Genomic DNA, 57,671 nt, shown 5'->3' with positions numbered 1-57,671 from the left:
TCACTGTATCTTGTAATTTTGACTTAAAGTCATCCATTGTTGAGCGAATCGCTTTAGCGTTTGGCACATCTACTTCTGTTGCTAGTACTTTTAAACCATTAATTGTTTCAACTTGGTCTTCGATATTGCCCATTTTAAGTGATGTGATTTCTTTATCTCTTTGCTCGAGTTGTTTGATTAAAGATTTTTCTTCATCTTGAATTTGTGTAATTTTATCTACAACTTGATCGTCAGTTTTGACTTTTACTAAGTCTTTAACTAAATTAAATTGTTCTTGAATATGTTCTAAATACAAGAATGCAGCTTTACCAGTTAAGGCTTCAATACGTCTCACTCCAGCACCAGTACCAGATTCACTTACTATTTTGAATAACCCGATTTCTGCTGTGTTCTCTACGTGAATACCACCACATAATTCAATAGAAAATGGAGCCATATTGACTACTCTTACAACATCGCCGTATTTTTCGCCGAATAAAGCCATTGCACCCATTGCTTTTGCTTCATCAATATTCATTTCTTGAATTCGAACATCAATACCTCTCCAAATCTCTTCATTAACACGTCTTTCAACTTGATTGATTTCATCTTGAGTCATTTGTCCAAAGTGTGAGAAGTCAAATCTCAAACGATTAGGTTCAACTAATGAACCAGCTTGATTAACATGCTCGCCTAGAACTTCTTTTAATGCTGCATGTAATAAGTGTGTTGCACTATGATTTTTTTGGATAGAACGACGTTCGTCTTTATTGACACTGGCATCTACTTCGGATCCTTTATTTACTTGACCAAATTGTACTGTACCTTTGTGTAGATTTTGTCCATTTGGCGCTTTAGTTACCTCAGTTACAGCAATTTCAAAATGGTCATTGCTAACTATACCTTTATCAGCAACTTGTCCACCACTTACTGCGTAAAACGGTGTATCTTTAAGCATAAAGTAAATCGTTTCTCCAGCATCTGCTTTATCAACTTCTTCACCATTTTGAATTAAATGAATCAATTCTGTTTGATAGTCAGTTGTATCATAACCAACAAAATGACTTTCTGTAGTAATGTTCTTTAATACTTCACTTTGAACTTGCATTGATTGTGAGTTTTGACGTGCTTGGCGCGCTCTGTCACGTTGTTGTTGCATCTCTGTTTCAAAGGTTGTCATATCAACTGTTAATCCTTCTTGAGTTGCTAATTCTTCAGTAAGTTCGATTGGGAAACCATACGTATCATAAAGTTTAAACGCATCTTTACCATTGATTTCTTGATTTCCTTCTTTAGCTTGACTAATGAAGCCATTTAAAATTGATAAGCCTTCTTCAAGAGTTTCATGGAATCTTTCTTCTTCGGACTTGATTACACGTTTAATGAAATCGCTTTTCTCTTTCACGTTTGGATAATATGGTTCCATAATTTCTGCAACAATATCAACTAATTTATACATAAATGGTTCATTGATACCTAATGATTGACTGAAACGAACTGCTCTTCTTAATAAACGACGTAATACATATCCGCGTCCTTCATTAGCAGGTAAAGCACCATCAGCAATCGCAAATGAAATCGTTCTAATGTGATCGGCGATAACTTTAAATGCTACATCTTGATCATTATTTTGTAAGTAATTTTTACCAGAAACTTGTTCAACTTCATTGATAATTGGCATAAATAAATCTGTTTCATAGTTAGTACGTACATTTTGCGAGATAGACGTCATACGTTCTAATCCCATGCCAGTATCAATGTTTTTATTAGGCAATGGTGTATATGAGTGGTCTTTATTATGATTAAATTCACTGAACACTAGATTCCAAACTTCTAAATAGCGTTCATTCTCGCCACCAGGATACATCTCTTCTTCTGGATCATCTTTGCCGAAGTCTTCACCACGATCATAGAATATTTCTGTATTTGGTCCTGAAGGTCCTTCACCGATATCCCAGAAATTTCCTTCTATTCTAATAATGCGACTTTCTTCTAAGCCGATTTTTTCATTCCAAATTTTATATGCTTCTATATCTTCTGGGTGAATCGTCACATATAATTTTTCTGGTTCCATTCCCATCCACTTGTCACTTGTTAAGAATTCCCATGCAAATTCAATGGCTTCATTTTTAAAATAGTCACCAATAGAGAAATTACCTAACATTTCAAAGAAAGTATGGTGTCTAGCGGTAAAACCAACATTTTCAATATCATTTGTACGAATCGCTTTTTGTGAGTTAACAATTCTTGGTTTTTTAGGTGTTTCTCTACCATCAAAATATTTTTTTAACGTTGCGACACCTGAGTTAATCCATAACAAACTATCATCATCGATAGGTACTAATGGTGCTGATGGTTCAACCATATGTCCTTTTTCAACGAAGAAGTCTAAATACTTTTGTCTGATTTCACTTGCTTTTAAATTTTTCATCCACTTACACTCCCTGAATTTCATTTATGAGCTAATAGCAAATAATGTATAACTGTTTTTATTGTTTAAAAGTAAACAAAAAACGCTCATCCTCAAAAAGGGACGAACGTTGTCGCGGTACCACCCTAGTTATAAGATGTTGGGTTAGAATCAACACTGCATTTATAGAAAATAGCAATTTGATAATTCAAAACCAGAATTATATGATGCTAACCGTTTCTTATCACTTTAGTCTCATGATTAAATTGACACAAAGTAGCGTTCAACAATTTTAATTGTACTTTTCACCAACCAGTACATCTCTTAAAATTAAAAATGTCTACTCATCTTTATGCGAACTTAACTTTATTTTAATTTTATTGGTTTTAATTGTCAACGATTAGCAAAGTCATATGGTGATATTTCTCCCATATTTATCATAGGGTCAATTTGATAGATTGTTTCTTCAGATAATTCAATAGTCATTGATGCATTAGACGTATTTGAATCATTATCAATATTTATCTTATCTTCAAAGTGTACAACTTGAGTATCTTGATGTTGGTCTTGAAGTTCTGCATTCTCATTGTCTTCAATTTTACTTTCTTTAAAGTATTGGCTAAATAAATCATACAGTTGTGTTAACCTCTTTTGTCCATTGGTATTCAATCCGATATCAAATGCCTGTGGATCACCTAATAATACTAATGATTGCTTCGCACGTGTTAATCCTGTATATAAAATAGGACGCTGTAACATTCTAAAATATTGTTTAACTATAGGCATAATCACAATCGGAAACTCTGAACCTTGTGATTTATGGATAGAAGTACAATATGCATGTGTTAATTCGAGTAAATCTTGACGTGTAAATGTGATTTCATTACCTTCGAAATCCACTACTAAGACATCTTTATTTAAAGCATTTTCTTTAGCCCAAAATATACCGACAATCACACCAATATCTCCGTTAAATATATTATCATTCGGACGGTTAACTAACTGTAATACTTTATCGCCTTTTCTAAATACAACATCTCCAAACTCAATTTCTCTAGTATCTTTTTCTTTTGGATTTAAGATGGTTTGTAATATTTGGTTTAATCGTTTAATACCTGCATTCCCTTTATACATTGGGGCTAGCACTTGGATATCGCTCATATCATATCCTTTATTAACAGCACTATTTACTACTTTCTCAACAACAATAGGAATTTGATCTGTACCGCAATTAATAAAACTTCGATCATGAAATCGTTGTGTTATATCAATAGGTTGACCAAGTTTCATTCGATGGGCTAATTCAATAATACTAGAGCCATCTTGTTGTCGATAAACTTCTGTTAAATTTACTCTTGGAATCGTTTTAGAATCAATTAAATCTTTGAACACCTGACCAGGACCAACTGAAGGCAATTGGTCTTCATCACCCACTAGAATAATTTGAGCATCCAATGGCACGGCACTTAAAAATTGGTGAAATAGCCAAGTATCTACCATGGACATCTCATCAATGATGATGAGACATGCATTAATTTCATTGTCCAATATATCTTCTGGTTGTGTGTCTTGATTCCAACCAATCAGACGATGTATCGTCATGGCCTCTAATCCAGTTGACTCTTGTAATCGTTTTGATGCACGACCTGTTGGTGCTGCTAATACAACAGGATAATCATCTTCTTGATAATCATCATAATCTAAGGAAATACCATGAACTTCTGCATATAATTCAACAATGCCTTTAATCACAGTGGTTTTACCTGTACCAGGACCACCAGTCAATAGCATTACTTTAGAATTAATCGCTGTTTGTAAGGCTTCTTTTTGAGATTCTGCATAACTTACTTCATTATTTGTTTCTATTTCGCCAATATGAATTTGTAAATCAGATTGTTCTATATCTTTCAATTTGTTTGTATGCGTTTTGATGCGATACAAATTTTGAACACTTTTCAATTCTGAATAATATAAACTTGGTATCGAAACTTTTTCATTAGCAACTATGATTCTTTTTTCTTCATTTAATTCTTGCAACATTGTTTGAAGTTGTTCATGTTTAATTTGATTATCATCATGGTTACTATTTTGAGTTAATACGTTGTAAGTTGCTTCAATAATTTGATCATGTGGAATATATGTATGACCTTGTTTAATGCATTCTTCTTCTAATGTAAAAAGCAAACCTGCTTTAATTCGCTCAGGTGCATCAAATTGGATACCAATTTTTTGTGCTAGATGGTCTGCTTTATTAAAACCGATCCCTTTGATGTCATATACAAGCTGATATGGATTTTTATCGAGAACATCTAACGTTTCTGCACCGTAATATTGATAAATTGAACTTGCCAATTTAGGACCAAAGCCTAAATCATGTAGTCGTATCATCACTTTCTCAGATTCTTGATTAGATGCGATTTGTTCAGCGATTTGCTTTTGTTTCTTTTTAGGTAAACTTGGTACTTTTTCAAGTACACTCGCGTCATTTAATATATCATTTATTGCATTTTCTCCTAAAGTATTCACTATATTTTGCGCAGTTTTTTTACCAATTCCTTTAAATAAGTCGCTGGATAAATAACTGATGATTGCATCCTTAGTTTGTGGTAATTCCTTTTCAAATGTTTCTGCCTTTAATTGTTTTCCATAACGTGGATGTTCTACTGTTTGACCCTTAAATGTATAAACGTCCCCTTCAACTACATTTGGAAGAAACCCTACAACTGTTGGCATCGTATCAAATGATTCATTTGTCTCAATCGTATCCACTTTTAAAACAGTATAAAAATTATCACTATTTTGAAATAAAATAGCTTCGACAGTGCCTTTAATCATTGAATAATCAAATAGTGTAGGGTCAGTCATAGTATTACTCCTCTTCTTTAATTGCTGTAAACGTTTTTAATGCGTGTTGACTCAATAAATGACCTGAATCAATTTCAATTGCTTGGTTGAAATATTCGATTGCTTCATCTACGTCTTCATTTTTCATATATGTAGCAAGTCCTAAGTTATATATTGCGTCAACATGGTTTGAATCGATAGATAGTACTATTTTTAATTGTTTAATAGCTTGATCAAACATTTCTAATTGACATAATACTAATCCGTATTGAAACTGAACTTCTGTATCCTGATTTTGATCTTTTTCTGAAGCGGTCATTAAAAATGGTAACGCTTCTTTATGGGCATTTAATTGATTGAAAGACATACCTATCATGTAATTGCAATCAACTGGTTCTATATTGTATTTCATAGCTTGTTGATATAATTTAATCGCTTCTTTAAATCTATCTTGATTATAATAGACATTTCCTAAATTATAATAAATGGCCCCATTTTCCGGATCGATTGTAATAGCTTTTTGAAAAAAACGTTCAGATTTTTCTATTTCACCTGCATCAGCTAATACAATTCCAGCATTGATATAATTTTCTGTAATTGTTGGATCTTCTTCAATATTATCAAATAAAGCCTTCAACGCTTCTTCTAATTGACCTTCTTTAATAAATTGGTATATGGTTTTTTGATCAATCATATTTTCTTAGACAACTCCTTATATCTTTGTTGAATCACTTTTGATTCTTTCTTATTTAAAACAGAGGATTATCGTTCAAAATTAGTTTAATTATATTTTATCATGATATGTATTAATTTTTAAAAGCAAACTAAGTAAAGTATATGCTTTTTGTTTATAGATGTTTCATTTAAAAAATAAAAAATGCCGTTAATCCTAAGACCATATCCATGAATTAACGGCAAAATTTTATACTACATAACTTAACTGACCAGAATTTTTATAAACATCATCGATTGTTGCGCCACCAAGGCAAACCTCTTCATTATAAAAAACAACTGCTTGACCAGGTGTAATCGCTCTAACCGGTTCATCAAATGTTACTCTTATTGCTTCATTATCTTCTCTTTGAACAAAAACTTTAGTATCTTTTTGTCGATATCTAAATTTAGCAGTGCAATAAAAACCTTTATCTAAATCAACATCTTGTTCATTAACAAACGATACATCTGACGCAATTAAATAGTCACTATATAATGCATCATGATGGAATCCTTGTTCAACATACAATACATTGTCTTCTAAATTTTTACCGACTACAAACCACGGGTCGCCATCTCCACCAATACCTAAACCATGTCTTTGGCCGATTGTGTAATACATTAAGCCACTATGCACACCCATTTTTTTACCATCAAGTGTTATCATATCACCTGATTGAGCTGGGAGATATTGAGATAAAAATGTCTTGAAGTTTCTTTCGCCTATAAAACAAATGCCTGTTGAATCTTTTTTCTTAGCTGTAGCTAAATCTTGTTCTTCTGCTATTTCACGAACACGTTTTTTATCAATATCACCGATTGGGAACATGACTTTAGAAAGTTGCTGTTGTGAAAGTTGATTTAAAAAATATGTTTGATCTTTATTGTTATCAATACCTCGCAACATTTCAACATGACCGTCTTCATGTCTTCTAATACGTGCATAATGTCCTGTTGCTACGTAATCAGCACCTAACTTTAAAGCATGTTCTAAGAATGCTTTAAATTTAATTTCTTTATTACACATTACATCAGGGTTTGGTGTACGCCCTTTTTTATATTCATCTAGAAAGTAAGTAAATACTTTATCCCAATATTCTTGTTCGAAATTAACTGCGTAATATGGAATGCCAATTTGGTTACAAACAGCTATAACGTCATTATAATCTTCAGTAGCTGTACAAACGCCATTTTCATCAGTATCATCCCAATTTTTCATGAAGATGCCAATCACGTCATAGCCTTGTTCTTTTAATAGATATGCTGTTACTGAACTATCGACACCACCTGACATACCAACGACTACACGTGTATCTTGATTCGTCACGATTATTCCTCCTTAAATTTATGATATATTTTATGAATTTCTGCGACTATATATTTAACTTCGTGCTCTGTAGTCATTTCATTAAAACTAAATCTCACTGAATGTTTCGCTCTTTCTTCGTCTTCATACATAGCTGCTAATACATGTGAAGGTGTCGTTGACCCTGCTGTGCAAGCAGAACCTGAAGACACATAAATTTGACTTAAATCGAGCAGTGTTAGCATTGTTTCCACATCAATAAAGGGAAAGTATAAATTTATGATGTGGCCGGTTGTATCAACCATTGAACCATTAAGCTCAAATGGAATGGCACGTTCTTGCAAACTCACTAAAAATAATTCTTTTAAATTCATTAAATGGATATTATTATCATCCCTATGTTGTTGTGCTAACTCAATCGCCTTAGCAAAACCAACAATCTGGGCTAAATTTTCTGTTCCTGCTCGACGTTTTGTTTCTTGTTCACCACCAAGTTGAGTAAATTGTATTGGTGTATTTTCTCTTACTAGTAATGCACCGATGCCTTTAGGACCGCCAAATTTATGACCAGTCACGCTCATAGTGTCAAATTTAAAATCATCAAAATCTATATCTAAATGACCAATGGCTTGTACTGCATCAACATGGAATAATGCATTCGTTGAGGTAACGATATCTTCAATATCATACATTTGTTGAACTGTACCAACCTCATTGTTCACAAACATGATAGATACAAGAATTGTTTTTTCTGTAATAACTTCTTCTAATTGATCTAAATCAATGGCACCCGTATCATCTACATCTAAGTATGTTACATCATAACCTTCACGTTCTAATTGCTCAAACACATGTAATACAGAATGATGTTCTATTTTAGTAGTGATTAAATGATTGCCAATATGTTCATTAGCTTTAACTAAACCTTTAATGGCAGTGTTGTTAGATTCTGTAGCACCACTTGTAAATATGACTTCAGATGGTTTAGCTCCTAAACATTTGGCTACAGTTCTGCGTGATTCATCTAAATATTTACGTGCGTCTCTTCCAATTGAATGAATTGAAGATGGGTTACCATAATGAGATTGATATATATCCATCATCGCCTCTACAACTTCAGATTTAACTGGGGTTGTGGCAGCATAATCAGCATAAACTTCCATGTTTGACACTCCTCACAAAATTATCAATGTTCCTATAATAGCACCTAGAAACGTATTTTTCTACCTATCTGTTTGACAAAAATAGTTAGTATAATTTTAACATTATATTGTTATAGTTGATAATATGAATTATAAATCTAACTATTATTTTCTCTTAATTTAATTAGTAATATTGTTCTGTGTAATGAGCAATTTAATATTGATTTCTGCTAATCGTTGTTATACTTCATATACTATTTTTACTATGGAGGAATAATTGATATGAATAAACTTAAAGTATCTGCATTAAATTTAGTACCTATTAGAGAAGGACAAGAGGATAGCGACGCTTTACATGATATGATTGATTTAGCACAATATTTAGAACAAGTAGGATATGAAAGGTACTGGATTGCTGAGCACCATAATGCGCCTAATTTAGTAAGCTCTGCGACTGCATTATTAATTCAACATACTTTAGAACATACAAAAACGATTAAAGTCGGATCTGGAGGAATAATGTTACCCAATCATGCGCCTCTTATAGTAGCGGAACAATTTGGTACAATGGCTACTTTATTTCCTAACCGCGTAGATTTAGGTTTAGGCAGAGCACCAGGTACAGATATGATGACAGCAAGTGCATTGCGCAGAGACCAACATAATGGTGTTTATCAATTTCCAGATGAAGTAGATCAATTACAACAATATTTCGGACCAGCAAATCAACAAAGTTATGTTCGTGCCTATCCAGCTGTGGATAAACAAGTACCTTTATATATATTAGGTTCTTCCACTGATTCGGCACATGTTGCTGCTAGAAGAGGTTTGCCATATGTTTTTGCTGGGCATTTTGCGCCACAACAAATGAAAGATGCGATACAAATATATAAAGATTTATTTGAACCATCAAAGTTTCTAAGTGAACCTTATGTTATTATAGGATTAAATGTTATCGTTGCAGACACAGATGAAGAAGCCGAATATTTAGCAAGTTCAATGGCTCAAGTTATGGTTAGTATTACTAGAGGTAAAATGCAACCTGTTCAACCACCAACAGATAAATTAGATCAAGTGTTAACACCAAGGGAATTGGACATGGCGAAACAACGAATCAACTCATCAATGATCGGCTCTGAAAGTACAGTTAAGCAAAAAATTAAAGCTTTTATTGATTATTATGGCGATATCGATGAAATTATGGGTGTGAGCTATATATATGATCAACAAAAACAACATGAGTCATATCAAAAATTTAAACACATTATCGATTCAATATAATTGAATTGATATATTAGACTGAAACGTGAAATTAACGTTTCAGTTCTTTTTATATACAAAAAAAGGTAGCGCTATTGCACTACCTCATTACTTATAAGAATACGATTATTTATCGTCTTTATCTTCTTTTTTATCTTTGTCGCCTTTACCAGTATCAGTGTACTCGTTAATTGAATCTTTAGCTTTGTTTACTTGCTCGTTATCACTGTTTTTGAATTTTTCTGCTGCATCTTTCGCTTTATCCATGAATCCCATAAATATAAGCTCCTTTCAAATTTAAAACTAAATTGTATTTGTTAAAACTTAAATTTTAACTTTATTACATCAATTGCCATGTGAATAAGATTAATTCAACAATTGTTATGATGTATATTCTATTCATACCACTTGGTCAAGGAACTAAACATATCAATCAAATAAAATTAGGAAATTTTAAATAAAATACAATTTAAGATTTGTTCACAGCACTATTCAAAAGCTTGATAGCAGAGCTTTAGATGATATGCTAATAAATAAAAAATATGGAAATTAATCCATATTTTTTATTAAATTTATAGTTATTAGGATTTAAACCTCTTTAAAGGGCACTTGCCTTTCCTGCATTGCTTGTTGAAATTGGATTCCCAATTTCTATTTGCTGGGTCCCTTGCCCTTCTTGCATTGTTTGTAGGTTTTCTTTTCGAAAACCTCTATGAAGGGTCCCTATATATAAAACATGTATCCGTCTAGGTTTTGGTCTGTTTCTTTGTATTCTGCAAGGTATTGTAGTGTTGTTTTGTCGAGTACGTCTCTGACTGCGTCTCTCATTCTTAACCATAATTGTTTTTGTGCAGGTGGTTCTGACTCTATACTTTCTACGAAGGTAATAGGTCCTTCTAATAATCTGATAATATCACCAGCTGTAATTTCTTCAGCAGGCAATCTTAATTGGTACCCACCCTTTGCGCCTCGAACGCTTCGAATTAATCCAGCATTTCTTAAGGGTCCAACAAGTTGTTCTAAATATAAATCACTTAAATTATTTTCTTCGGCTATTGTTTTTAATGATACGCAACCCTGGCCTTCTCTTTTAGCAAGAGAAATCATTAAAGTTAAGCCATATCTCCCTTTTGTTGATATTTTCATTGTATAACCTCACTTAATTCGAATTATATATTCCCATTCTATCATTTTTTGCGTTAAGATAATATTAGAAAGGTGTGACAAATGTGAATACTGAACCTTTAGCGTCAAGGATGAGACCAATTAATATTGATGAAATCATTTCACAACAACATTTGGTTGGACCAACAGGTATTATTAGAAGAATGGTAGATACTAAAAGATTGTCCTCAATGATATTTTATGGACCACCTGGAATAGGTAAAACAAGTATTGCTAAAGCTATTGCTGGTAGTACTCAATATAAATTTAGACAACTCAATGCTGTAACAAATACCAAAAAAGATATGCAAATGGTTGTCGATGAAGCAAAAATGTCTGGACAAGTCATCTTGTTATTAGATGAAATTCACCGATTAGATAAAGCGAAACAAGACTTTTTATTGCCCCATTTGGAAAATGGAAAAATTGTCTTAATAGGTGCAACCACTTCTAATCCTTATCATGCAATTAATCCGGCAATTCGTTCAAGAACTCAAATCTTTGAATTGTATCCACTCGATGATAACGATATTAGATTAGCACTAAATCGCGCTTTAGAAGACGATCAGCGTGGTCTTAAATCATATACACCTGAAGTTGATGATGATGCTATGACCTATTTCTCAACTCAAAGTCAAGGTGATGTTAGAAGTGCACTAAATGCCTTAGAACTTGCTGTTTTAAGTGCAACTGAAGAAGATGGACAACGTCATATTACGTTGCAAGATGCGAAAGATTGCTTGCAAAAAGGCGCTTTCGTTAGCGATAAAGATGGAGATATGCACTATGATGTGATGAGTGCATTTCAAAAGTCTATACGAGGTAGTGATGTCAATGCGGCATTGCATTATCTAGCCAGATTGATAGAAGCTGGTGATTTGCCTACAATAGTCAGACGTTTACTCGTTATTAGCTATGAAGATGTAGGTTTAGCTTCACCTAATGCTGGACAACGCACATTAGCAGCTATTCAATCAGCTGAAAGATTAGGTTTTCCTGAAGCAAGAATCCCATTAAGCCAAGCAGTAATTGAATTGTGCTTATCACCTAAATCCAATTCAGGCATTTCAGCTATCGATAAAGCTTTAAGTGACATTAGACAAGGCAAAGTAGGACAAATACCTGACTATTTAAAAGATGGTCATTATGCTGGTGCGAAAGAATTAGGCCGAGCTATTGGTTATAAATATCCACATAATTATGAAAATGGCCATGTAGTTCAACAATACTTACCTGATATACTTAAAAATCGTATTTATTATGAACCTAAAACGACCTCTAAAAGTGAACAACAATTTAAAACCATTTATGAGAATTTATTGAATAAGTCTCAATAAGTCAAAAGATAGTTTGCCTAAATGTAGTCATTACATTATAGACAAACTATCTTTTTATTTACTATTTAATTATTGACCTTTATCTTTAATTCGACGAATCGGAATGTCTTTAAGAATATCATTAATGACATAACTTGAACAAATTAAACCGACCACACTAGGGACATATGCATTGGAAGATGGTGGCATTTGTCCTTTCCTGTTGATAGCGTTTTTGTCACCTACTGTTTCTTTTACATCTTCTCTAATTACAATTGGACTTTCATCTGAAAATACAACTTTTACTCCTTTTCGAATACCTACACGTTTTAATCTATTACGAATTACCTTTGCCATTGGATCTGTATGTGTTTTTGAAATATCTGCAATTTGGAATCGAGTAGGATCTATTTTATTAGCTGCACCCATACTTGAAATCATATCGATACCACGTTCTAAGCATTCTTTCATTAAATGAACTTTATAAATAATGGTATCACTTGCATCGATAAAATAATCAATATCATAGTTATTAAATATATCTTCATATGTTTCTTCTGTATAAAACATATGTAATGACGTTACTTTACAGTCTGGATTAATTTGTTTAATTCTCTCTTCCATTAATGTCACTTTGCTTTGTCCGATAGTCGACGTTAATGCATGGATTTGACGGTTAACATTTGTAATATCAACATCGTCTTTATCTATTAAAATGATATGTCCTATATTCGTTCTAGCTAATGCTTCAGCTGCAAAAGATCCGACGCCACCGACACCAAGCACAGCTACAGTTTTACTTTTTAATAAATCAAGTCCCTCTTGTCCGATTGCTAACTCATTTCTAGAAAATTGATGTTTCATTTTAATCTCCTTTAACTAAACAATCCAAATCAATATGTATTTTAAGTATTATTTTAATTTAAAAATAAAAATACGCAAGACCTAAGTCTTGCGTACCGATAGAGTCCGTAGATGCCGTAGTTATAAATAGCTTGATCATTCGGCCTGCTATATACAGGTGGGTGCCCTGTTTCATGTTTTGCAAGTCCTCCTAATGAGGCGTTTGCGCTGCATGAAAACCTATTGGGCTCCCTGATCAAAGAGTGTTAGGCCCAAATAAAAAGCAAACATACGAACATCACAGATGACTATCTTATGTCATTATAATATCACAAACTTAGAAAGAAAGGAATTAAACAACATTGTAAATTTTAATTCCTTTTTATTCAGACAACATTTAGACATATTCACAAGAAATTAACGCTTAGGTACACTAATGGCTAATTCTTAATGATAATTCTTCTAATTGTTTTTCTGAAACTTCACCAGGTGCATCTGTTAATAAACAAGTAGCTGATGCAGTTTTAGGGAATGCAATTGTATCTCTTAAGTTTGTACGGTTAGTTAATAACATCACTAATCTGTCTAATCCTAATGCGATACCGCCATGTGGTGGCGCACCGTATTTGAATGCATCTAATAAGAAACCAAATTGTTCTTGTGCTTGTTCTTTAGTAAAACCAAGTACTTCAAACATTTTTTCTTGTAATTCTCCATTATGAATTCTGATTGAACCGCCACCTAATTCATAACCATTTAATACGATATCATAGGCATTCGCTTGTGCATTTTCAGGCTCTGAATCTAATTTCTCAATATCTTCTTTTTTAGGTGATGTGAAAGGATGATGTGCAGCTACATAGCGTTTACTTTCGTCATCATATTCTAATAAAGGCCAATCTGTTACCCATAAGAAGTTTAATTTTGTTTCATCAATTAAGCCTAACTCTTTAGCTAGTTTAATACGTAATGCACCTAAACTTTGTGCTACAACATCTGGTTTATCAGCAACAAACATGACTAAATCCCCAGATGATGCTTCTGTTAATGATTTTAATTGTTCTGTATCTTTATCTTCAAAGAAGCGAGCAATTGGACCTGTTAAACCTTCATCAGTAACCTTAACCCATGCTAAACCTTTCGCACCATATATATTTACAAACTCAGTTAAAGCATCCATGTCTTTACGTGTGTATTGATCAGCAGCATCTTTAGCCACGATTGCTTTAATTTCACCATTATTCTCAACAGTATCTTTAAACACTTTAAAGTCCATATCATGACCTAATTGAGATACATTAATCAATTCCATGTCAAAACGTGTATCAGGTTTATCAGAACCATAGCGGCTCATTGCTTCAGCATAAGTCATTCTTGGGAATGGTCCAGGCACATCAATACCTTTGACATCTTTAACGACTTTACGTAACATTTCTTCACCCATAGCCATAACATCTTCTTGGTCTACAAAGCTCATTTCAATATCGACTTGGGTAAATTCTGGTTGACGATCTGCACGTAAGTCTTCATCACGGAAACATTTAACGATTTGATAATATTTATCAAACCCACTAATCATTAACAATTGTTTAAATAATTGAGGTGATTGTGGTAATGCATAAAATTCTCCATCATGAACACGTGAAGGTACTAAATAGTCTCTGGCACCTTCTGGTGTTGATTTAGTTAACACCGGTGTTTCAATGTCATAAAATCCATTATCATCTAAATATTGTCGAATTGAACGTGTTGTTTGATGTCTCATTTTAAAAGTTTGTGCTAGTTCTTGACGACGTAAATCTAAATATCTATATTTTAATCTTATATTTTCATCTACGTTGGTATTTTCTTCATTTATTGAAAATGGTGGTGTTTCTGATTTATTGATAATTTCAATATTTGAAACTTGTACTTCTACTTGACCTGTTTTAATTTTAGGATTTACTGTTTCAGCGTCACGTTTAGTTACTACACCTTGAACTTCAACAATATATTCAGATCTTACAGTTTCAGCGATATTTAATGCTTCTTGTGAAAAATCTGGATTAAAGACAATTTGCACAATGCCTTCTCTATCTCTTAAATCGATGAATATCAATCCACCAAGGTCACGTCGATTGTGTACCCAACCTTTTAATGTTACTTTTTCATTTAATAAATCTTCTGTGACTAAACCACAGTATGTCGTTCTTTTACTCATTTCAAAACTTCCTCTCTATTTGTGAAAATAATCAACAATTTGGTCTAATTGAATTGATTCAGATTCACCAGTTTCCATATTTTTAATATCAATTTGATTGTTTTCTAATTCTTGATCACCAATTACGATAGTATAATTTGCATTTAGACGATCTGCTTGTTTCATTTGACCTTTAATCTTTCTATTAAGATAATCTTTATCAGCTTTTACGCCATTTTTTCGTAATTCGTTAAGTAATTTAACTGCATAACGATCTGCTTGTTCTCCCATAGTAACGATAAATAAGTCAAAGTCATTTTTTATATCTAATTCAATGCCTTCTTCTTCTAATGCTAACAATAATCTTTCAATGCTTAATGCAAAACCGATACCTGTTTGGCTAGGTCCATCTAACAATTCAAGTAGGCCATTATAACGACCACCACCACACAAGGTTGTAATTGCACCATCATAATTTGGATTATCCATCATCAATTCAAATGCAGTATGTGTGTAATAATCTAAACCACGAACAAGATTAGGATCTTCTACATATGGAATTCCTAAATCATCTAAATGTTTTTTTACTTGTTCGTAGTATGCTTTAGAATCTTCGTTTAAGAAGTCCGTAATACGTGGTGCATTTTTGACAGCTTCTTTGTCTCTATCAACCTTACAGTCCAAGATTCTCATTGGATTAGTGTGTAGTCTAGACTGACAATCTTGACAGAAATCATCAATTACTGGTTCAAAGTGTTTAACCAATGCTTCATTGTATTCTTTACGAGAGTCACTATCTCCAATACTATTTATCACTAATTTTAAGTGCTTTAACCCAAATGATTGATAGATATGCATTACCATTGTTAAAACCTCAGCATCAATGCTTGGATTTTCAGAACCAATTGCTTCAACACCAAATTGATTAAATTGTCGATATCTACCTTTTTGTTTACGTTCATATCTAAACATTGGACCATTATAATATAACTTAACTGGTTGATTAGGATTTCCTTGCATTTTATGTTCAATATATGAACGAACTACACCAGCAGTACCTTCGGGTCTTAATGTTAGGCTACGGTCACCTTTATCTTTAAATGTGTACATTTCCTTTTGTACAACATCAGTTGAATCACCAACACCTCTAGCAAAAAGTTCAGTACTCTCAAAGATAGGTGTTCTTATTTCTTGATAATTATAAATTTCCATCAATTGGTCTAATTTATTTTCAATGTATCGCCACTTGATTGAATCTTCTGGTAATATATCTTGCGTTCCTCTTGGAATTTTTATCATATTTTATCTCCTTTACTAATACTCAAGGGTTTTCATTTCTTTTTCTTTTTATAAATGTGAATAAAAAAGCCCTTGCATAGCATTAAATACTATACAAGGGACGAAAATCCGTGTTGCCACCCTAATTGATTTGGACATTACTAACGTCACAAATCCACTCAAAACGTTTAACGTACGTTAGCCGGCTTTACTTTTAAATAAAGCACCTCTTCTTGTGTTCAAAGAAATAAACTACTCAGCGTAATCTTTCAGCCTCATGGATTACATTTCTACGTATATAAATATATACTACCTCTTTCGTCTATTCTTTCAAGAATACAATCGGTTTACTATTTATAATTCATTTATAATGATAACGAGTTTTCATTTGATTTGCAAGTTCTATGATGAGAAATATTGTTTTAATCCATCAACGATAGCTTCCTCTACAACTTGTCTATGTAGTTGGTCCCGTACTATTACTTCATCTGTAGGATTACTGATATAACCTAGTTCTAATAATACTGCTGGTATGTTTGTTTGTCTCAAGACTTGATAATTTTGTTGTCTGGCTTCTTTATTTGTAAGGAGGGATTTCTTTTGGATGCTACTGCTGAGTGTTTGTGCTAATGCTTCTTGATTATCTTGTAACCAATACACAGTTACACCATTCGCATTTGGGGAATCTAGTGAGTCATTATGTATGCTTATAAAAGCGTCTCCTTTGATATTCCTATCATCCAAAGACACATATGTATCATTAGAACGCGTCATTTTAACATGAGCACCTTCTTTTTCAAGTAAACTTTTTAACTCTTTAGCAGTTTTTAATGTATATACTTTTTCTAAACTCTTTGAGGATGTGTTACTTGAAGCACCCTGATCACGTCCACCGTGACCAGGATCAAGTACAATTGTTTTACCTTTTAATGGTGCGGATTTTTTAGAATTATCAGCATGGATATTTAAATTGGTGTGCCAACCTGCAACCCACCCTTTTTCATCTCCAGCTTTATTCTTTACTTCAATCCACTTACCCGATTTATCAATCTTCTCAAAGGTATCTCCCTTTTCAATCTTATAAATAACAGGATAAGCTGCATTAGGTCCAGTTCTCAACTCAGCATTTTCAGTTATAGTGATTGTACCATTATCTTCATCATTATAATTTAAAAACATAAATAATAAAATGAGAAATAGTACAAAACAAATAACAACGATTAACGTTAGTCGATTCATAAGACCATGTTTGGTTAACCATGTATTTATTTTATTCATATCATTTTGCCATCCTGACTCTCATATATGATTGTTACAGGACCATCATTTTGAATGTCTACATTCATATGAGTACCAAATTCACCTGTTTTAACGTTCAAGCCATATGATCGAAGTGCTTCGTTAAACAATTCATATAATTCATTTGCTGCCTCAGGTGGCATTGAATCAGAAAAACCAGGACGATTACCTTTTTTTACATCGGCATACAATGTAAATTGAGAAATTGATAGTATTTCTCCTTCAATTTGTTGAATATTATAATTCAATTTGTCATTTTCATCTTCAAATAATCTTGCATTCGCGATTTTCTTAGCTATTGTTTGTACATCTGCTTCTGTAGAGTTTTTACCAAATCCTATTAATAAACAATAGCCTTTTTGAATAGCATTATGAATGTTGTTATTTGAAACAGAAGCTTCTGAAACTCTTTGTACAACTACTCTCATTTTTCTTTGCACCTCTTAAGTTCTAGTTCCAAACTCTTGTAACAGTATATACATCACCTAACTGTTTGATCTTTTCAACTACACGGTATACATCGTTAACATTTTTTACCATGACACTAATATTAATGACAGCATTTTTATCAATATCAGATCGACCTGATACTTTAATTAGACTTCCAGCTGTAGAATTTACAGCTTGTAATACTTCGTTTAACAATCCGTTGCGATCATATGCAGTGACTTCTAAATCGACTTGATAACGTTGTGTTGAGTCTTTAGATTTCACCCATTCAACTGATATTAAACGTTCTGTTTCATTTTTTATATTAGGACAATCGGTTCTATGTACCTTTATACCATGACCTTTGGTGATATAACCTACAATATCATCACCAGGTATAGGATTACAACATTTTGATAGTTTAATCAGTACATTTTCTAATCCTTCGACGTATACACCGCTATCAGTAATAATATCTTCTTTGATTGGAACTGATTTTGTCACTTCTTGTGCTTCATTTAAAGCTTTTTGCTTATCCAAAATTCTTTGACGTTCAGTTAACTTATTTACTATTTGGATAGCAGTTACGCCACCGAAACCAACTGCAGCATATAGATCATCTTCATTAGCAAAATGATATTTTTCATTCACTACATCGATATTTTTTTCGGTAAGAATATCGTCTACTCTAAAACCTTGTTCTTTAATTTCAGCTTCAACCATAAATTTACCTTTTTCAATATTAGAAGAGCGATCTTGCTTTTTAAAGAAGCTTTTAATTTTACTTTTCGCACTAGATGATTTAACAATTTTCAACCAATCTCTACTTGGTCCATATGAATGTTTACTCGTTCTAATTTCAATGATATCACCAGTTTGTAATATATAATCAATTGGTACAATTTTACCGTTGACTTTAGCACCTATCATTTTATTACCAACTTCACTATGAATAGCATATGCAAAATCAATAGGCACAGCACCATAAGGTAACTCTATGACATCACTTGCAGGTGTAAATGCATATACTTTATCACTTTGTAAATCATACTTGAGTGATTCCATAAATTCTTGTGCATCTGAAGACGTATGATCAGTTTCAGCTAAATCTTTTAACCAATTTAATTTATTTTGGAAATCCTGTGTTTTTTCGTTTACAGTTTTCCCTTCTTTATATGCCCAATGCGCAGCTACACCATGTTCAGCAATTTCATGCATTTCATAAGTACGTATTTGAATTTCTAGTGGGTCCCCATTAGGGCCTACAACAGTAGTGTGAAGTGATTGATACATATTTTGTTTTGGCATTGCTATATAATCTTTAAAACGACCAGGCATCGGCTTCCATAGTGTATGGACCAAACCTAATATCGCATAGCAATCATTGATTGTATTTACTATGATTCGGATAGCTAGTAAATCAAATATTTGATCAAATTGCTTTTTTTGTTTCATCATTTTTCTATAAATACTATAGATGTGTTTAGGGCGACCATTTATTTCGCCAACGATACTCATTTTATCCATTTCTGTTTCTATCTGGCCAATGGCATTGTCAATATAAGCTTCACGTTCACTTCTCTTTTTCTTCATTAAATTGACAATTCGGAAATATTGCACACTATCAATGTATCTTAAAGCCGTATCTTCTAATTCCCATTTTATAGTATTGATACCAAGTCTATGTGCTAAAGGTGCATATATTTCTAATGTTTCTTTAGAAATACGTATTTGTTTCTCTCTAGGCATAGCTTTTAACGTTCTCATATTATGTAATCGGTCAGCTAATTTTACTAAAATCACACGGACATCTTTAGCAATAGCAATAAATAATTTACGATGATTTTCAGCTTGTTGTTCCTCTTTCGAACGATACTTCACTTTTTTAAGTTTTGTGACACCGTCTACGATTCTTGCTACTTCTTCGTTAAACATTTTTTTAACGTCATCAAATGTATATGCGGTATCTTCTATGACATCATGTAAAAAGCCTGCAACGATTGTGGGACCGTCTAAACGCATCTCAGTTAGAATTCCAGCTACCTGAATAGGATGCATGATATATGGTAAACCATTCTTCCTAAATTGTCCTTGGTGCGCTTCATATGCAATATGATAACTCTTTAAAACATATTGGTATTCGCTTTCGCTTAAATAGGACTTTGCTTTGTAAAGCACCTCGTCAGCACTATAAGGATACTCGTTGTTCAATATATGACACCCCACTCATTGATTATACTTTCATGTTTAAATTTCTTTACATATGTTATGTATTATTACCCATTACTTAAGAAAGTTTATAGTAATTGATTAGCTTTATCACTTTTGATTATTTCAAAATATTTTTTGATGTTTCAATGTGAAATCAATATTAATTGTAATTAGTTTATCAAATTTTAACGACTCTGATAAGCTAACGATTATGAAATAAAATTAAATATTAGTTACATGATACTACAACTTTTGGAATAAATAAATGAATCACAATTAGATTGTAACTCTATCAATAATATTTTTTGTAAATAAAAACTAGTTCTCTACTTAAACTGTATTAACATCATTATTGTTAATCAGTAATGAGAACTAGTACTTCATGATTATTATTTCACTCAATTTAAAATTGTAAATTATTCATCATAAGAAATTAAACTCATAACATCATAGTCTTTTATCTTTTCAATTCCATTTAAATATTTTAATTCAATAATAAAAGCTATGCCAACAACGATACCGCCTAACTTTTCAACAAGTTTAATAGCCGCTTCGATTGTCCCACCAGTTGCTAATAAATCGTCTGTGATTAATACACGTTGACCTGGTTTAATAGCATCTTTATGCATTGTTAAAACATTAGTGCCGTATTCTAAATTATATTCGTATCTAATAACTTCACGAGGTAATTTACCTTCTTTACGTACAGGTGCGAACCCTATGCCCATTGAATATGCTACTGGACAACCAATAATAAATCCTCGTGCTTCTGGCCCAACAACAACGTCGACATCTTTTTCTCTTGCATATTCAACAATTTGGTCTGTAGCATATCCATATGCTTTACCATTGTCCATAATTGTAGTGATATCTTTAAAGCTGACCCCTGGTTTTGGCCAATCTTGTACCTCAGAAACATATTGTTTTAAATCCATCTTATTATTTCCTCCTAATTACTATATCCCAATTGAGTTTTAATCCATTGTTTTAAATGTTTGAAATCATCATATAATAAAAGTTTTTCGACTTCTATTCTTGATAACCTAGCTTGATAAAATTGGCTAGATTCAATATCTTGTTTATTTGGTTGACTCGCAATCGTTATTATACCATCATCTTCGTTAATAAATCCTAATTCTAAAAATACTTTTAGCATAAATTTTAATGAATTAGCTTTAATATTGAGAAATTCACACAACATCATACCTTCAGTCGCTAGATTCATTTTTCTTTTATTAATTAACGCTTTATAACATTGTTTGAATAAATTGATACTTGGCATGCCTTCGAAATAAATAGACGTTTTATGTTGAAATACAAGATAAATTTGAGATATTTGTGTTTGTTGTAATGTGTGTTTTAATTCATCAAGCGTATTCGGTAAATCTCTAAATACTATTTTATCATATTCCCCTGGTATAACTTCTCCATAGAAGAACTCATTGTCATTAGATTTTTGAACTTTAGAATGAATTACAAACGCTGTTGTTTGATCATTGTTTAAGAAATTAGTATTTTTACTTTTGCTTCGATAATCTAATATTTGCATTTTGTCCATGGCTATATCTTGAACAATGAACTGTGGTGTTTGATTCCCGTTCCATTCATTTATTTGTAAGTTACCAATTAAGTTGACTGGTTGACCAGTTTCTAATTGTGTAACATATGCACCATTTTGCCAAAATAAAGCCGGTAAATTAGAATCACCTAATGTCACCTTCAAGTGATTTTGTTCTTTACCAATAGCCTTTAAAGATTGTATAGTCATATTTTGAATTTCAAATAATGGTGAATTAAAATCTGTGCCAAAGGGGCTTAATTTCTGAATATCTTTAATGTTTTTAATTGTAATATCTGATTCATTAAGTAAAACATCTACCTTTTTACTCGGTTCAAGAGATGTCGTTTCACTTAGTTTTGCCATCCATTCATTTAATCCATTTCGTAATGCTTCAACATTATCAATATCCATAGTCATCCCTGCTGCCATATGGTGTCCACCGAATTTACTAATTAAATCTTGATGGGCATTTAAAATTTCAAACATGGATACTTGTTCAATCGATCTTGCTGAACCTTTAGCATGATTTTGTTCATGATCAATATTTAAAATTAATGTTGGTAAGCTAAATGTCTCCACTATTTTCGATGCTACAATACCTAAAACACCTTCATGCCAATCTTCTTTGGCTAATAATAGAAATTGATGTCCTTGTGAGACATAATCCTTAGCTATTGCTAATGCTTCTTCTGTAATATGAGCAACTATATCTTTACGCTCTTGGTTGAAATGCTCAACCTGTTCCGCTAAAAATTCAGCTTCATCTTCACTATCAGACATTAATAATTCAGCAGCTAAAGAAGCATCTTCTAAACGTCCAACTGCATTTAATCTAGGACCTATGATAAATCCTATTGTTTCTTCAGTAATGTCATCGTTATAACCAGCTTGTTTAAGTAAAGCTTTAACGGCTACTGGACAATTGTCATTCATGACTTTCAAACCATGTTGTACAATTGAACGATTTTCATCAGTTAATGAAACTAAATCTGCTATTGTGCCTATAGCTGCGTATGCTTTAAAATAATTTGGCACATTTTCTAATAACGCTTGAGCTAATTTATATGCTACACCTGCACCACATAAGTATTTAAATGGGTAATCAAATTCTGGATGCATTGGGTGTACGATTGCATATGCTTCAGGTAAAGTTCTACCTATTTCGTGGTGATCTGTGACAATGACATCTACACCTAATTCTTGAGCCATTTTAATTTCAGCATGCCCTTGTATACCATTATCTACAGTGATGATTAATGAAATACCTTCATCATAAGCATTTTGAAATGCCATTTCATTTGGACCATAACCTTCTGTAAATCGGTTCGGTATATACCATCCAACTTGGGCTCCTAATTTTTGTAAAGTATGTACTAATATCGTCGTAGAAGTTACCCCATCAGCATCGTAATCGCCATATACTAAAATACGCTCATTTTTATCTATAGCTTGATTGATACGTTCTATCGCTTTATCAATATCACTAAGTAAAGAAATATCATGGTTGATATCAATGCCATTTAGAGTTTGTTGAATGTCTTTTTCTTCAATAATTTGTTTACTTTCTAATATTTTCTTGATTATAGGAGATAGTTTTAAACGTTTAGCTATACTATCTGATATATATTCAGTTGGGTTATTTAAATTCCAATTATATTTAGATTTAATCATAAGTAACCTTCCTCATTTCCACATGCCATTATATCGAAAATCGAATAAAATAAAAAGGTTGAGCACTTTGTTGCAAAATCTTTTAAAGATTATACAACATCAATGCTCAACCTTAAATTGATTAAACTACGATTTTTTCATCGTTTGATTTTTTCTCTTTATAAACGACTAATTTTTGATTAGGTGATTTTTTCAATTGACGTTTCTTCATAATTCCCCATAATGGGACGGCTATGAAGATGGAAGAGAACACGCCTGAAATTAAACCGATTAATAAAGCTAATGAGAAGTTGAAAATTGTTGGTGCACCAAATAATAGAATTGCAACAACTACGACAACAACTGTTAAAACTGTATTAATAGAACGTGTCATCGTTTGTCTAATTGATCTGTTAACAATGTCATCAATTTGTTCAGCTGAAGTAATCACTTTAATCTTATGAAGGTTTTCACGAACACGGTCAAATGTAACGATGGTATCGTTAATAGAATAACCAACAATAGTTAAGATAGCAGCGATAAACGTTAAATCAACTTCTAATCGAAGTAAACTGAACACAGCGACGATAATAAATACGTCGTGTAATAATGCTAAGACAGAAGATAATCCCATTCTCCATTCGAATCGTAATGATACATAGATAATAATACCTACAGCTGCATAAACTAATGCAAGCATTGCGTTTTTAGCTAATTCTTGTCCAATTAATGGTGAAACTGTATTAATTTGCGGTGCGTTACCAAATTCAGATTTCATTTTATCACTTAATTGGTTATCTTTAGCTTGTGATAAATCTTGTTTAAATTGGACAGTCGCGTTTTTATTACCTGAACCATTAATTTGAATTTGATCTGGGTCTAAACCAACATCTTTCACTACTTTTTCAACTTTGGATTGAGTTAGTGCTTCTTTAGATTGTAGGTCTACACGCGTACCAGCAGAGAAGTCTATACCTAAATTCAATTTGAAAATATAAAGAATAACTAATCCTACAACTACAATTAAAATACTTAATGAAATCAATGGTTTAGCTAGTTTAACAAAATTCCATTTTTCAAATGATGTTTTTAAGTCACGGACATCTTTACCTTCACTGATATCATGTCTATCTGCTTTTTTAACACCAAATAACCAATATTTTTTCTTAAATAGATTAGAATAAACTAGTAATGATAATAGTAATCTAGATAAGAACACTGCAGTTACAAATATCATTAAAATACCTAATAACAACATTGTTGCGAAACCTTTTACTGAACTTTCACCAAAGAAGAACAGTACTGCTGCAGCAATTACGGTTGTTAAGTTGGAGTCAAAGATTGTTAAGAAGGAACTTTTATTGGCTTTTGAGTATGCCTGTTTAAGCGTCCTACCGATTCTCAACTCGTCTTTAATCCGTTCATACATAATGATATTGGCATCTACTGCCATACCCACACCTAATACTAAGGCTGCTAAACCAGGTAATGTAAGTACACCTGAGATAAAGTTAAAGGATACAAGTGTTAAATATATATATGTTGTTAATGCGATGATGGCTACAAGTCCTGGTAATCTGTAGAATCCTAACATAAATAGATAAATGACTGCTACACCAAGTACTGATGCAAAGATTGTTTTATCTAACGCATCTTGACCAAATTCTGCACCAACAGAGTTTGAATAAATTTCTTTAAGATCTACCGGTAAAGATCCTGCATTTAATAATTCAGCAATTTGTTTTGCTTTTTTAACGCCTTCTTGACCATGGAATCCACCAGAAATTTCTACACTATCTGAATTGATTGGTTGATCAACATTTGCCGCTGATACGAACTTAGGATCTTTTTTATCGGCTTCTTTCTTATAGCTATCGCCTTTATTGAAGTCTAACCAAACAACCATAACGTTATTTTGCTTTTTAGATATTTCTTCAGTTACTTTTTTAAATTTATTCTTATCTTTTACTTTAAATGTAACTGTAGGATCATTCGTATTCTGTTTAAATTCTTGCTTCGCTGATCCTTGCTTAATATCTGCACCGCTTAACTTAACTTTGTCGTCAGCATCACGAATCGTTAAATTAGCTTGTGATGATAAAATCTTTCTTGCTTCTTTCTGATCTTTTACACCAGCAAGTTGAACTCTAATTCTATTTGGATCTTCAACTTGGATTTTAGGCTCAGAAACCCCTAATACGTTAACACGGTTTTCTAGTGTTTGCGCTGTAGATTGCAACGCATTTTTATCAATTTTATCACCTTTATGTAATGGGTCAACTTGATAAAGCACTTCGAATCCACCCTGTAAATCAAGGCCTAAGTTAACATTCTTAATCACATTCTTATATGTAAGACCCATACCTGCGAACAGAAGGATCACCAGTAGTAAGAATGCAATCAATCTACTACTTTTCTTCACATGAACACCTCATTATTTACTTATGATACTAGAATACTCGATTAATCCTTATATTTGCAAGTCGGAGTCAATAGAATAACTCCTATGACCTATCTATATTAACATACTACACTTTATAGTGAAATTATTGAAAACTTTTTTCAATTAATTTAATGCATATGGATAATAACTAAATACAGATACTAACTCATCTCTAGCCGCATTTAATTATTGGAAACAATTCTTTAATGCTTAAATCACATCATTTTTAAATTTTTAAATTGTTTAGACATATAAGTTAAAATCCAAGTAAATATAATTGAAGCCTGAGACAATATTGCCCCAGGCTTCAATAACATACTATTATGAAGGATCAACTTGTTTAATAGCTGGTTTTTCAAAAGTCATTTCTGTGCCATGACCATTAACAGTAACCACTACTGTTGTTTCATCAACCGCTTTGACTGTACCTTTAATACCACCGATTGTAGTAATTTTTTGTCCAGCTTCTACACGACTTATCATTTCACGATGCTCTTTAGCACGTTTTTGTTGAGGTCTAATTAAGAAGAAATACATTAGAACCAACAATAAGATCGGTAATATCAATGATGTAAATTGCATGTTACATTCTCCTCTTTAAAAGTTTTTAGGGTTATCTACATTTAATCCATACTGTTCGAAGAATTCAGCTTTAAAGTCTAAAAGTCTATCTTCTCGAATGGCTTGTCTAATATCTTCCATTAATTTTAGCAGAAAATGTAAATTATGAATAGTAGTAAGACGGATACCAAAGGTTTCTTCTGCTTTGATTAAGTGTCTAATGTATGCTCTAGAATAATTTTTACATGTATAGCAATCACAATTTTCATCTAATGGTCTTAAATCATCAGCAAACTTTGCATTTTTGATTACTAAACGTCCATTAGATGTCATACATGTACCATTTCTAGCTATACGAGTAGGTAATACACAATCAAACATATCCATACCTCGGATGCTACATTCGATTAATGCATCGGGAGAGCCGACACCCATCAAGTATCTAGGTTTATCTTTTGGCATAAATTGTTCAGTGTGTTCTACCATTTCGTACATCACAGGTTTAGGCTCTCCTACTGAAAGCCCCCCAATAGCATAGCCAGGAAAATCTAGCTCAACAAGCTCTTTCGCACTTTGTTCACGTAAATCTTTATATTCGCCACCTTGAATAATACCAAACAACGCTTGATCTTCAGGGCGAGCATGGGCTTTTAAACATCTTTCTGCCCAACGTGTTGTTCTCTCAATTGAATCTTTGACATATTTATACTCAGATGGCATAGGCGGACATTCATCAAATGCCATCATAATGTCAGATCCTAAATCATTTTGAATTTCCATTGATTTCTCTGGACTTAAAAATAATTTTGAACCATTTGTATGATGTCTAAATTCGACACCTTCTTCTGAGATTTTACGTAGATTACTTAAACTAAAAACTTGGAACCCACCTGAATCAGTAAGAATAGGTCCGTTCCAATTCATGAATTTATGCAGTCCCCCAGCGTGTTTGATAATATCATTTCCAGGTTGTAACCACAAATGATATGTATTTCCCAAAATAATTTTAGCCTCAATCTGACGCAATTCTTCTGGGCTCATTGTTTTAACTGTTGCTTTAGTTCCTACTGGCATAAACATTGGTGTTTCAAACGAACCATGTGGTGTATGTACAATTCCTAAACGTGCACCTGATTGTTTACAAGTTTTAATATGTTCGTATGTTACTGCAGGCATATTTAAAATCCTCACATTCTTTTAGATAATTAACATTGCATCTCCAAAACTAAAGAATCTATATTCCATTTCAACAGCTTTTTGATATGCATTTAAAATATATTCTCTACTACTAAACGCTGACACTAACATTACTAGCGTTGATTTAGGAAGATGGAAATTAGTAATCAAACCATCAATAGCTTTATATTCAAAACCTGGATAGATAAAGATATCTGTCCAACCGCTTTTTTCAACAAATTCTGAATGATCTCTACGTATTGTTTCAAGTGTTCTAGTTGATGTTGTACCTACTGAAATAATTCGATGACCTTTTTTTCTTGTTTCATTTAATAAATCTGCAGTTTCTTGTGTCATTTGATAATACTCACTATGCATCTCATGATCATCAATATTATCTACACTTACTGGCCTAAATGTACCAAGACCAACATGCAATGTGATAAAGGCGATATTCACACCTTTTGCCTTAATTGACTCTAAAAGTTCATCTGTAAAATGTAACCCTGCAGTAGGTGCTGCAGCAGATCCACTTTCTTTTGCATAAACTGTTTGATAACGATCAGGATCATCTAGTCTCTCTTTAATATATGGTGGTAAAGGCATCTCACCTAATTCATCAAGACGTTCTTGCAATATTCCTTCATAATGCAAGCGCATAATTCTACCACCTTGGTCTAACTCTTCAATACATTCAGCGATAATTTTTCCATCTCCGAAATTCAATTGATTCCCTACTTTAATACGTTTGGCCGGCTTTAACAATACCTCCCAATCATTGCCTTCAATTTGAGTCAACATAAGCATCTCAACTTTAGCACCCGTTTCTTCTTTTAATCCAAAAAGTCTTGCGGGCATAACTCTAGTATCATTTAAAACAAGCGTATCACCAGGATTAAAATAGTTAATCACATCTTTAAAATGTAGATGTTCCATATTTCCATTATTTCTATTTAATACTAACAATCTACTTTGGTCTCTATTTTTTAAAGGCGTTTGTGCGATTAGAGATTCAGGTAAATCGTAGTCAAAATCTTCAATATTCAACTTACTCCCTCATTTCATTAGAATTGCCAAAATGTTCATGCGCCAATGGTGTTGCTTTTCTACCTCGAGGTGTACGTTCTAAGAAACCTTTTTGAATCAAGAAAGGTTCATAAACATCTTCGATAGTTATTCGTTCTTCACCAATAGACACTGCAATTGTATCAAGTCCGACAGGTCCACCTTTATATTGATTTAATATACAATTCATCATTTTGTGATCAATATAATCTAATCCATAATCGTCAACTTGTAATAGTTTTAATGCACGCTTTGTAGTTTCAATATAGATTTGATCATCTTCATTTACTTGTTGAAAATCTCTCACTCTTTTTAATAAACGGTTTGCTACACGTGGTGTACCTCTAGATCGTTTTGCTAACTCTATCGCACTCTCTTCATCTATATCTGTTCCTAGTACTTCAGCAGTTCTTATTATAATTTCTTTTAAATCTGCTTCATTATAATATTCAAGTCGTAAGTGGACGCCAAATCGATCCCTTAAAGGTCCAGTTAAACTTCCAGCACGTGTTGTAGCACCAACCAGTGTAAAAGGTGGTAAATCAATACGAATACTACGTGCTTCATCACCTTTACCTATAATGATGTCTAGGAAAAAGTCTTCCATCGCGGGATATAATACTTCTTCAACAACACTACTTAAACGATGTATTTCATCAATGAACAACACATCTCCTGGTTGTAATCCAGATAAAATTGCTGCTAAATCTCCAGGACGCTCTAATGAAGGGCCAGATACTGTTCTAATGTTAACGTCCATTTCATTGGCTATTATATTAGATAAAGTTGTTTTACCTAACCCAGGGGGACCATATAAGAGAACGTGATCTAGAGGCTCTTCTCTCAATTTAGCTGCTTTAATGAATACTTCTAAATTACTTTTAATGGAAGATTGACCAATGTACTGCTTTAATTTAGTTGGTCGTAAAGATAATTCGAAGTCAGATTCTTCATTATGTGCAGATTGGTCGACCATTCTTTCATCCATAATATTTCCCCCTTTCATTTTGATGTTAGGTTTTTTATGACACTAATGTTTGTAATCCGATTTTAACAGCTTCATCAACTGAATCCATATTAGATTGTTTTAGAACCTTTTCAACTTTAGATAACTCACGTTTTGAATAACCTAACGCTTCTAAAGCTAACATAGCTTCCTTAATCATAGATTCATTAGCATTAGAATCATTCATCACATTTAATAGTGTGTCACTATTTTCTTCTGTAATTTGAACTTTGCCTTTTAAATCAAGCACTATTTGTCGTGCAGTTTTCTTACCGATACCTGGGAATTTAGTAAGGTAAGTATCGTTTTCATTCTCAATAGCTTGTTTCACTTCATTAGGTGTACTTGTTGCAAGTATAGCCAATGCTGATTTTGGACCTATTCCTGTTACTTTTATTAAACTTAAAAACATATCTTTCTCTTCTTCATTAATAAAACCATAGAGTAACTGAGCATCTTCTCTAACAATTAATGATGTAAATATTTGAACTTCTTTATCCAAATATTTTTGAAAACGATATGAATTAGGTGTCTGAATTTCGTAACCAACGCCATTAACATCTACCACTACGTGAGTAGGAAATAATTGCGTTAGTTTACCTTTAATATACGCGTACATTTTAGCACATCCTCATTTACATACTCATGCTTATTAATTCTACTTTAGACACATGTTCAATTTCTCGTAAAGCAATTACTACATCATCTATCATTAAATCTGAAGATGATGCATTTAACGATAAGGTAATTGTCGCTTTATCATTCATCGGTACACTTTGATGTATAGTAAGTACAGATAACTGTAATTGAGAAATTGTATTTAATACTTGTGCCAACATACCTACAATATCATTGACATATAGAATTAATGTGAATTCACGATGATCTAATAATTTTTCATCTACAGGAAATATAGTTTCTCTATATTTATAAAAAGCGCTACGTGACAAACCGTATTGTTTTACGGCATCATAGATGGACAACTCAGAATTATTTTTTAATGCATCTTTTATTTTCAAAGTTTTAATTACAGATTCAGGTAAAACATCTTCGCGTATAAGATAAAACTTCCTATATTCTTTATTGTCCATCTTTCACACTCCTATTCTATAAATTCAAATTCTCCACCAAGAATTCTTACGATATCTCCATTGCTACAACCTCTAGCTCTTAGAGCATCATCAATGCCCATTGAGCGCATTTGCCTTGCGAACCTACGTACAGCAGGATCACTATTGAAATCAGTCATCTTGAATGTTCTTTCAATAGCATTACCACTCACAACGTATGCACCATCATCATCTCTTGTAATCGTGAATGTGTCTTGAGATGGTGTATGTTTATACACAACACGGTTTACACCAACATTTTCATCTTCTTCAACAGAGAAATCAATATCTTTAACTTTTTCAAGTTGATCAGCAATCGTATATAATAATTGATCGATATTATCTCTTGAGACAGCTGATAATGGAATTATGATATGGTCATCGCCGGTTTCCTCTTTGAATAATTCTAAATTATCTTCAGCATCTGGCATATCCATTTTATTTGCCACTATAATTTGAGGGCGATCTTCTAAACGTTGTTTATATGCCACTAATTCTTTATTAATTACGTGATAGTCATCGATAGGGTCACGACCTTCTGAACCACTCATATCAATCATATGTACGATTACTTTTGTACGTTCAACATGTCGTAAAAATTGATGACCTAATCCTACACCGTCTGAGGCACCTTCGATTAATCCTGGTAGGTCAGCCATGACAAAACTTCTATTATCAGGTGTAGATACAACACCTAAGTTAGGTTTAATTGTTGTAAAGTGATAGGCCCCAATTTTAGGCTTAGCTTTCGAAACGATTGAAAGCAAAGTGGATTTACCCACACTAGGAAAACCTACTAAACCAACATCTGCTAATAATTTTAATTCAAGTGTGACGTCAATTTCTTCACCTGGTTCACCATTTTCACTGAAGTCTGGGGCAGGATTTCTAGGTGTAGCAAAACGTGAGTTGCCACGTCCTCCACGACCACCTTTTGCCACCACAGCCCGTTGGCCATCTTCTACTAAGTCTGCAAGCACTTCTTCTGTTTCAACACTTTTAACAATTGTGCCAGGTGGTACTTTTAATACTAAGTCTTCAGCATTTCTTCCATGCATGTTACTACTTTGACCATTCTCACCTTTTTTAGCTTTAAAGTGCGTTTGGTATCTAAAATCTAATAATGTACGTAGTCCTTCATCTACTTCAAATATTACTGATGCACCTTTGCCACCATCTCCACCAGCTGGTCCACCGAATGGTACATATTTTTCTCTTCTGTAAGCGGTAATACCATTACCACCATCTCCTGCTTTAAGAGATATTTTCACTTGATCGACAAACATATATCTCACCTCTTTTACTCATTTTTGTTTTCATGATCTGTTTAATTATATCATTAAGTCTATGTGTAGAAAAATTTTAGTTCTTAAATTGAATCATTAGGAATCAACATGATTTAATGTGATAACTTTTTTACTTCAGAATAAGATTTTAAACAAAAGAAAACACCAGAAGCCTTCACTTCTGGTGTTAACTAGACAAAATTATTCAGCTACTGCATATACAGAAACTTGTTTTTTGTCGCGACCTTTGCGTTCAAATTTAACAACGCCGTCGATTTTAGCGAATAATGTATCATCGCCACCACGACCTACATTTTCACCAGGGTAAATTTTAGTACCACGTTGGCGATAAAGAATTGAACCACCTGTTACGTATTGACCGTCAGCACGTTTAGCACCTAAACGTTTAGATTCAGAGTCACGTCCGTTTTTTGTAGAACTTACCCCTTTTTTAGATGCGAAGAACTGTAAGTTTAATTTTAACATCGGGATACACCTCACTTATAATTTAATCTGATATTTTCATTATATTCTTCTTCAATAGTTTGTAAAGATACAAGCATTGCTTTCAGAATTAATTGAGCTTCATCGTTATTTGTATCAACACTTCTTATATGAAAATGACCTCCGTCATCGTTATAATCGATGTCCGGCTTTTCTGACGTCAATCCCATAATTGCATTAACACTACCAAATAATACGGCTGAGGCACCAGCACAGACAATGTCATGACCATATTCACCTTGATTAGCATGACCATCCATAACGACATCTGTTACTTTGCCTTCATCATTAACTGTAATATCAACAGTAATCATTATTACGCGTTAATTTTATCGATAGTTAATTTTGTATATGGTTGACGATGGCCTTTTTTACGTTTAGAGTCTTTACGACGTTTGTATGTGAATACAGTGATTTTTTTACCACGACCGTTTTTATTAACTGTTGCAGTAACTGTTGCACCTTCTACTGTTGGCGCACCAACTTTAACTGAATCTCCACCTACAAATAATACTTTATCAAATGTGAAAGAATCACCTTCATTTACGTCTAATTTTTCAACGTAAATTTCTTGTCCTTCTTCTACTTTGATTTGTTTTCCACCTGTTTCAATAATAGCAAACATACTTTGCACCTCCTATATAATAAGTCACGCCATATATAGGTGACATATTCGTGATTTTAATAAATGTCATCATTAATTAAAATACAATTTGTACTTCGACCTATATTTGAGCGGTTGTATGTAGCCTGAAACTACTCAACTACTGCATCTTACCATTACTTATATCCTACTGTCAATCTTGATTTGTATTTTCCTCAAAAATTTTAACATGAGAGGAAATAAAATTGTTAACAGTAATAAATTAACTATAAATGTTGGTAATAATCTAAGCAATAAGAATTCAATTAGGTTAAATTGTATAAATCCAATCAATCCGTAAATTAACGCCACATATATTTCTATTAAAATGGTACTTACCAAAATAATAATAAATATCATGACTTTATCTTTATAGAATATTTTAAAGCATCTATCCATGACCACTACAGCTAATATATAACCAAACATGTATAGGCCATAAATGCTTCCATAATATAAATCAGTAATTAAACCCAAAAATATGGCTAGAACTAAAGCCACACCAAAACTACGATAAATGGTTAAAATTAACAAATACATTAAAGTTAAGTGTGGTACAAAAATGACATCAATTTTACCAAAGTGCATAGGAATGACTAAACCAATAATAGTATCAATATAAAAAAGTAGAATACCAATCAAGAAATAATATATTCCTCGCATTAGTTATCCCCGCTTTCATCTTTAGGAAGTGAAGAAGCGTCTCGCTTAGCAACATATACATGATTTAAATCTGATAAATCTGCACCTGTTTTTACTCTTACTTCTTTAGCTAAACCATATTGATCATTCTCTACACTTGTCACTTCACCTATGTATAAACTACTTGGAAGTTGATCTGCTAAACCACTTGTTACAACTTTATCGCCTTTAGAAATACTATCTTTATTATTGATATCACTAATAACTAATTCTTCGTTTTTCGCATCGTAATGATCTATTAAACCAAATACATTTTTAGATTTATGTTGTATATTAACTGATAATTTACCTGCTCTTGTATTCGTTGAAATCAAATCGACTTGTGAAGAAAATTGATTTACTTTAGTAGTTCTTCCAATTAACCCTTCAGATGTCATAACAGCCATATTATTTTTGATACCAGCTTTAGAACCTTTATCAATCACTATAGTATTCATCCATTGGTCTGGATTTCTTGCTATAACAGTAGTAGAAATCGGATCATATTTAGATATATCTTTCATATCTAATTCCTTTTTAAACTTCTTGTTTTCAGCCTCTAGACGTTGATTTTTAGCTTCTAATTGTTTGACTTTGTTTTTAGTTTTTTTCGATTCACCCATATTAAAAATATTACCAATTGCTCCAGTAACAAAATTTACAGGATAACTCATCACTCGTTGACCAAATGAAACAGAATCTCCTACATATTGCTCGGGAGGTGATTGAGTTTGAGAGCGAATAGACAAACCAATCAATGCAATAAAAACAATAATTGCACATAAAACAACAATGAGTTTGTTATTTTTAAAAAATTTAAGCACCCAGAACACCTCTTATAAAACTTTAAAATTTATTCTTCCTCACTATTCTATATTACTGCTGAAATGAAATAAAGCACTAACGCTTAATAAAATCATTTTATATCATAATCATTTACTATTGAAGAAAGCAACTTGCAATTTATCAATATTTATTAAGGTAATGATCTACTAATATATTATAAAGGATAAGTAAAAGACTACCAACTTGTCGTGAGTTGGTAGTCTTTAGTGCGTTACTCTATTCGTTCTCTTTTTGTTGTTTTTCTTGTTTCTTTCTCTCTTTTTTCTCATCTTCACTATAAAGTGTCTCTTCTTTTCTCCAACGTGCAAATAGATTTTGCGCTTTAGCTTGTTCGTTGGCACGTATTTCTTTTGATTTTTCAACCATTGTCCACACCAACCTTTATCATTTTACTCTATATAAAGGCTAACGTATTTGAATAAGGATTTCAAACATGTGAATCTAATTATTTTCATATGCCTGTTCATTTTTTAAATCAATATTTTGGCCCAGTTCATGTAAATCCTGTTGCATTTCAAACTCATTATTATAAACTCTGATTGAATCAGAACCGAATTTATAAATAATGAATTCATCACCTCTTTGACCAGCTAAATATTCATCATTATATCCCATTCTACCTATTCCTGATACTGACATAAATTCTTTTTTATTTATCATATTAAATACATTTTTAATTTGACTTGTAGGTACGTTCTTAATTATATCATTATCTTCTATTGAATATCTTTTTCCATGTTGTGGTTGCTTTGTATTGTTATTTGGAAAGTCCATATTTTGCTCAGTCTGATTTGGAGGATTGCTAATTGGATTCCACTCTTGGTCTCTTAAAAAAGGCGCATACTTTAATGCGATATAAATAATGATTAAAATAGCGATAACTGCTATAATATTTTTTATTATGCTGAATAAGAACCTCATAATATATCCTCCTTTTCCATTTAAGTTATTATATAAAATTATTAGTGAAAAATATATAGGTCTAAGGAAGTATCATAGTTGTACCTATAGACGGATGTATTCAATAATCAACTTTAGTATAATATTAATATGAGTTTCATGGCGTTAGGAGGTTTTCCATAATGAGTTTATTATCAATTATATTAATTGTATTACTTGTTATTTTACTATTTAGAGTAGGTATATCTATCATCCGCTTTTTAATATCTGTTGGTATAATACTATTATGTATTTATCTTGCTTATCAAGGAATTATTTGGCTAATGGATAATTATGATAAATTAATCGCATATATTCAATAATATAAAAGCTATGGGAATCAATGCAAAAACAATGCGTTAATTTCTCATAGCTTTTTTAGTAAATTTATTTTTTGAAAGTAGTAGATAAAAATCTAAAGAAAATATAACTTAATCCTAGTAAAACACCCCAAATTACACCTACAATTATTGAACCTAATATAACTAAACCAATAGATGCATGTGAATGAGATACTATTGTTCCAATGACAGTAGTCACTACAATCCCTAAAATTGACAGTCCTATAGTGTATAAAAAAAGTTTTATTGTCATTTTTTGATTTTTAGCATTTAATCGCATGATAAAAATAATGGGAATGAGTACTCCAATAATTAGAAATATAGTCAATTTAATGACCCCCTGATGTCTATTTTCACCTATTATACTATTCCAATTCTATTTATTCTAGGTGAAAACTATTCATTATCAAAGTAACCACACTCTACTAAACCTGTAAACTGATTATCGCCAATAATAATATGATCCAATACATTAATACCCAATATCATTCCACAGTCTCTTAATCTAATTGTCGTATTAATATCTTCTTCTGAAGGCGTAACATCACCTGATGGATGATTATGAACAACAATCATCGAATTACAAGATTCTTTAATAGCAACATTAAAAATTTCTCTAGGGTGAATGATAGAACTATTCAATGTTCCTACAAAGACACATCGTTGTTTGATAACAATATTTTTGGAATTCAATAAAAGCACATAAAAATGTTCTTGCTGTAAATCTTTAAGCTTCGACATCATCAGATCTGCGACATCAACAGGACAAGTAATTTTAAATACTTCCTGTTGAGATACACTATTTATCCGTTCCCCTATTTCAAATGCAGCCTTTAATGTTATAGCTTTATGATAACCAATACCTTTGACTTTGATTAAATCGTTAATTGATAACTTTTTCAATTCTTTCAACGTGGTTATACCACTTAATAATTCATTGGCAATTTCAATACTAGAACATCCCTTTCTACCTGTATTAATAAGTATTGCTAATAATTCTGAGTTTGATAATGATGCAGCGCCATTGGACACTAATCGTTCACGTGGTTTCTCCGAATTAGCCATTTCTTTAATCCTCAAAAAGGAACACCTCCCATTATTTCCGTCAATGATGGATAAAAGGATGAAACAAAAACAAAAGATAAAAAGATAAATGGAATAAGAGGAACATATTTAATATTGTGGTTGAAAAATATTTTAATAATAATGCTTAATATGCCACCAATCATAAAAGTGAAAAGAAAAAGGTAAAACATGAAGTTTATTGGTAAGAATAAAGATAGAATGTTAAATAGAAGGATATCACCATAACCGATATAACGATACATTAAAATAAAGAATAGGTGACTAATAATAAATGTAAGGAGAAAAGTATTTAGAAAGATTGGAGTCGTAAATAATAAAACAGTTGTGAAGATCATTAAGAAAATTAAGCTAATACAATAATCTTCAATATCATTAATTGACATAACCAATAAAAACAGAAAAATCGTTAAATAAAACTGAGGATTGATATTAATTAATTGGTAATAAATAAGCAATATTGGAAGTATCGCAAGTAACTCACCTATCAAATAACTATATTTTAAAGGTTGCTTACAACATCTCGACTTACCTTTTAAAATAAGGAAACTAAAAATTGGAATGAAATCATAATATTTTAATTTGCTTTTACAATAATCACATTTGGATCTTAATTTTAAGTATCGCTTATCGAAGTGATCATTTGCAGAAAGTTGATATAAAAAGCTAAATAATATCGAGGATACATATGTATAAATAAGCATGACTACTCCTTTCAAAGCAATTATATCACAACATTAAAATAAAATACATATTATCATTTTTTTATAATTATAGGTGAAATAAGCTCCATAATTAACAAAAGAGCCAAGATTTCTAATTTTTTTAGAAACCTTGGCTTTATTTTTTGAATATTATTAGTTAATCAAAATTTGTTTTAGATTTAACTTCGCTAATAAAATATAAACTACCTGTGATAATTAGACCTTTTCCATCATAATTCTCTAAAAATTCTACATAATCATCTACTAGCTCAACGTTATCTCTATTGATATTTTCTGCTATTTCTTCTTTTGATAAGGCTTTTGGAAAATCAAAATCAGTGATATAAAAGTGAGACGCAATGTCTTCCAATTTGTTTAACATGTCACAAATAGGTTTCCCTTTAATTGCAGAAAATAATATATCAATTTGATCACGACCATAATATTGTTTAATCGTATCAATCAATGCGTCTACACTTTCATTATTATGCGCACCATCAATTATCATTAATGGATGTTCTTTGACTTGTTCAATTCTACCTATCCAATTGACTGACTCAATACCATCTATCATTTTATTGAAATCAAGTTCTATAATTCCAGCTTCGTTTAATTCAATTAATGCTGTTATAGCTAATGATGCATTTTCTTTTTGATGTTCACCCAACATATTTAAAATAATTGTTTCAAGTTCGTAATCTTTATATCTATAAGTAAATTCATCATCTTGAGAAATTACTATAATTTCTCTATCTAACTCAATAGGTGTTGCATTTTGTTCTACTGCATAGTCTCTAATATATTTTAAAGCATCTTCATTTTTCACTGAATAAATAACTGGTGTATTAGGTTTAATGATATCGCCTTTGTCTTTGGCTATATCTAAATAGGTGTTGCCTAAAATATCAGTATGATCTAAACCTATACTTGTTAAAATAGACATAATTGGATTAAATACATTGGTTGAATCGTTTTTAATACCTAAGCCCGCTTCAATAATAACAAAGTCAACAGGGTGTATTTCACCAAAGTATAAAAACATCATTGTAGTAATAATTTCAAACTCTGTTGCATTCCCTAACTCAGTTTCAACTTCTAACGATTCACTTACTGGTTTAACACGAGAAACTAACTCAACAATTTCATCATTTGAAATGGGATATCCATTTAAACTAATACGTTCATTAAAAGTTTCAATAAACGGAGATGTAAAAGTACCAACTTCATAGTTATTTTCAACCAATGCGGCTCTTAAATAAGCTACTGTCGATCCTTTTCCATTTGTACCGCCTACGTGTATGCCTTTAATATGTTGCTGTGGGTTATTTAGTTTTTCTAGCATCCATTCCACACGTTTAACGCCTGGTTTGATGCCAAACTTAGTTCTTTCATGTATCCAATACAAGCTATCTAGGTAATTCATGATACATACTCCTATGCTTTTAATTGTTCAATTCTTGCTTTAACACCATCATACTTTTCTTTGTAATGTTTTTGTTTTTCTTTTTCTTCATTAATAATTTTTTCAGGTGCTTTATTGACAAAGTTTTCATTGGCCAATTTCTTATCCACACGGTCTAATTCACTCTGTAATTTATCTAATTCTTTTTCTAAACGTGCAATTTCTTTATTCATATCAATTAAACCTTCTAAAGGTAAGATGACTTTACCTGCTAACACTACAGATGTCATTGCTTTCTCAGGAATGTCTATATCAACATTGATTGTCAATTCACTAGGATGACAGAATCGTTCAATATAATCAGCATTATCTGTTAATGTTGATTGAATATTACTATCTTTAGCCTGAATCATAATAGGAATGGCTTTAGATAATGGTGTATTAACTTCTAATCGAGATTGTCTAATTGATTTGATAATTTCAACTAATTGTTGCATTGTTTGCTTACTATCATCAAACATAAGTTCCTTATCTACTGTTGGCCAAGATGATTGAACAATTGTTTCGCCTTCATGAGGTAAACTTTGCCAAATTTTCTCTGTAACAAATGGCATAAATGGATGTAACATTCTCATAATACGATCTAACACATAACTTAATACAGAACGTGTCGTTTGTTTTTGGTCTTCATCCTCGCCATTCATAGGTATTTTACTCATTTCAATATACCAATCACAGAATTCATCCCAAATGAAATTATATAGTGCTCGACCCACTTCACCAAACTCATATTTATCACTTAAATCTGTAACTGTAGCGATTGTTTCATTTAGACGCGTTAATATCCATTTATCTGCTAAAGATAAGTTTCCTGATAAATCAATATCTTCTACATTAAAATCTTCACCAATATTCATTAAACTAAATCTTGCTGCATTCCATATTTTGTTAATGAAATTCCATACTGATTCAACCTTTTCAGTTGAGTAACGTAAATCTTGTCCAGGTGCAGAACCTGTGGCAAGGAAGTATCTTAAACTATCAGCACCATATTCATCAATAACATCCATAGGATCCACACCGTTACCTAAAGATTTACTCATTTTTCTACCGTCTTCCGCTCTAACTAATCCATGTAACAGAACATCATTAAATGGTCTACGGTCTGTGAACTCTAATCCTTGAAATATCATACGTGCAACCCAGAAGAAAATAATATCATAGCCTGTTACTAATGCATTAGTTGGGAAGTAACGTTTAAAATCTTCTGCATCTACGTCTGGCCAACCTAGAGTTGAGAATGGCCATAAAGCACTTGAGAACCAAGTATCTAAAACATCTTCATCTTGAGTCCAATTTTCTATATCTTCTGGTGCATTTTCACCTACGTAGACTTCGCCAGTTTCATTGTGATACCAAGCAGGAATTTGATGCCCCCACCAAAGTTGTCTTGAAATTGTCCAATCTCTGATTTCTTCCATCCATCGATTAAATGTATTTTCAAATCTAGGTGGGTAAAAATCAATACGATCATCGGTTTTTTGATTATCTAAAGCACGTTGTGCTAAAGGTTTCATTTTAACAAACCATTGTGTAGATAAATAAGGTTCTACTACTGCACCAGAACGTTCAGAATGACCAACAGAATGCATATGTTCCTCAATCTTAATAACCAAACCTTGTTCTTTTAAGTCTTCAACTAATTGTTTACGACATTCAAAACGCTCAAGTCCTTCATATTTACCAGCATGATGATTCATGTGACCTTTTTCGTCCATAACGATAATGTTTTCTAATTGATGACGTTGACCAATTTCAAAGTCATTAGGATCATGTGCCGGCGTTACTTTCATAGCACCCGAACCAAAATCGATATCTACATATTCATCTGCTAATATAGGTAATTCTCTACCAACAATTGGTAATATCACCTTTTTGCCAATAACATCTTTGTATCTCTCGTCATTTGGGTTAACAACAATAGCTGTATCACCTAACATCGTTTCTGGGCGTGTTGTAGCGATTTCAATATATCCATCTCCATCAGCATATGGATATTTAAAATGATAAAATGCACCTTGTACATCTTCATGAATCACTTCAATATCAGATAAAGCCGTACGAGCTTGAGGATCCCAGTTGATTATACGTTCGCCTCTATAAATAATACCTTTGTTATAAAGATCAACAAATACTTTTTTAACAGCTTTACTTAAACCGTCATCCAAAGTAAAACGTTCTCTACTATAATCTAAACCTAACCCTAATTTAGCCCATTGTTTACGAATGAAGGACGCATATTCTTCTTTCCAATCCCAAGCTTGTTCTAAGAATTTTTCACGACCAATATCATGACGTGAAATACCTTGTTCATTTAGTTTAGCTTCTACTTTAGCTTGTGTAGCGATACCAGCGTGATCCATACCAGGTAAATATAAAGTGTCAAAACCTTGCATACGTTTCATGCGTGTAATGATATCTTGTAATGTTGTATCCCAAGCATGACCTAAATGTAATTTACCAGTTACATTTGGTGGTGGAATAACGATTGTATATGTTTCTTTATTAGTGTCTTCTGATGGTTTGAAATAACCATTTTTTACCCATTCATCATATCTTCCAGCTTCTACTTCGCGTGGATTATATTTCGGCTTCATTTCCATAAAGTAAATCCTCCTCAAAAATAAAAAACACCCATCCTATATACATAGGACGGATGTTCCGTGGTACCACCTATATTCAAGAAAGTAGTTAGTCTGTATATGTCTCAACCTTCTACTTTCGAGCACTCTAGAATTTGATTAACGCTCAAACACGCTTTTGCCTACTCTTTTCTTCGTTCAATCAGCAAAAGGACTAAGTGGGCTACCTTCAGTAGTAATTATTGTGTATTTTCACCAACCATACACTCTCTAAAAAATAATTAAAACCTACTCTTCCCAAATGTTATATTCATTTACTTAATTATAGTATAATGGAAATTCGCATAAGTCAATCTATTAGGAGGAATTTTATGAACCCTTGTGCCTTTGGTACCAAAGATCCAATTTATATAGAATATCATGATCAAGTTTGGGGTCAACCGATGTACGATAGTAAAGATTTATTTAAACTATTGGCTCTAGAATCTCAACATGCTGGTCTATCTTGGCTTACGATACTAAAAAAGAAATCCGCTTATGAAGAGGCATTTTATCAGTTTGAACCTAAAAAGATAGCGGCAATGACTGAACAAGATGTCGACAACTTAATGACATTTCCTAATATTGTCCATCACAGAAAGAAATTAGAAGCTATTATTGCACAAGCGAAAGGTTATTTAGAAATTGAGAAGGATTATGGTAGTTTCAGTACGTTTTTATGGTCTTATGTTGATGGTAAACCTATCGACATGGGATATGTAAAGCCTGAAGATCGTATTACGGTAGATGACCGTGCTAAAGCAATTTCCAAAGATTTAAAAAAATATGGTTTTAAATTCCTAGGACCCGTAACAGTATTTTCATTCTTAGAGGCAGCTGGATTATATGATGCGCATTTAAAGGATTGCCCTCAAAAACCAAAACATGATTAAAATTTAAAAGACGTATATCATAGCTTTCTCAATAAGCATTTGATATACGTCTTTTAATTCTATTAAATATCTACGACCGTTTAGCTCTATATTTCAAAAAGTAATTAATTAATGGTGCGATTAAAAACAAAATAAAGAAGATTCTAAATATATGATAACTCGATATCATAGCCACATCTGCACCTGTTTCAATCGCAACTAATACTATTTGACTCATACCACCTGGTGCTGCGCCTAAAAACAACTCGTTGATTGAATCATGTGTAAATAAATGTAAGATACAAACCATTACGAAAGCACTTAATATAAGCATTATATTTTGAAACGCAATCGCTACGGCTATTCTACCTTTCAAGTCTGAAAGCAAACGAGCAATCTGTAACCCTATTCGAATCATATACACTACTTGTGCTGATGCTAGTAACCAATTATCTAATGCAAATGTTATATCAGTCGTAATATTCCAAATGATTAAGACTATAATTGGTGCCAATAATTGTTTTGTTGGAAAATTGATCTTAGCCATTATCCAATAAACTACAATGATTGCTAACACAAGAAATATAAATTGCCAAATGTTTAAAATATCTGTTAACGGTTTCGCTTTAACTATTGGTTCTCCGCTACTATGATCATTTTGAAAGAAATATGAAATTAAAGGTACTAAAATAACAACGAAAATAATTCTTGATGTTTGTGTTAAACTAACAACTAAAATATTCGCCTTTTTATCTTCCTCTGCCATGACTAACATTTGGCTTAAAGCACCCGGAATGACACTTAGTACAGCTGTTTCGGTATTTACATCTGCAATCTTCTTAAATAATAATGCGATTAATAGTGCTAATACGAGCAAAAGAACTGATACAAGAATAATTGTTAACCAACTTGCTTGAATATCTTTTATGACAGTTCTAGTGAATGTTGATCCTATTTGAACACCTAAACAAATCAACCCAATTTGACTGATCCAAAACGGCCATTTAATGTTTAATTTAAATATTTTTATACATATTATAGCCGCTATAATGGGCCCGAACATAAAAGGTAATAATATATGTGATACCTTTAATAGCAAACTTATAAAAATGGATAATGCTAATATAATTAGGTTATTTCTATATATTATTTTCATACGCACACTACCTTTTATAAATGTGTGAAATGATGTGAAATTTACTTATATAAATTAAGAGCCTGGGTATAATGAGATATCCCAGGCTAAAATATCATTAATTTAATTTTTATTTTACAATACGACTTAATGAATTATCAAATGCTTGAATTGTTTTTTCAATATCTTCTTGAGTATGCGCCGTTGATAAGAAAGTGCCTTCAAATTGAGATGGTGGTAAGAATACGCCTTCTTTTGCCATTTCTCTATACATCTCACTAAATAATTTCAAGTCACTTTTATTGGCTTGTTCAAAGTTTGTGACTGGCCCTTCATTTAAGAAATAACCAATCATTGAGCCAGCTCTATTAACAGTGATAGGAACTTGATGCTTAGCAAAGACTTCTTTTAATCCTTTTTCAAGTAAATCTCCAAGTTCATTAAAATAATCATATGATTCAGGTGTCAATTGACTAAGTGTTTCATATCCACTTGTCATTGCTAATGGATTACCTGATAAAGTACCTGCTTGATAAATATTGCCTACTGGTGCAATATGGTCCATAATCTCTTTTTTACCGCCAAACGCTCCAACAGGTAAACCACCACCTATTACTTTGCCTAAACATGTTAAATCTGGTGTGACACCAAAATAACCTTGGGCACAGTTATAACCAACTCTAAAGCCAGTCATAACTTCATCAAAAATCAATAAAGAACCGTATTCATTAGTAATGTCTCTTAATCCTTGTAAAAAACCTTCCACAGGTGGCACTACACCCATATTACCAGCAACTGGTTCAACAATAACTCCAGCGATATCATCACCATATTTTTCAAAAGCCAAACGTAATGAATCTAAATCATTATATGGCACAGTTATTGTATTTTTAGCAATGCCTTCAGGTACACCAGGTGAATCAGGTAAACCTAATGTTGCCACACCTGAGCCAGCTTTAATTAATAATGAATCGCTATGTCCGTGGTAACAGCCTTCAAATTTAACAATTTTATTGCGTCCAGTATAACCACGCGCTAATCTTAATGTATCTAATGTAGCTTCTGTGCCTGAAGATACCATTCTAACTTTTTCAATTGAAGGTACTCTATCAATTACTAATTGTGCTAGTTTATTTTCTTGTAATGTAGAGGCACCAAAACTAGTGCCATTATCCACTGCCTTATGAAGATTTTCGATAACTTGTTTATTTTTATGCCCTAAAATAAGCGGCCCCCAACTTAACACATAATCAATATATTCATTACCGTCAATATCATATATTTTTGAACCTTCTGCATGATCCATAAAAATTGCAGGTGTGTCCACTGATTTAAAAGCACGTACTGGACTATTTACACCGCCAGGCATTAAATCTTCAGCAATTTCCATTGCTTTAATTGATTTTTCATATCCCATAAATGTTGCCTCCTCTTTATTATCCTCTTTGTTATTTATCTAAATAATGACAAATATCTTTAGCAAAATAAGTAATAATCATATCTGCACCGGCACGTTTCATTGAAACCATTTGTTCCATCACAATCTTTTCTTCATCAATCCAACCATTTAATGCAGCAGCTTTTGTCATACTATATTCACCACTAACATTGTATGCAACAACAGGAACATTAGTATGATTTTTAACATCTCTAACGATATCTAAATAACTTAAAGCAGGTTTAACAATCATCATGTCACAACCTTCTTTTAAGTCACTTTCAAGTTCTCTCAATGCCTCTAAACGGTTGGCAGGATCCATTTGATATGTTTTACGATCGCCGAAAGAAGGCGCTGAATCAGCAGCGTCTCTGAATGGCCCAAAGAAACTTGATGCATATTTAATACCATAACTCGTGATTGGTACATTTTGATAGCCGGCATCATCAAGTCCTTGTCTAATTTCAGTAACAAATCCATCCATCATATTACTTGGTGCAATGATATCTGCACCTGCTTCTACTTGAGAAATTGCTGTTTTGACTAGTAATGGTAATGATTTATCGTTATCTACATCATGTGTGTGGTCGTTAATCACACCACAGTGACCATGATCAGTATATTCACATAGACATGTGTCAGCAACAATCAATAAGTCACTATACATTTTTTTAGCAATGCGTGTTGCTTCTTGCACTACTCCATTATGATCATATGCACCAGAACCAACATCATCTTTATCGTTTGGTACACCAAAGAACATAATTGCTCTAATACCTAAGTCATACGCTTCTTTAATTTCATTGTGTAATAAATTTAAACTGATTTGATATACACCAGGTAATGATTTGATTTCAGTTTTAACATCATCTTTTTCAACTACAAAAATTGGGTAAATTAAATCTTCTTTTCTTACATGTGTTTCGCGAACCATGTCTCTCATTGTTTGAGAAGAACGAAGTCTTCTATGTCTATCAAATTTCATTTTAGTCCCTACTTTCTACTACTTTGTCTATCAATGACTCTAACGTTTGTTTATTTGCAACAATAGCTGGTTGATTATATGAATGTAGTGTATTTGCTGTTTGCTTGCCTATTGCAAAATAGTAATCAAACTTAGGTATTGGGTCTTCATTAAAATAATAACGTACTGAAGATGAACTTGAAAATGTTAATGCATCAATTTTGCTATTAAAAATTAATGATTTAACTTCATCTATATGTTTGTAATGTGGTACTGGCTCGTACAAATCAATTTTAACAACATTATTATTACGAGCTAATGTATCTCTCAATAGAGGCCGTGCTTGTTTACTAGAAGGTATTAATATTCTTTGATTATATTTTTGAAATTGATTAATCAACCCTTCTTGTGAGTAATCTTGTGGAATTAAATCTACAGGAATTTTTAATGCGCGACAATATTGAGCCGTTTTTTCACCAACAACTGCAATTTTTTTGAAATTAACAACATGCATATAAGGTGAAAAGAACTTAACCGCGTTTTTAGACGAAAAAATAAGCCAGTCATAGTTATCTTTTAACAAACGCGAATCAAATTCAAGTGGTTTTATATCTATAAATGGTTTGTGAATAATCGTAACCAAATCACTTTGAATTTCACTTGTTTGCGTCATAACTACAACTGGTTTCATTTTAAATAGTCACCTCGAAGATTATTGTTCTTCATTTAATTTTCTAATAATTTCATATGCGCCTTGTTCTTTTAGAACACGGCTTACTTCTTTACCTAATGCTGTTGGAGATTCGCCAATAGCTGTATGTTCATATCGTTCTGTTCCATCAGGTGTCATAATTAGTCCAGTAAATTCGATTTGCTGTTGACTATTAATTGTTGCATATCCACCAATTGGTACTTGGCAACTTCCATCCATTTCGGCTAAAAATGTTCTTTCTGCTGTAACGCATTTTTCAACATCTTTATTATGAACCTCTTTTAATAGTTCTAATAATTCTTCATCATCACTTCTGCATTCAATACCAAGTGCACCTTGACCGATAGCTGGTAGTAAAATATCTTTATCTAAATAGGTTGTTACGATATCATCAGACCAACCCATTCGTCTTAAACCAGCTGCTGCTAGGATAATAGCATCGTAGTCTTCTGTTTCAAGTTTTTGCAATCTTGTATCAATGTTACCTCGTATCCATTTGATTTCTAGATGAGGATACTTAGATAAAATTTGAGCGCCTCTTCTTAGTGAGCTTGTTCCAATAATGCTACCTTCAGGTAATTCTCTTAAAGGTGTATGATTTTTGGAGATATAAGCATCAAAAGGGACCTCTCTATCAGGTATACAGCCTAATGTTAATCCTTCAGGAATCACACTAGGTACATCTTTTAATGAATGAATAGCCATATCAATTTGTTTTTCAAACAATTCATTTTGAATTTCTTTAACAAATAAACCTTTACCACCAACCTTAGATAATTGCTTATCTACAATACGATCACCTTTAGTAACTATTTCCTTAATTTCAATATCCAAGTCAGGACGTACCTGTTTCAATTTATCAATAAATTGCTGACTCTGAGTTAAAGCTAGTTTACTTCTTCTTGATCCTACTACTAACTTGCGCATGTTTTGCTGCCTCCTAGAAAAACACTCGTTCTCTTTTCCAACCTATCAATAAACACTACAAGCTAATTTACGAAAAATGTGTAGTGAAAAATAAGTTGAACATACATAAACAGAATAAAATAATATTAAAACATATAAGATTCTTTTGATTGATAATCTTTTTCACTCTAAATATTAAATAAATACCATACAATAGTGTAATAACTGAAGAAAAAATAACTTTTGGATCAATAAATATTTGTTGACCTACTGAAAATACACCCCATTGTGCTCCCAGGATAATACTAAATATAAGTATAATCCATCCTGCCAAAGTGGTGAAAAAGACAATGGACTCTAATGTAGCTACACTGCCTATTCTAAAATACTTCTGATCAAAATTCTTTTCTTTCAAATTACGATATTGAATGATATAAAGTAAACAATTTACGAAAGCTAAAGCAAAGAATGCATAGCTCAAAATTGCCAAACCAATATGGACAAGTAACAATTCGTTTATAACTGCCACTTGTTGTACTTGACTATGATACCGATCCGGCTGAAATGTATTCATTGCCATTAATACAAAACCAATTAAATTTAAAAAGAACACAGAAAAATTTAATGCTTTTATCACATTCAAAATGAGTGATAAAGAGATTATAATCCACGTAAGTGAGAAAAATACATCAAACAGTGATCCTAATGGAGCATGTTTTGTTTGTATAATAAAAACAGATAAAGAGATTGTTTGTAATACCCAAACAATCCCCAATGTATATATGCCAAATACTCTAATCTTATGACTTTTGCGTACAAAATCTAGAAAATAGCAAACAATGCTAATTAAATATATGATTAATATTATTTCATGAAATCGAATAAACAGGTTTTCTTGCATATCATCACCATATTAATATGCTTATTCAAAACTAAAAATTCGACGTGCTGAAATTTCTTTAGCCTTATTTTCTTTATGTTGTCTCGCCTGTTCATAAGGGTTATCAGCTTCTATGTCAAAAATGCTTTGAAAGAGCTCTAATTTTTCGTTACTTTTCTTATCACTACTTAATTCTTTAGCCTGCTTAATAGGGTCTTTTAACATTTGATTAATAATGCTTTTAGTATGCTTAGAGATAATCTTTCTTTCTCTCTCTGATAAATCTGGTAATTTTCTATCAATACTATCCATTGTTTCAGATTGAATGTTCATTGCTTTTTCACGTAAAGCTCTAATAACTGGTACAACACCTAACATATTAACCCAATCATTATGACTAGCTATTTCGCTAGGTATTTGATCAGCTATTGTCTGTGCTGCTAATTGACGTTCTCTTAAGTTCGCATCAACCAGTCCTTTTAAGTCATCAACATCGTAATTAAATATATTATTGATGGCATCAATACCAGGTTCGATATCTCTTGGAACTGCAATATCAACTAATAATAAAGCGTCTAATTTACGTTGATTAGCTATTGAATCAATTAAATCATTAGTAATGATATATGACTCTGAACTTGTAGAACTAATTACAATATCTGTTTGTTCTAATAAAGCTGGTAATGCATCTAGTGAATCGAATTTAACTTGATGTTTTTCAGCTAATACTTTTGCTTTACTTAACGTTCTGTTAACAATAGTTATATTTGTAATACCTGACCCTAACAGATTTAAGAGTGATAATTCACTCATTTCCCCTGCACCAATAATGACAGCTTGTTTATATTTTAGTTTTCCGAATACCTTTTTAGCTAATTCAACGGCAGCATATGAAACACTAACTGCATTATCTGCAATATCTGTTTCACTATGTGCTCTTTTAGCAAAAGTAATTGCCTGCTTGAATAAATGATTAAAGATAGTACCAGTTGTACCCGTTTCTTGTGCTAAGAAAAATGCGTCACGCATTTGTCCTAGTATTTGTGTTTCACCAAGTACTATGGAATCTAAGCCAGAAGTGACACGCAATAGATGTTCTACAGCTTCGTCCCCCACTTTAACTTCTGACATCTCTTTAATGTCATCTACTTCAAATCCAAATTTACGTGCTAAAAATCTTTGAACGTAATAACGTCCAGTATGAATTTGATCAACAACGGCGTATACTTCGGTACGATTACATGTAGATAAAATGACGTTTTCTAAGATGGCTTTGGTTTCATATAAATCTTCATGGGCTAATCGTAAGGCATCATCTCTAAAAGCAACTTGCTCTCTTAGTGCTACATTAGCAGTTCGATGATTTATGCTTATTGCAATAAAATGCATTTATAACGCCCTCCATATACTTACAATAACCTTAGTATAACACATTTGTATTGATTATTAAGTTCATTGCTCAAATAAATTAGAAAGATTCTAATCTGACTTCATTTTTTTGTCAAAATTGTTAAATTTGTATTTAAATATGCAGATTTAATCTAAATATCAAAAAAATAATTAAGAATAATTAAAATGATTATAAATAAGACTCTATCATATCCCATATTTGTTGTTGCTTGTTATTTTTTATAGAAGAATAGCTAACTATAGTATCTCCTTCTTCTAAATCTAATTTATTTTTGATGTTATTTAAATGCTTTTGAACTTTACCTTTAGGTATTTTATCTTCTTTAGTACAAATAATTAAAGTTGGAATATCAAAATGTTTTAAATAATTATACATGAGCACATCATCTTCAGTTGGATTATGTCTCAAATCAACGAGTTGAATGACTAGTTGTAATTTTTGACGTGTTGTTAAATACTCTTCAATCATTTTACCAAACTTTTCTCGTTGAACCTTACTTACTTTAGCATAGCCGTAACCTGGCACATCAACAAATACTAGCTGATCATCTATATTAAAGAAATTCAGCGTCTGTGTTTTACCAGGTTGTTGTGATGTACGAGCCATATTTTTTCGACCTATCATACTATTGATAAATGATGATTTACCTACGTTTGAACGGCCACTTAATGCCACCTCAGGTACATCTGTTTCTGGATATTGTGCTTCTTGTACAGCACTTATAATTAAATCTATATTATTAGGATTAATTTTCATTGGTGATCCTCACTTTTCTTATTTCTCACATTAACACTTTACCATTACTCTTATCATTATGTCATCCTAGTTTTAGGAAATACATACATTGAAGGAAAAGTACTGCATAAAAAAAGAGCCACAATGATATGTGGCCCTAAATCATAAAATATTAAATTATGCAGATGTTTTACTATCGTTGATTAAGTTTCCTTCTGAATCGTATAATTCAGGTTCAACTTCATCATTAATTGTTTGTCCAGTAATAACAACCTTATTGACATCTTCTGATGAAGGTACGTCATACATAATATCGATTAATGCTTCTTCAATAATAGAACGAAGTCCTCTAGCACCAGTCTTACGTGCAATTGCTTTTTCACTAATAGCAGATAATGCTTCTTCACTAAATACTAATTCGACGTTATCTAGTTCTAACATTTTAGTATATTGTTTAACTAGCGCATTTTTAGGTTGCGTTAGAATATTTTTAAGTGCATCAACATCTAAAGTTTCTAAATTAGCTACAATTGGTACACGACCAATGAATTCAGGAATTAAACCGTAAGATTGTAAATCTTCTGGTCTAATTTGTTCTAATAAGGCTTCTTCATCATATTTATCAGCTTCATTACTAGCGAAACCAATCACTTTTTCACCTAAACGACGTTTAATAACTTCATCAATTCCGTCAAAAGCACCACCAAGGATGAATAAAATATTTGTTGTATCAATTTGTATCAATTCTTGGTTAGGATGTTTACGTCCACCTTGAGGTGGTACGCTCGCAGTAGTACCTTCTAAAATTTTAAGTAATGCTTGTTGCACACCTTCACCTGAAACATCGCGTGTAATAGATGTATTTTCAGATTTTCTTGCAATCTTATCAATTTCATCTACGTAAATAATACCTTTTTCAGCTTTATCAATATCAAAATCTGCCGCTTGAATTAAACGTAATAAGATATTTTCTACATCATCACCAACATAGCCAGCTTCTGTTAAACTTGTAGCATCTGCAATTGCAAATGGTACGTTTAAAGTTTTAGCTAATGTTTGTGCTAATAATGTTTTACCACTACCTGTTGGTCCGATTAATGCAATATTACTTTTTTGTAATTCTACATCATCTTCATTAGGACCTAGTTGTTGAATACGTTTATAATGATTATAAACAGCTACAGATAAAGCTTTTTTAGCTTTTTCTTGACCGATTACATATTCATTCAAATGATCCATAATTTCTTTAGGAGTTGGTAATTCTGTTAATTCCTCTGAAGAATTTTGTGCTAACTCTTCTTCAACGATTTCTGAGCATAATTCAATACACTCATTACAGATATATACGCCACTTCCTGCAACTAATTTCTTAACTTGGTCTTGATCTTTACCACAGAAAGAGCATTTTAAATTTTCTTCATCTTCATTGAATTTGAACATTCTTTTTTACACCCCTATTCCATAAAGACTATACTAGATAGCATTCTATAATGCAACATAATCACATTTCAATTGATTTGCTTGAAAATAGGAAGGAGTGGGACTGAATTCAAACTATAACAGATTGAACTCATGGCCCCACCCCACAAGATAATATATCTTATTTATCCTACCTATCAATATTACTAAAACAATACAATGTTAAATTGTTTATCGCTTTAATAGAACAGTAATAATTAGTCTTCTTTGCTACCTTCTACTAATTTAGCATTGTCTTTTAATAAATCGATAACTTTTTGGATGCGAACATCATTTTTAACGATATCAGTATTACCTAATGTATTTTTGATATCTTCAACTGAAATGTTGAATTGTTCACTCATTTTTTCTAGTTCTTTATCAATATCTTCGTCAGAAACTTCGATATTTTCAGCATCAGCAATTGCAGTTAATGTTAAGTTTGTTTTAACACGTTGTTCTGCATCGTCTTTCATTTGCTCTCTTAATTGAGACTCATCTTGTCCAGAAATTTGGAAATATGTTTGTAAATCTAATCCTTGTTGTTGAATTCTTTGACCAAATTCTTGAACCATACGATCTAATTCAGTATCGATCATTGCTTGAGGAATGTCGATTGTAGCATTGTCTGTTGCTTTTTTAATTGCTTCTTCTTTTTCAGTATTTTCAGCTTCAGTCGCTTTTTGTTCAGCAAGACGTTTGCGTAAGTTTTCTTTGTATTCATCAACTGAATTAGCTTCTGCATCTAACTCATTAGCAATTTCATCATTTAATTCTGGAACATCTTTATATTTGATTTCATTTACTTTTGTTTTGAAAGCAGCTTCTTTTCCAGCTAATTCTTCAGCATGATACTCTTCTGGGAATGTAACAACAACGTCTTTTTCTTCTCCAGTTTTCATGCCTTCTAATTGTTCTTCGAAACCTGGGATGAATGAACCTGAACCAACTTCTAAGTCGTAACCTTCAGCCTGTCCACCTTCGAATTCTTCACCATCAACTGAACCACTGAAGTCAATGTTAACTGTGTCGCCATTTTCAACAGCGCCATCTTCTTTAACCACCATTTCAGCCATGTGGCCTAAACTATGGTTGATTGATTCTTCTAGTTCGTCATCTGTTAGTTCAGAATCTTGTTTTTCAATTTCTAAACCTTTGTAATCACCTAATTGTACTTCTGGTTCAACAGTTACAGTAGCTTCAAAAATGAAGTCTTTACCTTTTTCAATTTGAGTTACATTAACTTCAGGTTGAGCAACTGGATTAATACCAGTTTCATCAATAGCTTCACCGTAAGCTTCTGGTAATAAAATGTCTACTGCATCTTGATATAATGCTTCAACGCCAAAACGTTGTTCAAAAATTGGACGAGGCACTTTACCTTTACGGAATCCAGGTACATTAATTTGTTTTACTACTTTTTTAAATGCTTGATCTAATGCTTTATCTACTTTTTCTGATGGAACAGTAACAGTTAATAATCCTTCGTTACCTTCCTTTTTTTCCCAAGTTGCTGTCATGTATAAATACCTCCATGAATAACTATTTTATTTTTTCAACTTCCCTATTATAGCATAGGTCAATTGTGTACACAAACATTGAAATTGCAACGTTTGCGAAATGATTTATTACTTAATTCAATTAAAATTTACGTTAAACGATTTAAGAATTATTTGCAAGAAATTGAGTTTATCATTGTTTATCTAATTGATATATATATGATAAAACATCTTGATTAACAACATTATCATCTATACCTAACATAGATTTAAAATAAACATCATATGCAACAATCCAATCTTCTATTGGAAATAAAGATTCAATATTAAGAGGATATAACAATATAGAATGATTATTCATAATATGGCTCGCTTCGTCAACAATATGTATGGCACCATCCTCAAGATTCTCGATCACTTTTGGTAAGATAATTGATTTTAAAGTCGTGTGTTCAAGACCACTTAACTCTTTAGGGATGATATTAACTGTTGTTCCATATTTGGTAACGGTTACGATACTTTCAGATTGTGCGAACCTTAGGTATTCTATCATTAAACTTACAATATTATTTTCGAAAGTAGAATGACTTAACAAATAATGGATTGTTTCTTTAAAATCATAATGACCATTATCGATGAGTTGAAGTAGAACGTGTGTTTGTTCTCTTGCATTTAATTGATGAAATTGAGCTAATGATTGAGTTAATTGTTCATGATTTGAATCTAGCTTAGATTGTGCATATGCTTTAAGTGGAAATAATTTCATTCTAGTCTTATGGTCCCGTACTTCATCAATAATTTGATTAATCACTTCAACTGATTCATAGTACTGTTCTAAACCATTCAAACTCTTAATATAATAAATCATTAACTCATCATACTTATTTAAACCCTGTTTAAGTAAAATGATAGCTTCTTCTCTTAATTCCAAAAATGCCCTCATTTGATAAAGCATATCGCACTTTTTAATTGCAAGTGCTTCATCTAATTCAAATTGGCTTTCATATTGTTCAAATAATTCATACATTCTATCCAAGTCTTGTGTTAATTCCGCTTTTCTAATATCTTCTTTTAACTTTTTCTCAGATAATGGGAATGGGATGATATCTGACATTCAATTTGCACCTCAATTATTATAAATCTTGAAGAATTAATGCACTCCATGTCTCAAAGTCATCGTATGATTCTATTTTCCCTTTTTCAATCCATTTGATTCTTAACGTATCTGTTTCTTTAGATTCTACATCATTTGAACTGACTGTTATTTTAAATACTACACCCATATGAACCTTGCCTACTTCATTATTGTCATCATTGATAAAGCCTAAGTATTCCATATTTTGAGAATCTTCTGCAGATAAACCTACTTCTTCTTCTAATTCTCTTTGCGCATTCACTCTTAGCACTTCATTAATTGAATCTGCCCCTACAACGTCGTTCATATGACCACCGACGCCAATTGAGGATTGGCCATGTAGTCTTTCTTCTCCGCCGCCTGAAAGACGCTCATACACAAGTATTTCACCACTTTGATTTTCTAATAAACAATATGAAATAAGTTGCTTAAATTCTGGATCCTCTTCCATATCACCTCTACGCTTCACGTCATACTGACTTAATGCATTGAAAATATTACTACCTTTTTCATCATTTTTTGATAAAAATCCATTAAATGCATTCTTTTCATTATCGAAAAGTGTTGCTCTTGGCACAACTATAATTTGCTCATCAAATTTAGACATACTAAACTCCTTTATGTTTTCTTTTATAATATTATTCTATCAAACTTATTTTCAATTCGCGATCGTTATCAATATTCTCTATTAATATCAATGCTTAGACAATTCCATTTTAAAATTTAAAGAAATATAAATAAAAGCTGGGACATCCTAAAATGTCTCAGCTTTTATGAGTTTAGTTTATTTTAAAGCGTCTTTAGCTTTTGATACTAATTCACCGAATGCTTTATCGTCTGAAATAGCAATTTCAGATAACATTTTACGGTTGATATCGATGTCAGCTTTTTTCAATCCGTTCATTAAACGTGAATAACTAATATCGTGTTTACGTGCTGCAGCATTAATACGTGTAATCCATAATTTACGGAAATCACGTTTACGTTGACGACGGTCACGGAATGCGTATTGACCTGATTTCATTACTTGTTGTTTTGCTACTTTATATAATGTATGTTTTGAACCGAAGTAACCTTTAGCTAATTTAATCGTTTTTTTACGACGTGCTCTTGTTACTGTTCCACCTTTTACTCGTGGCATATTAAATTCCTCCTTAGATTCTATCTACGTAATTATTCTATATTCGTTAGTTGTATTATTTTTTATAAGATAATAATTGTTTTACACGTTTCATATCACTTTTAGAAACTAATCTACTTTTACGTAATTGACGTTTTTGTTTAGTGTTTTTGTTTGCGAATAAGTGAGATGTGAAAGCTCTTGAACGTTTTAATTGACCTGAACCAGTTCTTTTAACACGTTTCGCTGCTCCACGATGAGTTTTCATTTTAGGCATGATTCATTTCCTCCTAGAAATTATTATTAATTATTTTTCATTAATTGGTGATAACATAAGGAACATTTGACGGCCTTCCATTTTAGGCTTCTGTTCGATTGTTGCAATGTCTTTGCATTCTTCAGCAAATTTTTCTAATTGGCGTTGACCAATTTCTTTGTGAGTAATTGCACGACCTCTGAAACGAATTGAAACTTTACATTTATCGCCTTTAGAAAGGAATTTACGTCCATTTTTCAATTTTGTTTGGAAATCATGTTCCTCAATTGTTGGGCTTAAACGAATTTCTTTAACGTTAATTGTTTTTTGTTTCTTCTTCATTTCTTTTTCTTTTTTCTGTTGTTCGAATTTGAATTTACCGTAATCCATAATTCTTGCAACAGGTGGTTTAGCATTTGGTGCTACGATTACTAAATCTAAATCAACACGTTCAGCCATTTCTAATGCTTCTTGTTTTGATTTAACACCAATTTGTTCACCATCTTGACCTACTAAACGAAGTTCTTTTGCACGAATTTTCTCATTAATTTGAGTCTGATCTTTTGCTATGGTTGACACCTCCCAGAATTTTACGAAATTGTCCCAAGCAAAAAGAAGAGCGAGTATCACTACCCGCTCTTCTTCACACATTAATTGTGTAACATGATTAACCTGCCAACTGCTTATTGCGTCGCTACAGGTGAGAAGCGGGAGCTTCTACTTGGTTCGTTTCGTATTCAACGTTATTAATCATATCAACAATAAATGTATTCGTCAACTACTTTTTTTATTAATCATGATGTCTTACTTCTTCCATAGATACATCTTGTCGTAAATCTACTTGTTCTAATGGAATTTTTTTAGTCTTATATCGTACTTTATGATATATAAAGAATGCTAAGAACACCGGAATTCCCATATAGGTAATAATAAATCGATTTAAGTCAAAGTCCCCTGTTTTAATAAAATCGACGTCTTGACCTAGTATAACAATTATACATAAGAATCCGGCAAATATTGGGCCGAATGGGAATAATTTAGCCGTATATTTTAATTTAGATTTGTCATAATTTTGCTTATCGAATGCACGTCTAA

General features: G+C 32.2%; 55 protein-coding genes, 1 other RNA gene and 3 other annotated features (2 of these 59 cut by a window edge). Of the genes, 4 read left to right on the top strand and 52 right to left on the bottom strand.

Annotated elements, in window-relative coordinates:
* The 5 genes from alaS to JX000_RS05680 all read right to left on the bottom strand — a co-directional run.
* On the bottom strand, nucleotides 1–2,410 hold the 5' portion of the coding sequence (alaS, locus tag JX000_RS05700) for an alanine--tRNA ligase (protein ID WP_206140989.1). It extends 221 nt beyond the left edge of the window; the window shows 2,410 of its 2,631 coding nt (coding positions 1–2,410); its start codon is at nucleotides 2,408–2,410; the stop codon falls past the left edge of the window.
* 372 nt (nucleotides 2,411–2,782) lie between these two features.
* A complete protein-coding gene (recD2, locus tag JX000_RS05695) occupies nucleotides 2,783–5,254 on the bottom strand; it encodes an SF1B family DNA helicase RecD2 (protein ID WP_206140988.1) in 2,472 nt (823 codons plus the stop codon).
* A gap of 4 nt (nucleotides 5,255–5,258) precedes the next feature.
* Entirely contained in the window at nucleotides 5,259–5,927 is a 669-nt protein-coding gene (locus tag JX000_RS05690) for a tetratricopeptide repeat protein (RefSeq protein ID WP_124227798.1), read from the bottom strand.
* 228 nt (nucleotides 5,928–6,155) lie between these two features.
* On the bottom strand, nucleotides 6,156–7,274 hold the full coding sequence (gene mnmA / locus JX000_RS05685; protein ID WP_002451818.1) for a tRNA 2-thiouridine(34) synthase MnmA: 1,119 nt from the start codon (nucleotides 7,272–7,274) through the stop codon (nucleotides 6,156–6,158).
* A 2-nt stretch (nucleotides 7,275–7,276) separates the two neighbouring features.
* Nucleotides 7,277–8,416 carry a cysteine desulfurase family protein gene (locus JX000_RS05680; RefSeq protein ID WP_124227799.1) on the bottom strand — a complete coding sequence of 380 codons (1,140 nt, stop codon included), beginning with the start codon at nucleotides 8,414–8,416 and terminating at the stop codon, nucleotides 7,277–7,279.
* 261 nt (nucleotides 8,417–8,677) lie between these two features.
* Here JX000_RS05680 and JX000_RS05675 point away from each other — a divergent pair, with 261 nt between their 5' ends.
* On the top strand, nucleotides 8,678–9,676 hold the full coding sequence (locus JX000_RS05675; protein ID WP_124227800.1) for an LLM class flavin-dependent oxidoreductase: 999 nt from the start codon (nucleotides 8,678–8,680) through the stop codon (nucleotides 9,674–9,676).
* Between the two features lie 105 nt (nucleotides 9,677–9,781).
* On the opposite strand, the gene JX000_RS05670 is transcribed toward JX000_RS05675, so the two are convergent.
* Both JX000_RS05670 and cymR read right to left on the bottom strand, forming a co-directional pair.
* The gene (locus JX000_RS05670; RefSeq protein ID WP_124227801.1) at nucleotides 9,782–9,931 is read right to left on the bottom strand and encodes an SAS049 family protein; all 150 of its coding nucleotides are present in this window, start codon (nucleotides 9,929–9,931) and stop codon (nucleotides 9,782–9,784) included.
* Nucleotides 9,932–10,378: 447 nt separating this feature from the next.
* Nucleotides 10,379–10,801, bottom strand: a complete 423-nt coding sequence (cymR, locus tag JX000_RS05665; protein ID WP_002451814.1) for a cysteine metabolism transcriptional regulator CymR — start codon at nucleotides 10,799–10,801, stop codon at nucleotides 10,379–10,381.
* A gap of 83 nt (nucleotides 10,802–10,884) precedes the next feature.
* Here cymR and JX000_RS05660 point away from each other — a divergent pair, with 83 nt between their 5' ends.
* Nucleotides 10,885–12,156: a replication-associated recombination protein A gene (locus tag JX000_RS05660; protein WP_206140987.1), complete on the top strand. Its 1,272-nt coding sequence runs from the start codon at nucleotides 10,885–10,887 to the stop codon at nucleotides 12,154–12,156.
* Nucleotides 12,157–12,225: 69 nt separating this feature from the next.
* Here the strand turns inward: JX000_RS05660 and JX000_RS05655 are convergent, their stop codons facing one another.
* The 24 genes from JX000_RS05655 to JX000_RS05540 form a co-directional block, all read right to left on the bottom strand.
* Nucleotides 12,226–12,999: a tRNA threonylcarbamoyladenosine dehydratase gene (locus JX000_RS05655; protein WP_002451812.1), complete on the bottom strand. Its 774-nt coding sequence runs from the start codon at nucleotides 12,997–12,999 to the stop codon at nucleotides 12,226–12,228.
* Between the two features lie 98 nt (nucleotides 13,000–13,097).
* A non-coding RNA gene (gene ssrS, locus JX000_RS05650) (6S RNA) lies at nucleotides 13,098–13,288 on the bottom strand.
* Nucleotides 13,289–13,411: 123 nt separating this feature from the next.
* Nucleotides 13,412–15,178, bottom strand: a complete 1,767-nt coding sequence (gene aspS, locus JX000_RS05645; protein ID WP_124227804.1) for an aspartate--tRNA ligase — start codon at nucleotides 15,176–15,178, stop codon at nucleotides 13,412–13,414.
* Between the two features lie 15 nt (nucleotides 15,179–15,193).
* Nucleotides 15,194–16,456: a histidine--tRNA ligase gene (gene hisS / locus JX000_RS05640; RefSeq protein ID WP_206140986.1), complete on the bottom strand. Its 1,263-nt coding sequence runs from the start codon at nucleotides 16,454–16,456 to the stop codon at nucleotides 15,194–15,196.
* Nucleotides 16,457–16,837: 381 nt separating this feature from the next.
* Entirely contained in the window at nucleotides 16,838–17,713 is an 876-nt protein-coding gene (locus JX000_RS05635) for an N-acetylmuramoyl-L-alanine amidase family protein (RefSeq protein WP_206140985.1), read from the bottom strand.
* Entirely contained in the window at nucleotides 17,710–18,162 is a 453-nt protein-coding gene (gene dtd, locus JX000_RS05630) for a D-aminoacyl-tRNA deacylase (RefSeq protein ID WP_124227806.1), read from the bottom strand. The genes JX000_RS05635 and dtd overlap by 4 nt, the downstream gene beginning before the upstream one ends.
* Before the next feature lie 22 nt (nucleotides 18,163–18,184).
* On the bottom strand, nucleotides 18,185–20,374 hold the full coding sequence (locus tag JX000_RS05625) for a RelA/SpoT family protein (RefSeq protein WP_124227807.1): 2,190 nt from the start codon (nucleotides 20,372–20,374) through the stop codon (nucleotides 18,185–18,187).
* 416 nt (nucleotides 20,375–20,790) lie between these two features.
* Nucleotides 20,791–21,309: an adenine phosphoribosyltransferase gene (locus JX000_RS05620; protein ID WP_002451806.1), complete on the bottom strand. Its 519-nt coding sequence runs from the start codon at nucleotides 21,307–21,309 to the stop codon at nucleotides 20,791–20,793.
* A 14-nt stretch (nucleotides 21,310–21,323) separates the two neighbouring features.
* The gene (recJ, locus tag JX000_RS05615; RefSeq protein WP_206140984.1) at nucleotides 21,324–23,606 is read right to left on the bottom strand and encodes a single-stranded-DNA-specific exonuclease RecJ; all 2,283 of its coding nucleotides are present in this window, start codon (nucleotides 23,604–23,606) and stop codon (nucleotides 21,324–21,326) included.
* Nucleotides 23,607–23,727: 121 nt separating this feature from the next.
* Nucleotides 23,728–26,007 (bottom strand): protein translocase subunit SecDF, encoded by a 2,280-nt coding sequence (gene secDF / locus JX000_RS05610; RefSeq protein WP_206140983.1) that lies wholly within the window; start codon nucleotides 26,005–26,007, stop codon nucleotides 23,728–23,730.
* Nucleotides 26,008–26,349: 342 nt separating this feature from the next.
* Nucleotides 26,350–26,610, bottom strand: a complete 261-nt coding sequence (gene yajC, locus JX000_RS05605; protein WP_002451803.1) for a preprotein translocase subunit YajC — start codon at nucleotides 26,608–26,610, stop codon at nucleotides 26,350–26,352.
* A 15-nt stretch (nucleotides 26,611–26,625) separates the two neighbouring features.
* Nucleotides 26,626–27,765: a tRNA guanosine(34) transglycosylase Tgt gene (tgt, locus tag JX000_RS05600; protein WP_002451802.1), complete on the bottom strand. Its 1,140-nt coding sequence runs from the start codon at nucleotides 27,763–27,765 to the stop codon at nucleotides 26,626–26,628.
* Between the two features lie 21 nt (nucleotides 27,766–27,786).
* Nucleotides 27,787–28,812: a tRNA preQ1(34) S-adenosylmethionine ribosyltransferase-isomerase QueA gene (queA, locus tag JX000_RS05595; RefSeq protein ID WP_002451801.1), complete on the bottom strand. Its 1,026-nt coding sequence runs from the start codon at nucleotides 28,810–28,812 to the stop codon at nucleotides 27,787–27,789.
* Nucleotide 28,813: 1 nt separating this feature from the next.
* A complete protein-coding gene (gene ruvB, locus JX000_RS05590) occupies nucleotides 28,814–29,818 on the bottom strand; it encodes a Holliday junction branch migration DNA helicase RuvB (RefSeq protein WP_049424703.1) in 1,005 nt (334 codons plus the stop codon).
* 34 nt (nucleotides 29,819–29,852) lie between these two features.
* On the bottom strand, nucleotides 29,853–30,455 hold the full coding sequence (gene ruvA / locus JX000_RS05585; protein WP_002451799.1) for a Holliday junction branch migration protein RuvA: 603 nt from the start codon (nucleotides 30,453–30,455) through the stop codon (nucleotides 29,853–29,855).
* Between the two features lie 16 nt (nucleotides 30,456–30,471).
* Nucleotides 30,472–30,927, bottom strand: coding sequence for an ACT domain-containing protein (locus JX000_RS05580; RefSeq protein WP_075778030.1), 456 nt, complete (start codon nucleotides 30,925–30,927; stop codon nucleotides 30,472–30,474).
* A gap of 11 nt (nucleotides 30,928–30,938) precedes the next feature.
* Nucleotides 30,939–32,231 (bottom strand): GTPase ObgE, encoded by a 1,293-nt coding sequence (gene obgE, locus JX000_RS05575; RefSeq protein WP_206140982.1) that lies wholly within the window; start codon nucleotides 32,229–32,231, stop codon nucleotides 30,939–30,941.
* Between the two features lie 201 nt (nucleotides 32,232–32,432).
* A complete protein-coding gene (rpmA, locus tag JX000_RS05570) occupies nucleotides 32,433–32,717 on the bottom strand; it encodes a 50S ribosomal protein L27 (protein WP_002451796.1) in 285 nt (94 codons plus the stop codon).
* An 11-nt stretch (nucleotides 32,718–32,728) separates the two neighbouring features.
* Nucleotides 32,729–33,049 (bottom strand): ribosomal-processing cysteine protease Prp, encoded by a 321-nt coding sequence (locus JX000_RS05565; RefSeq protein ID WP_002451795.1) that lies wholly within the window; start codon nucleotides 33,047–33,049, stop codon nucleotides 32,729–32,731.
* 2 nt (nucleotides 33,050–33,051) lie between these two features.
* Entirely contained in the window at nucleotides 33,052–33,360 is a 309-nt protein-coding gene (gene rplU / locus JX000_RS05560; protein ID WP_002451794.1) for a 50S ribosomal protein L21, read from the bottom strand.
* Nucleotides 33,361–33,372: 12 nt separating this feature from the next.
* Nucleotides 33,373–33,486 (bottom strand) — a sequence feature (ribosomal protein L21 leader region).
* A gap of 33 nt (nucleotides 33,487–33,519) precedes the next feature.
* Nucleotides 33,520–34,041 (bottom strand): rod shape-determining protein MreD, encoded by a 522-nt coding sequence (gene mreD / locus JX000_RS05555; RefSeq protein WP_107546679.1) that lies wholly within the window; start codon nucleotides 34,039–34,041, stop codon nucleotides 33,520–33,522.
* Nucleotides 34,041–34,883 carry a rod shape-determining protein MreC gene (mreC, locus tag JX000_RS05550; RefSeq protein WP_107536324.1) on the bottom strand — a complete coding sequence of 281 codons (843 nt, stop codon included), beginning with the start codon at nucleotides 34,881–34,883 and terminating at the stop codon, nucleotides 34,041–34,043. The genes mreD and mreC overlap by 1 nt, the downstream gene beginning before the upstream one ends.
* A 238-nt stretch (nucleotides 34,884–35,121) precedes the next feature.
* Entirely contained in the window at nucleotides 35,122–35,271 is a 150-nt protein-coding gene (locus JX000_RS05545) for a hypothetical protein (RefSeq protein ID WP_206140981.1), read from the bottom strand.
* Nucleotides 35,272–35,346: 75 nt separating this feature from the next.
* Entirely contained in the window at nucleotides 35,347–35,826 is a 480-nt protein-coding gene (locus JX000_RS05540; protein ID WP_206140980.1) for a DUF4930 family protein, read from the bottom strand.
* Nucleotides 35,827–35,987: 161 nt separating this feature from the next.
* Between JX000_RS05540 and JX000_RS05535 the strand changes: the two genes are divergently transcribed.
* Nucleotides 35,988–36,167 carry a hypothetical protein gene (locus JX000_RS05535; RefSeq protein ID WP_002451789.1) on the top strand — a complete coding sequence of 60 codons (180 nt, stop codon included), beginning with the start codon at nucleotides 35,988–35,990 and terminating at the stop codon, nucleotides 36,165–36,167.
* A 64-nt stretch (nucleotides 36,168–36,231) separates the two neighbouring features.
* On the opposite strand, the gene JX000_RS05530 is transcribed toward JX000_RS05535, so the two are convergent.
* From JX000_RS05530 to JX000_RS05510, 5 genes are all read right to left on the bottom strand, one after another.
* Nucleotides 36,232–36,513 carry a hypothetical protein gene (locus JX000_RS05530; protein ID WP_124227813.1) on the bottom strand — a complete coding sequence of 94 codons (282 nt, stop codon included), beginning with the start codon at nucleotides 36,511–36,513 and terminating at the stop codon, nucleotides 36,232–36,234.
* A gap of 68 nt (nucleotides 36,514–36,581) precedes the next feature.
* The gene (radC, locus tag JX000_RS05525) at nucleotides 36,582–37,265 is read right to left on the bottom strand and encodes a RadC family protein (protein WP_206140979.1); all 684 of its coding nucleotides are present in this window, start codon (nucleotides 37,263–37,265) and stop codon (nucleotides 36,582–36,584) included.
* Complete coding sequence (locus JX000_RS05520; protein WP_206140978.1) at nucleotides 37,262–37,972, bottom strand: prepilin peptidase; 711 nt, start codon at nucleotides 37,970–37,972, stop codon at nucleotides 37,262–37,264. The genes radC and JX000_RS05520 overlap by 4 nt, the downstream gene beginning before the upstream one ends.
* Nucleotides 37,973–38,129: 157 nt before the next feature.
* Complete coding sequence (locus tag JX000_RS05515) at nucleotides 38,130–39,395, bottom strand: bifunctional folylpolyglutamate synthase/dihydrofolate synthase (RefSeq protein ID WP_124227816.1); 1,266 nt, start codon at nucleotides 39,393–39,395, stop codon at nucleotides 38,130–38,132.
* Between the two features lie 11 nt (nucleotides 39,396–39,406).
* The gene (locus tag JX000_RS05510; protein ID WP_124227817.1) at nucleotides 39,407–42,037 is read right to left on the bottom strand and encodes a valine--tRNA ligase; all 2,631 of its coding nucleotides are present in this window, start codon (nucleotides 42,035–42,037) and stop codon (nucleotides 39,407–39,409) included.
* A gap of 42 nt (nucleotides 42,038–42,079) precedes the next feature.
* Nucleotides 42,080–42,330: a binding site (T-box leader), on the bottom strand.
* Between the two features lie 57 nt (nucleotides 42,331–42,387).
* On the opposite strand from JX000_RS05510, the gene JX000_RS05505 reads away from it, so the two are divergent.
* Nucleotides 42,388–42,948, top strand: coding sequence for a DNA-3-methyladenine glycosylase I (locus JX000_RS05505; RefSeq protein WP_075778020.1), 561 nt, complete (start codon nucleotides 42,388–42,390; stop codon nucleotides 42,946–42,948).
* A 70-nt stretch (nucleotides 42,949–43,018) separates the two neighbouring features.
* Here JX000_RS05505 and JX000_RS05500 read toward each other — a convergent pair whose 3' ends face one another.
* The 16 genes from JX000_RS05500 to JX000_RS05425 form a co-directional block, all read right to left on the bottom strand.
* Nucleotides 43,019–44,083: an AbrB family transcriptional regulator gene (locus JX000_RS05500; protein ID WP_206140977.1), complete on the bottom strand. Its 1,065-nt coding sequence runs from the start codon at nucleotides 44,081–44,083 to the stop codon at nucleotides 43,019–43,021.
* 109 nt (nucleotides 44,084–44,192) lie between these two features.
* Nucleotides 44,193–45,479 (bottom strand): glutamate-1-semialdehyde 2,1-aminomutase, encoded by a 1,287-nt coding sequence (gene hemL / locus JX000_RS05495; protein ID WP_002451781.1) that lies wholly within the window; start codon nucleotides 45,477–45,479, stop codon nucleotides 44,193–44,195.
* A gap of 31 nt (nucleotides 45,480–45,510) precedes the next feature.
* The gene (hemB, locus tag JX000_RS05490; protein WP_206140976.1) at nucleotides 45,511–46,485 is read right to left on the bottom strand and encodes a porphobilinogen synthase; all 975 of its coding nucleotides are present in this window, start codon (nucleotides 46,483–46,485) and stop codon (nucleotides 45,511–45,513) included.
* A 1-nt stretch (nucleotide 46,486) separates the two neighbouring features.
* Nucleotides 46,487–47,155 (bottom strand): uroporphyrinogen-III synthase, encoded by a 669-nt coding sequence (locus JX000_RS05485; protein ID WP_206140975.1) that lies wholly within the window; start codon nucleotides 47,153–47,155, stop codon nucleotides 46,487–46,489.
* Nucleotides 47,156–47,176: 21 nt separating this feature from the next.
* Nucleotides 47,177–48,103 (bottom strand): hydroxymethylbilane synthase, encoded by a 927-nt coding sequence (hemC, locus tag JX000_RS05480; RefSeq protein ID WP_124227822.1) that lies wholly within the window; start codon nucleotides 48,101–48,103, stop codon nucleotides 47,177–47,179.
* A 67-nt stretch (nucleotides 48,104–48,170) separates the two neighbouring features.
* A complete protein-coding gene (locus JX000_RS05475; protein ID WP_206140974.1) occupies nucleotides 48,171–48,983 on the bottom strand; it encodes a cytochrome C assembly family protein in 813 nt (270 codons plus the stop codon).
* Nucleotides 48,984–49,004: 21 nt separating this feature from the next.
* Nucleotides 49,005–50,351 carry a glutamyl-tRNA reductase gene (gene hemA, locus JX000_RS05470; RefSeq protein WP_002451776.1) on the bottom strand — a complete coding sequence of 449 codons (1,347 nt, stop codon included), beginning with the start codon at nucleotides 50,349–50,351 and terminating at the stop codon, nucleotides 49,005–49,007.
* Nucleotides 50,352–50,541: 190 nt separating this feature from the next.
* Nucleotides 50,542–51,129, bottom strand: coding sequence for a ribosome biogenesis GTP-binding protein YihA/YsxC (gene yihA / locus JX000_RS05465; protein WP_002451775.1), 588 nt, complete (start codon nucleotides 51,127–51,129; stop codon nucleotides 50,542–50,544).
* 156 nt (nucleotides 51,130–51,285) lie between these two features.
* Nucleotides 51,286–52,548 carry an ATP-dependent Clp protease ATP-binding subunit ClpX gene (gene clpX, locus JX000_RS05460; protein WP_124227825.1) on the bottom strand — a complete coding sequence of 421 codons (1,263 nt, stop codon included), beginning with the start codon at nucleotides 52,546–52,548 and terminating at the stop codon, nucleotides 51,286–51,288.
* Between the two features lie 236 nt (nucleotides 52,549–52,784).
* Complete coding sequence (gene tig / locus JX000_RS05455; protein WP_124227826.1) at nucleotides 52,785–54,086, bottom strand: trigger factor; 1,302 nt, start codon at nucleotides 54,084–54,086, stop codon at nucleotides 52,785–52,787.
* A gap of 172 nt (nucleotides 54,087–54,258) precedes the next feature.
* Complete coding sequence (locus JX000_RS05450) at nucleotides 54,259–55,179, bottom strand: hypothetical protein (protein ID WP_206140973.1); 921 nt, start codon at nucleotides 55,177–55,179, stop codon at nucleotides 54,259–54,261.
* Nucleotides 55,180–55,198: 19 nt separating this feature from the next.
* Nucleotides 55,199–55,807 (bottom strand): NUDIX domain-containing protein, encoded by a 609-nt coding sequence (locus JX000_RS05445; protein ID WP_002451771.1) that lies wholly within the window; start codon nucleotides 55,805–55,807, stop codon nucleotides 55,199–55,201.
* Nucleotides 55,808–55,984: 177 nt separating this feature from the next.
* A complete protein-coding gene (rplT, locus tag JX000_RS05440; protein WP_002451770.1) occupies nucleotides 55,985–56,341 on the bottom strand; it encodes a 50S ribosomal protein L20 in 357 nt (118 codons plus the stop codon).
* 55 nt (nucleotides 56,342–56,396) lie between these two features.
* Entirely contained in the window at nucleotides 56,397–56,597 is a 201-nt protein-coding gene (gene rpmI / locus JX000_RS05435; RefSeq protein WP_002451769.1) for a 50S ribosomal protein L35, read from the bottom strand.
* Between the two features lie 30 nt (nucleotides 56,598–56,627).
* Nucleotides 56,628–57,155 (bottom strand): translation initiation factor IF-3, encoded by a 528-nt coding sequence (gene infC, locus JX000_RS05430; protein ID WP_002451768.1) that lies wholly within the window; start codon nucleotides 57,153–57,155, stop codon nucleotides 56,628–56,630.
* Between the two features lie 26 nt (nucleotides 57,156–57,181).
* Nucleotides 57,182–57,305 (bottom strand) — a sequence feature (ribosomal protein L20 leader region).
* A gap of 61 nt (nucleotides 57,306–57,366) precedes the next feature.
* Nucleotides 57,367–57,671, bottom strand: the end of a protein-coding gene (locus tag JX000_RS05425) for an amino acid permease (RefSeq protein ID WP_002451767.1). Its footprint extends 1,192 nt past the window's final position; only the last 305 of its 1,497 coding nucleotides appear in the window; the start codon falls outside the window, past its right edge; its stop codon occupies nucleotides 57,367–57,369.

The sequence above is a fragment of the Staphylococcus sp. SB1-57 genome (assembly GCF_017086425.1).
Classification (GTDB): Bacteria; Bacillota; Bacilli; order Staphylococcales; family Staphylococcaceae; genus Staphylococcus; species Staphylococcus warneri_A.
This window is presented reverse-complemented; position numbering and strand designations above follow the sequence as displayed.

Bases quoted from the DNA above. Each gene is read 5' to 3' on its own strand.
- ruvA (WP_002451799.1), bottom strand. From the start codon at position 30,455: ATGTACGCGTATATTAAAGGTAAACTAACGCAATTATTTCCTACTCAC.
- aspS (WP_124227804.1), bottom strand. From the start codon at position 15,178: ATGAGTAAAAGAACGACATACTGTGGTTTAGTCACAGAAGATTTATTA.
- dtd (WP_124227806.1), bottom strand. From the start codon at position 18,162: ATGAGAGTAGTTGTACAAAGAGTTTCAGAAGCTTCTGTTTCAAATAAC.
- rpmA (WP_002451796.1), bottom strand. From the start codon at position 32,717: ATGTTAAAATTAAACTTACAGTTCTTCGCATCTAAAAAAGGGGTAAGT.
- yajC (WP_002451803.1), bottom strand. From the start codon at position 26,610: ATGCAATTTACATCATTGATATTACCGATCTTATTGTTGGTTCTAATG.
- rplU (WP_002451794.1), bottom strand. From the start codon at position 33,360: ATGTTTGCTATTATTGAAACAGGTGGAAAACAAATCAAAGTAGAAGAA.
- clpX (WP_124227825.1), bottom strand. From the start codon at position 52,548: ATGTTCAAATTCAATGAAGATGAAGAAAATTTAAAATGCTCTTTCTGT.
- rplT (WP_002451770.1), bottom strand. From the start codon at position 56,341: ATGCCACGAGTAAAAGGTGGAACAGTAACAAGAGCACGTCGTAAAAAA.
- hemL (WP_002451781.1), bottom strand. From the start codon at position 45,479: ATGGGATATGAAAAATCAATTAAAGCAATGGAAATTGCTGAAGATTTA.
- hemB (WP_206140976.1), bottom strand. From the start codon at position 46,485: ATGAAATTTGATAGACATAGAAGACTTCGTTCTTCTCAAACAATGAGA.
- JX000_RS05515 (WP_124227816.1), bottom strand. From the start codon at position 39,395: ATGAATTACCTAGATAGCTTGTATTGGATACATGAAAGAACTAAGTTT.
- JX000_RS05500 (WP_206140977.1), bottom strand. From the start codon at position 44,083: ATGAAAATAATATATAGAAATAACCTAATTATATTAGCATTATCCATT.
- JX000_RS05655 (WP_002451812.1), bottom strand. From the start codon at position 12,999: ATGAAACATCAATTTTCTAGAAATGAGTTAGCAATCGGACAAGAGGGA.
- recD2 (WP_206140988.1), bottom strand. From the start codon at position 5,254: ATGACTGACCCTACACTATTTGATTATTCAATGATTAAAGGCACTGTC.
- tig (WP_124227826.1), bottom strand. From the start codon at position 54,086: ATGACAGCAACTTGGGAAAAAAAGGAAGGTAACGAAGGATTATTAACT.
- JX000_RS05520 (WP_206140978.1), bottom strand. From the start codon at position 37,972: ATGCTTATTTATACATATGTATCCTCGATATTATTTAGCTTTTTATAT.
- ruvB (WP_049424703.1), bottom strand. From the start codon at position 29,818: ATGGATGAAAGAATGGTCGACCAATCTGCACATAATGAAGAATCTGAC.
- JX000_RS05505 (WP_075778020.1), top strand. From the start codon at position 42,388: ATGAACCCTTGTGCCTTTGGTACCAAAGATCCAATTTATATAGAATAT.
- JX000_RS05540 (WP_206140980.1), bottom strand. From the start codon at position 35,826: ATGAGGTTCTTATTCAGCATAATAAAAAATATTATAGCAGTTATCGCT.
- JX000_RS05485 (WP_206140975.1), bottom strand. From the start codon at position 47,155: ATGAAACCAGTTGTAGTTATGACGCAAACAAGTGAAATTCAAAGTGAT.
- JX000_RS05445 (WP_002451771.1), bottom strand. From the start codon at position 55,807: ATGTCTAAATTTGATGAGCAAATTATAGTTGTGCCAAGAGCAACACTT.
- mreD (WP_107546679.1), bottom strand. From the start codon at position 34,041: ATGCGAGGAATATATTATTTCTTGATTGGTATTCTACTTTTTTATATT.
- JX000_RS05450 (WP_206140973.1), bottom strand. From the start codon at position 55,179: ATGTCAGATATCATCCCATTCCCATTATCTGAGAAAAAGTTAAAAGAA.
- JX000_RS05510 (WP_124227817.1), bottom strand. From the start codon at position 42,037: ATGGAAATGAAGCCGAAATATAATCCACGCGAAGTAGAAGCTGGAAGA.
- tgt (WP_002451802.1), bottom strand. From the start codon at position 27,765: ATGCCTGCAGTAACATACGAACATATTAAAACTTGTAAACAATCAGGT.
- hemA (WP_002451776.1), bottom strand. From the start codon at position 50,351: ATGCATTTTATTGCAATAAGCATAAATCATCGAACTGCTAATGTAGCA.
- JX000_RS05565 (WP_002451795.1), bottom strand. From the start codon at position 33,049: ATGATTACTGTTGATATTACAGTTAATGATGAAGGCAAAGTAACAGAT.
- JX000_RS05475 (WP_206140974.1), bottom strand. From the start codon at position 48,983: ATGCAAGAAAACCTGTTTATTCGATTTCATGAAATAATATTAATCATA.
- JX000_RS05675 (WP_124227800.1), top strand. From the start codon at position 8,678: ATGAATAAACTTAAAGTATCTGCATTAAATTTAGTACCTATTAGAGAA.
- JX000_RS05635 (WP_206140985.1), bottom strand. From the start codon at position 17,713: ATGAATAAAATAAATACATGGTTAACCAAACATGGTCTTATGAATCGA.
- JX000_RS05580 (WP_075778030.1), bottom strand. From the start codon at position 30,927: ATGGACAATAAAGAATATAGGAAGTTTTATCTTATACGCGAAGATGTT.
- yihA (WP_002451775.1), bottom strand. From the start codon at position 51,129: ATGAAAATTAATCCTAATAATATAGATTTAATTATAAGTGCTGTACAA.
- JX000_RS05620 (WP_002451806.1), bottom strand. From the start codon at position 21,309: ATGGATTTAAAACAATATGTTTCTGAGGTACAAGATTGGCCAAAACCA.
- JX000_RS05545 (WP_206140981.1), bottom strand. From the start codon at position 35,271: ATGGTTGAAAAATCAAAAGAAATACGTGCCAACGAACAAGCTAAAGCG.
- cymR (WP_002451814.1), bottom strand. From the start codon at position 10,801: ATGAAAATATCAACAAAAGGGAGATATGGCTTAACTTTAATGATTTCT.
- JX000_RS05535 (WP_002451789.1), top strand. From the start codon at position 35,988: ATGAGTTTATTATCAATTATATTAATTGTATTACTTGTTATTTTACTA.
- hisS (WP_206140986.1), bottom strand. From the start codon at position 16,456: ATGATAAAAATTCCAAGAGGAACGCAAGATATATTACCAGAAGATTCA.
- JX000_RS05690 (WP_124227798.1), bottom strand. From the start codon at position 5,927: ATGATTGATCAAAAAACCATATACCAATTTATTAAAGAAGGTCAATTA.
- obgE (WP_206140982.1), bottom strand. From the start codon at position 32,231: ATGTTTGTCGATCAAGTGAAAATATCTCTTAAAGCAGGAGATGGTGGT.
- JX000_RS05670 (WP_124227801.1), bottom strand. From the start codon at position 9,931: ATGGGATTCATGGATAAAGCGAAAGATGCAGCAGAAAAATTCAAAAAC.
- hemC (WP_124227822.1), bottom strand. From the start codon at position 48,103: ATGCGCAAGTTAGTAGTAGGATCAAGAAGAAGTAAACTAGCTTTAACT.
- recJ (WP_206140984.1), bottom strand. From the start codon at position 23,606: ATGATTAAATCTAAATATAATTGGAATTTAAATAACCCAACTGAATAT.
- rpmI (WP_002451769.1), bottom strand. From the start codon at position 56,597: ATGCCTAAAATGAAAACTCATCGTGGAGCAGCGAAACGTGTTAAAAGA.
- JX000_RS05680 (WP_124227799.1), bottom strand. From the start codon at position 8,416: ATGGAAGTTTATGCTGATTATGCTGCCACAACCCCAGTTAAATCTGAA.